The organism is Zobellia uliginosa (assembly GCF_900156625.1).
Classification (GTDB): domain Bacteria; phylum Bacteroidota; class Bacteroidia; order Flavobacteriales; family Flavobacteriaceae; genus Zobellia; species Zobellia uliginosa.
The window spans coordinates 57,672-114,954 of sequence record NZ_FTOB01000002.1; the positions used below are offsets into that span (position 1 = coordinate 57,672).

General features: G+C 38.5%; 61 protein-coding genes and 2 pseudogenes (2 of these 63 only partly in view). 13 read left to right on the plus strand and 50 right to left on the minus strand.

Translation table 11 applies throughout. The features are described from left to right. The 9 genes from BW980_RS05015 to BW980_RS05055 form a co-directional block, all read right to left on the minus strand. A protein-coding gene (locus BW980_RS05015; protein ID WP_076453865.1) for a hypothetical protein crosses the window boundary here: on the minus strand, positions 1–19 show its 5' end (the start). It extends 560 nt beyond the left edge of the window; 19 of the gene's 579 nt are visible here — the first part of the coding sequence; the start codon lies at positions 17–19; the stop codon falls past the left edge of the window. 46 nt (positions 20–65) lie between these two features. After that, positions 66–683: a hypothetical protein gene (locus tag BW980_RS05020; RefSeq protein WP_076453866.1), complete on the minus strand. Its 618-nt coding sequence runs from the start codon at positions 681–683 to the stop codon at positions 66–68. A gap of 238 nt (positions 684–921) precedes the next feature. Next, a complete protein-coding gene (locus BW980_RS05025; RefSeq protein ID WP_076453867.1) occupies positions 922–1,752 on the minus strand; it encodes a DUF4304 domain-containing protein in 831 nt (276 codons plus the stop codon). Between the two features lie 491 nt (positions 1,753–2,243). Continuing rightward, positions 2,244–2,960 (minus strand): Cthe_2314 family HEPN domain-containing protein, encoded by a 717-nt coding sequence (locus BW980_RS05030; RefSeq protein ID WP_076453868.1) that lies wholly within the window; start codon positions 2,958–2,960, stop codon positions 2,244–2,246. Positions 2,961–3,004: 44 nt separating this feature from the next. Next, positions 3,005–3,550, minus strand: coding sequence for a hypothetical protein (locus tag BW980_RS05035; protein WP_076453869.1), 546 nt, complete (start codon positions 3,548–3,550; stop codon positions 3,005–3,007). A 1,177-nt stretch (positions 3,551–4,727) separates the two neighbouring features. Further along, positions 4,728–4,925, minus strand: coding sequence for a hypothetical protein (locus BW980_RS05040; RefSeq protein WP_076453870.1), 198 nt, complete (start codon positions 4,923–4,925; stop codon positions 4,728–4,730). A 450-nt stretch (positions 4,926–5,375) separates the two neighbouring features. Beyond that, a complete protein-coding gene (locus tag BW980_RS05045; RefSeq protein WP_076453871.1) occupies positions 5,376–6,413 on the minus strand; it encodes a reverse transcriptase family protein in 1,038 nt (345 codons plus the stop codon). Between the two features lie 187 nt (positions 6,414–6,600). Continuing rightward, a complete protein-coding gene (locus BW980_RS05050) occupies positions 6,601–6,915 on the minus strand; it encodes a hypothetical protein (RefSeq protein WP_076453872.1) in 315 nt (104 codons plus the stop codon). Between the two features lie 4 nt (positions 6,916–6,919). Further along, entirely contained in the window at positions 6,920–7,762 is an 843-nt protein-coding gene (locus tag BW980_RS05055) for a phosphoribosyltransferase-like protein (protein WP_076453873.1), read from the minus strand. Positions 7,763–7,883: 121 nt separating this feature from the next. Between BW980_RS05055 and xerA the strand changes: the two genes are divergently transcribed. Beyond that, the gene (gene xerA / locus BW980_RS05060) at positions 7,884–8,702 is read left to right on the plus strand and encodes a site-specific tyrosine recombinase/integron integrase (protein WP_076453874.1); all 819 of its coding nucleotides are present in this window, start codon (positions 7,884–7,886) and stop codon (positions 8,700–8,702) included. 119 nt (positions 8,703–8,821) lie between these two features. Here the strand turns inward: xerA and BW980_RS05065 are convergent, their stop codons facing one another. The 12 genes from BW980_RS05065 to BW980_RS05120 form a co-directional block, all read right to left on the minus strand. Further along, positions 8,822–10,237 carry an alkaline phosphatase gene (locus tag BW980_RS05065; protein ID WP_076453875.1) on the minus strand — a complete coding sequence of 472 codons (1,416 nt, stop codon included), beginning with the start codon at positions 10,235–10,237 and terminating at the stop codon, positions 8,822–8,824. A gap of 33 nt (positions 10,238–10,270) precedes the next feature. Further along, the gene (locus BW980_RS05070) at positions 10,271–10,708 is read right to left on the minus strand and encodes a hypothetical protein (protein WP_076453876.1); all 438 of its coding nucleotides are present in this window, start codon (positions 10,706–10,708) and stop codon (positions 10,271–10,273) included. Next, positions 10,698–11,984, minus strand: coding sequence for an ABC transporter permease (locus BW980_RS05075; protein ID WP_076453877.1), 1,287 nt, complete (start codon positions 11,982–11,984; stop codon positions 10,698–10,700). The genes BW980_RS05070 and BW980_RS05075 overlap by 11 nt, the downstream gene beginning before the upstream one ends. Next, positions 11,981–12,610 (minus strand): ATP-binding cassette domain-containing protein, encoded by a 630-nt coding sequence (locus tag BW980_RS05080; protein ID WP_076453878.1) that lies wholly within the window; start codon positions 12,608–12,610, stop codon positions 11,981–11,983. Before BW980_RS05080 ends, BW980_RS05075 begins: the two co-directional genes overlap by 4 nt. 25 nt (positions 12,611–12,635) lie before the next feature. Beyond that, on the minus strand, positions 12,636–13,832 hold the full coding sequence (locus tag BW980_RS05085) for a GTP-binding protein (protein WP_076453879.1): 1,197 nt from the start codon (positions 13,830–13,832) through the stop codon (positions 12,636–12,638). Between the two features lie 46 nt (positions 13,833–13,878). Next, complete coding sequence (locus tag BW980_RS05090) at positions 13,879–14,805, minus strand: GTP-binding protein (protein ID WP_076453880.1); 927 nt, start codon at positions 14,803–14,805, stop codon at positions 13,879–13,881. Positions 14,806–14,881: 76 nt separating this feature from the next. Continuing rightward, entirely contained in the window at positions 14,882–15,838 is a 957-nt protein-coding gene (locus BW980_RS05095; protein WP_076453881.1) for a DUF4625 domain-containing protein, read from the minus strand. 14 nt (positions 15,839–15,852) lie between these two features. Next, the gene (locus tag BW980_RS05100; RefSeq protein ID WP_076453882.1) at positions 15,853–16,332 is read right to left on the minus strand and encodes a DUF4625 domain-containing protein; all 480 of its coding nucleotides are present in this window, start codon (positions 16,330–16,332) and stop codon (positions 15,853–15,855) included. A gap of 57 nt (positions 16,333–16,389) precedes the next feature. Then, a complete protein-coding gene (locus tag BW980_RS05105) occupies positions 16,390–17,196 on the minus strand; it encodes a DUF4625 domain-containing protein (RefSeq protein ID WP_076453883.1) in 807 nt (268 codons plus the stop codon). Between the two features lie 26 nt (positions 17,197–17,222). Then, entirely contained in the window at positions 17,223–19,592 is a 2,370-nt protein-coding gene (locus tag BW980_RS05110; protein WP_076453884.1) for a TonB-dependent receptor, read from the minus strand. 467 nt (positions 19,593–20,059) lie between these two features. Then, on the minus strand, positions 20,060–20,713 hold the full coding sequence (gene folE / locus BW980_RS05115) for a GTP cyclohydrolase I FolE (RefSeq protein WP_076453885.1): 654 nt from the start codon (positions 20,711–20,713) through the stop codon (positions 20,060–20,062). Further along, complete coding sequence (locus tag BW980_RS05120; RefSeq protein ID WP_076453886.1) at positions 20,706–21,110, minus strand: MerC domain-containing protein; 405 nt, start codon at positions 21,108–21,110, stop codon at positions 20,706–20,708. The genes folE and BW980_RS05120 overlap by 8 nt, the downstream gene beginning before the upstream one ends. A gap of 84 nt (positions 21,111–21,194) precedes the next feature. On the opposite strand from BW980_RS05120, the gene BW980_RS05125 reads away from it, so the two are divergent. Together BW980_RS05125 and BW980_RS22270 are read left to right on the plus strand one after the other, a co-directional pair. Beyond that, the gene (locus BW980_RS05125; RefSeq protein WP_076453887.1) at positions 21,195–21,572 is read left to right on the plus strand and encodes a Fur family transcriptional regulator; all 378 of its coding nucleotides are present in this window, start codon (positions 21,195–21,197) and stop codon (positions 21,570–21,572) included. A 39-nt stretch (positions 21,573–21,611) separates the two neighbouring features. Next, positions 21,612–21,809 (plus strand): transposase, encoded by a 198-nt coding sequence (locus BW980_RS22270; RefSeq protein ID WP_175609854.1) that lies wholly within the window; start codon positions 21,612–21,614, stop codon positions 21,807–21,809. 36 nt (positions 21,810–21,845) lie between these two features. Here the strand turns inward: BW980_RS22270 and BW980_RS23060 are convergent, their stop codons facing one another. Continuing rightward, entirely contained in the window at positions 21,846–22,055 is a 210-nt protein-coding gene (locus BW980_RS23060; protein WP_449489378.1) for a hypothetical protein, read from the minus strand. A 327-nt stretch (positions 22,056–22,382) separates the two neighbouring features. Next, positions 22,383–23,384, minus strand: coding sequence for an NAD(P)/FAD-dependent oxidoreductase (locus tag BW980_RS05130; RefSeq protein ID WP_083690364.1), 1,002 nt, complete (start codon positions 23,382–23,384; stop codon positions 22,383–22,385). A gap of 261 nt (positions 23,385–23,645) precedes the next feature. On the opposite strand from BW980_RS05130, the gene BW980_RS22275 reads away from it, so the two are divergent. After that, positions 23,646–23,789, plus strand: a complete 144-nt coding sequence (locus BW980_RS22275) for a hypothetical protein (RefSeq protein WP_245799956.1) — start codon at positions 23,646–23,648, stop codon at positions 23,787–23,789. Positions 23,790–23,955: 166 nt separating this feature from the next. Here BW980_RS22275 and BW980_RS05140 read toward each other — a convergent pair whose 3' ends face one another. The 10 genes from BW980_RS05140 to BW980_RS05180 form a co-directional block, all read right to left on the minus strand. Continuing rightward, positions 23,956–24,936: a hypothetical protein gene (locus tag BW980_RS05140; RefSeq protein ID WP_076453889.1), complete on the minus strand. Its 981-nt coding sequence runs from the start codon at positions 24,934–24,936 to the stop codon at positions 23,956–23,958. Positions 24,937–25,239: 303 nt separating this feature from the next. Further along, positions 25,240–25,764: a hypothetical protein gene (locus tag BW980_RS05145; RefSeq protein WP_076453890.1), complete on the minus strand. Its 525-nt coding sequence runs from the start codon at positions 25,762–25,764 to the stop codon at positions 25,240–25,242. Positions 25,765–26,191: 427 nt separating this feature from the next. Further along, positions 26,192–26,854: a DUF2625 domain-containing protein gene (locus BW980_RS05150; RefSeq protein ID WP_076453891.1), complete on the minus strand. Its 663-nt coding sequence runs from the start codon at positions 26,852–26,854 to the stop codon at positions 26,192–26,194. Positions 26,855–27,145: 291 nt separating this feature from the next. Beyond that, positions 27,146–27,706, minus strand: a complete 561-nt coding sequence (locus BW980_RS05155; protein ID WP_076453892.1) for a hypothetical protein — start codon at positions 27,704–27,706, stop codon at positions 27,146–27,148. Between the two features lie 834 nt (positions 27,707–28,540). Next, on the minus strand, positions 28,541–29,005 hold the full coding sequence (locus tag BW980_RS05160; RefSeq protein ID WP_076454670.1) for a PepSY-like domain-containing protein: 465 nt from the start codon (positions 29,003–29,005) through the stop codon (positions 28,541–28,543). Between the two features lie 221 nt (positions 29,006–29,226). Then, positions 29,227–29,358, minus strand: coding sequence for a hypothetical protein (locus tag BW980_RS22905; RefSeq protein ID WP_262508138.1), 132 nt, complete (start codon positions 29,356–29,358; stop codon positions 29,227–29,229). A 53-nt stretch (positions 29,359–29,411) separates the two neighbouring features. After that, entirely contained in the window at positions 29,412–29,948 is a 537-nt protein-coding gene (locus BW980_RS05165; RefSeq protein ID WP_076453893.1) for a hypothetical protein, read from the minus strand. Then, on the minus strand, positions 29,949–31,352 hold the full coding sequence (locus BW980_RS05170) for a pyridoxal phosphate-dependent decarboxylase family protein (protein WP_076453894.1): 1,404 nt from the start codon (positions 31,350–31,352) through the stop codon (positions 29,949–29,951). It lies immediately after the preceding gene. Between the two features lie 138 nt (positions 31,353–31,490). After that, positions 31,491–32,315 carry a hypothetical protein gene (locus tag BW980_RS05175; RefSeq protein ID WP_076453895.1) on the minus strand — a complete coding sequence of 275 codons (825 nt, stop codon included), beginning with the start codon at positions 32,313–32,315 and terminating at the stop codon, positions 31,491–31,493. 354 nt (positions 32,316–32,669) lie between these two features. Next, positions 32,670–35,096, minus strand: coding sequence for a TonB-dependent receptor (locus BW980_RS05180; protein ID WP_076453896.1), 2,427 nt, complete (start codon positions 35,094–35,096; stop codon positions 32,670–32,672). A gap of 20 nt (positions 35,097–35,116) precedes the next feature. Between BW980_RS05180 and BW980_RS22910 the strand changes: the two genes are divergently transcribed. From BW980_RS22910 to BW980_RS05190, 3 genes are read left to right on the plus strand one after another with little or no spacing between them, the layout of a single operon-like run. Then, positions 35,117–35,239 (plus strand): hypothetical protein, encoded by a 123-nt coding sequence (locus BW980_RS22910; RefSeq protein ID WP_262508139.1) that lies wholly within the window; start codon positions 35,117–35,119, stop codon positions 35,237–35,239. Positions 35,240–35,292: 53 nt separating this feature from the next. Continuing rightward, complete coding sequence (locus BW980_RS05185; RefSeq protein WP_076453897.1) at positions 35,293–36,456, plus strand: sensor histidine kinase; 1,164 nt, start codon at positions 35,293–35,295, stop codon at positions 36,454–36,456. Next, positions 36,437–37,207 (plus strand): LytR/AlgR family response regulator transcription factor, encoded by a 771-nt coding sequence (locus BW980_RS05190; protein WP_076453898.1) that lies wholly within the window; start codon positions 36,437–36,439, stop codon positions 37,205–37,207. Before BW980_RS05185 ends, BW980_RS05190 begins: the two co-directional genes overlap by 20 nt. Positions 37,208–37,239: 32 nt before the next feature. Here the strand turns inward: BW980_RS05190 and BW980_RS05195 are convergent, their stop codons facing one another. The 12 genes from BW980_RS05195 to BW980_RS05255 form a co-directional block, all read right to left on the minus strand. Next, positions 37,240–38,103 carry a GNAT family N-acetyltransferase gene (locus BW980_RS05195; RefSeq protein ID WP_076453899.1) on the minus strand — a complete coding sequence of 288 codons (864 nt, stop codon included), beginning with the start codon at positions 38,101–38,103 and terminating at the stop codon, positions 37,240–37,242. 36 nt (positions 38,104–38,139) lie between these two features. Further along, positions 38,140–39,135, minus strand: a complete 996-nt coding sequence (locus BW980_RS05200) for an AAA family ATPase (protein WP_076453900.1) — start codon at positions 39,133–39,135, stop codon at positions 38,140–38,142. Next, positions 39,128–39,757, minus strand: coding sequence for a nicotinamide riboside transporter PnuC (pnuC, locus tag BW980_RS05205; protein WP_076453901.1), 630 nt, complete (start codon positions 39,755–39,757; stop codon positions 39,128–39,130). The genes BW980_RS05200 and pnuC overlap by 8 nt, the downstream gene beginning before the upstream one ends. After that, complete coding sequence (locus tag BW980_RS05210) at positions 39,757–41,754, minus strand: TonB-dependent receptor (protein WP_076453902.1); 1,998 nt, start codon at positions 41,752–41,754, stop codon at positions 39,757–39,759. Before BW980_RS05210 ends, pnuC begins: the two co-directional genes overlap by 1 nt. Positions 41,755–41,857: 103 nt before the next feature. After that, positions 41,858–42,337, minus strand: coding sequence for a hypothetical protein (locus BW980_RS05215; protein ID WP_076453903.1), 480 nt, complete (start codon positions 42,335–42,337; stop codon positions 41,858–41,860). Between the two features lie 346 nt (positions 42,338–42,683). Beyond that, positions 42,684–43,142, minus strand: a complete 459-nt coding sequence (locus BW980_RS05220; RefSeq protein ID WP_076453904.1) for a hypothetical protein — start codon at positions 43,140–43,142, stop codon at positions 42,684–42,686. Further along, positions 43,123–43,515: a hypothetical protein gene (locus BW980_RS05225; protein WP_139327610.1), complete on the minus strand. Its 393-nt coding sequence runs from the start codon at positions 43,513–43,515 to the stop codon at positions 43,123–43,125. Before BW980_RS05225 ends, BW980_RS05220 begins: the two co-directional genes overlap by 20 nt. A gap of 93 nt (positions 43,516–43,608) precedes the next feature. Continuing rightward, positions 43,609–44,076, minus strand: a complete 468-nt coding sequence (locus tag BW980_RS05230) for a DinB family protein (RefSeq protein WP_076453906.1) — start codon at positions 44,074–44,076, stop codon at positions 43,609–43,611. A gap of 393 nt (positions 44,077–44,469) precedes the next feature. After that, positions 44,470–45,138 carry a DUF4272 domain-containing protein gene (locus BW980_RS05235; RefSeq protein ID WP_076453907.1) on the minus strand — a complete coding sequence of 223 codons (669 nt, stop codon included), beginning with the start codon at positions 45,136–45,138 and terminating at the stop codon, positions 44,470–44,472. A gap of 172 nt (positions 45,139–45,310) precedes the next feature. After that, a complete protein-coding gene (locus BW980_RS05245) occupies positions 45,311–46,141 on the minus strand; it encodes an alpha/beta hydrolase (protein ID WP_076453909.1) in 831 nt (276 codons plus the stop codon). Positions 46,142–46,440: 299 nt separating this feature from the next. After that, positions 46,441–47,217, minus strand: a complete 777-nt coding sequence (locus BW980_RS05250) for a DUF695 domain-containing protein (RefSeq protein WP_076453910.1) — start codon at positions 47,215–47,217, stop codon at positions 46,441–46,443. A 377-nt stretch (positions 47,218–47,594) separates the two neighbouring features. After that, a complete protein-coding gene (locus BW980_RS05255) occupies positions 47,595–48,320 on the minus strand; it encodes an SDR family oxidoreductase (RefSeq protein ID WP_076453911.1) in 726 nt (241 codons plus the stop codon). A gap of 161 nt (positions 48,321–48,481) precedes the next feature. Here BW980_RS05255 and BW980_RS05260 point away from each other — a divergent pair, with 161 nt between their 5' ends. The 4 genes from BW980_RS05260 to BW980_RS05275 all read left to right on the plus strand — a co-directional run bounded on the left by BW980_RS05260 (position 48,482) and on the right by BW980_RS05275 (position 51,229). Further along, entirely contained in the window at positions 48,482–49,366 is an 885-nt protein-coding gene (locus BW980_RS05260) for a LysR family transcriptional regulator (RefSeq protein WP_076453912.1), read from the plus strand. A gap of 149 nt (positions 49,367–49,515) precedes the next feature. Further along, entirely contained in the window at positions 49,516–49,770 is a 255-nt protein-coding gene (locus BW980_RS05265) for an autorepressor SdpR family transcription factor (RefSeq protein WP_076453913.1), read from the plus strand. A 2-nt stretch (positions 49,771–49,772) separates the two neighbouring features. Then, positions 49,773–50,426, plus strand: a complete 654-nt coding sequence (locus tag BW980_RS05270) for an SdpI family protein (RefSeq protein ID WP_076453914.1) — start codon at positions 49,773–49,775, stop codon at positions 50,424–50,426. A gap of 56 nt (positions 50,427–50,482) precedes the next feature. Next, positions 50,483–51,229: a CPBP family intramembrane glutamic endopeptidase gene (locus BW980_RS05275; RefSeq protein WP_076453915.1), complete on the plus strand. Its 747-nt coding sequence runs from the start codon at positions 50,483–50,485 to the stop codon at positions 51,227–51,229. Positions 51,230–51,629: 400 nt separating this feature from the next. Here the strand turns inward: BW980_RS05275 and BW980_RS05280 are convergent, their stop codons facing one another. The 3 genes from BW980_RS05280 to BW980_RS05290 all read right to left on the minus strand — a co-directional run bounded on the left by BW980_RS05280 (position 51,630) and on the right by BW980_RS05290 (position 54,755). Further along, the gene (locus tag BW980_RS05280) at positions 51,630–52,178 is read right to left on the minus strand and encodes a cupin domain-containing protein (RefSeq protein ID WP_076453916.1); all 549 of its coding nucleotides are present in this window, start codon (positions 52,176–52,178) and stop codon (positions 51,630–51,632) included. Between the two features lie 92 nt (positions 52,179–52,270). Then, positions 52,271–53,080, minus strand: coding sequence for a helix-turn-helix domain-containing protein (locus BW980_RS05285; RefSeq protein WP_076453917.1), 810 nt, complete (start codon positions 53,078–53,080; stop codon positions 52,271–52,273). 1,015 nt (positions 53,081–54,095) lie between these two features. Further along, the gene (locus tag BW980_RS05290) at positions 54,096–54,755 is read right to left on the minus strand and encodes a hypothetical protein (RefSeq protein WP_076453918.1); all 660 of its coding nucleotides are present in this window, start codon (positions 54,753–54,755) and stop codon (positions 54,096–54,098) included. A gap of 316 nt (positions 54,756–55,071) precedes the next feature. Between BW980_RS05290 and BW980_RS05295 the strand changes: the two are divergent. Then, positions 55,072–55,305: pseudogene (locus tag BW980_RS05295) on the plus strand (transposase); the annotation flags it as partial. Between the two features lie 272 nt (positions 55,306–55,577). On the opposite strand, the gene BW980_RS22515 reads toward BW980_RS05295, so the two are convergent. Further along, the gene (locus tag BW980_RS22515; protein ID WP_076453921.1) at positions 55,578–56,138 is read right to left on the minus strand and encodes a hypothetical protein; all 561 of its coding nucleotides are present in this window, start codon (positions 56,136–56,138) and stop codon (positions 55,578–55,580) included. 242 nt (positions 56,139–56,380) lie between these two features. Here BW980_RS22515 and BW980_RS05310 point away from each other — a divergent pair. Beyond that, a pseudogene (locus BW980_RS05310) lies at positions 56,381–56,614 on the plus strand (transposase); the annotation flags it as partial. Between the two features lie 231 nt (positions 56,615–56,845). Here the strand turns inward: BW980_RS05310 and BW980_RS05315 are convergent. Further along, on the minus strand, positions 56,846–57,283 hold the 3' portion of the coding sequence (locus BW980_RS05315; protein WP_076453923.1) for a hypothetical protein. Its footprint extends 1,242 nt past the window's final position; 438 of the gene's 1,680 nt are visible here — the last part of the coding sequence; the start codon falls outside the window, past its right edge; the stop codon is at positions 56,846–56,848.

Genomic DNA, 57,283 nt, shown 5'->3' on the forward strand with positions numbered 1-57,283 from the left:
TGATGTCCTTAAATTTCATGTTTGAGAAATGTGTTACAACGGCTCGCATAAGAGTAGTGGCGGTTTTAAGACCACAATCTTTTCGGCCAAGACTTACGTTTATTAATAGTATCAACTTTTGTTTTAGCACTTTCTCCGCCATTACTTTTATGCATTGTTGTGCCACGTTTTTTTATTTCTCTTTCGTCCAAGTCCACGTAGTAATCTTGGTTTTTGATTAAGTCTGCACCAATTTCTTCAATTTCTAAATTCAGTTCTCGACCGTCCTTTTCTTTAAAGAAAATCCCGTCACAATCGATAGGGACTTGAATGTCAATCTCATTAAATTCTTTGTCAACCAATTTTAAGTCCCACCAACGCGAAATGTAAAACGAACTTGTTTCTTGGTCAGCAGTTAGGTCAAGGATAGTGTCGGTTTCAAGGTCTTTAATTTTCTCTTTTTGGTTAATGTCAATTATGTAACCGTGTCCACCCGAAACAACACACGCAACTCCTTTACTATTTAATTCTGCAACTAAGAAATTGTGGTTGTCCTTTTCTCTGAAACCACCAACCCATCCAAGTCCGTCTCTTGTTGTAAACTTCACGTAATGCCAAACTTGTTCTCGCCAAGGTCCTGGCAAGTCAAACAGGATTTCTTCATACTCTCCTGAAATTGGTGCTCCGTTTAGTTTCTCTGTCATTTTTTTAATGTGGCACAACGTTGTTGTATAAGAATAGTTGCGGGTTTGTATGCGAGGAATTTCCGAAGGAAATTCAGACGTTACAAACACGCAACGACCTTTGATTAAGCACTAAACCGTAATTATTTTTATACGGTGTGCCTGTTGCACAAGCATGAATTCCATCAACATCTACTTGTTAGGTTATTTTGTGAAATATAACTAACTGATATATTGGGTTTTCATTATTTCTGATAATTCAAAAACTATCAATTTGTTCCTGATGACGGCTTGTGCAACGGTTACCGGTGTTGGCAACTGGCTTTATTTTCAGTTTGTTTAATTCTCTCTGTTCGTTTTCGGCTAAAATTTTGTCAATTTCAGTCCATTCTTTTCTTTCAATTAATTCTTTCAGTTCTTTCCATTTATTTACTATTTCTACATTTTCTAATCGTTCGTGAAGCTCTATCTCGTTTTCCAAAATCTCGATGGCTTTATTCACTTTATGCTGTTTGAGTTCCGAGAATAAAATTAAAAATTGAGATTTGTAAATGTCATTTCCTCCACACTTGGAATAAAATGGAAAAATATTTGGTTTGCTCGTTATCTTTTTGGTCGAATTGTATTTGTCAAAAAATGGCAACGCATTTACAATTAATTTCTCTGATAAATAATCTGCTAGTATTAGATACTCTTTTGATATTCGGAAATGTTTTCTGATTGTTTTGTCTATTTCTTCTATTTTTTTCGAGCCAATTAAATAGTATTCGTTCGTAAGACCTTCCCAACAATAAGGAACTAATCCAATTCGAATTTCTATATCGTCTTTCGCTCCAGACCAACTTCCACGATTGTCAATATCAATAACTTCAAGTAAGTCATTTGTCAGTCGATAATGTTTTCTGCCTTTCTTTTTAAATCCGTATTCCTTGAGGTTTATACCAATTATTTTATTCAGCTCGTTGTAAGCTGGTTTCCATTTCTCTTTTGGTAAACTCTTAAAAACTTTGTTTTTTTCAAATTCCGATATTTCAGATTCAGAATTTGAGCTCTGTCCTTTGGGTTTTCCGAAAAGATTGAAGTACTTCATTGTCGTTTTTTCAGCTTGTTGCCAACGGCCCGGGACTAGGCCCTGCGGATGCGCAGCATACGCGTTAAGGGTCTGGGCTGGGCATCCGTGGGGCTTATCCCTTGTTGTGTTTCGTTTTGCTTCGGGAGGTCTCTACGGTTCTCTGAGGTCGCTCCCTATATTTTTGCGCCGCCCTTCCCGGGCCGTTGTGGCGTATTGAGCGCACCGGGAATCGAAAAAAGGTATGGGTACGGAGTGTTGCCCGTCTTGCTTTTTTCGATGTAGGGACGCGGCCGAAGGCAATTCGCCACAACGGTTTAGCTATGAACAGTACGGGAGCAAACTAGCGTTTGCTTTCCGCCACGCACATAGCAAAATCTTTTTGTTTTGTTTTTTTCTTTTCCTTGTTTAAAGCAAAATCCCAAAGATTTTGCGGACTTCATAAAAATACACAAACCCTGCGACTAAGCCCGAAGCCCGTATTGTTTATAGGTTTTGTTGTAGCACGTTTTTTACGTTCTGCTTTTTACAAAGTCATAAGTTTGCTTAATACCTTCGTTAGTCAATTTAATGTGTTTTTGAAAAAACTCAGGTAATCCAGACTTTTCTAAGAATATTTCTTTAATCTTAGTCATATCACCAGTATTACTTAAAATTAATTCTTTGTATTTCGTTTCTATATGTTCGTAATGAACAACAACTTTTCTTTTTTCATTGAAGTCTTTAAATTCTCCGTCTTTGAAATCAATTAGCCATTTTATATTGTGATTTGTTTGATATTCAGTTTTTAAGTTCTCAATAACGTTTGCAAACATAATTGCCCTCGGATTTGGAAACTTATCTGGAAATTCATTCGCGATTTTATCTCCAATTCTGTCCCAAAAGTTATAAAGCTTTTCAAAACATATACTTGCATACATTCCATAAAGGGAATCATACATATTCTGTCTGTAGGTACTAAATTCTTTGCCTTTTAAGATTGCTGTTTCATTTATTGGATTATTAATGTAAGGTCTAAGAGCGAATAAAATTCCAGTTACATAAACTAAGTCTGCGTGTATGTATCTGATATCTTGAGTTATGTTATAATCTAGTCTTGAATCAACTGCTTTTTGACCAATAAAGAAGGAATCCAGTTTAATCTTATCTGCCTCAGTATTTAATCCATTCTCTTTTACCTTTCTCGTAATAAGTGTGTAAAAGTCATTTATAATTTCCTTGTCGGTCATTGCGGATTTATTGCTTAAAAAGAGGTTTTGTTGTAGCACGTTTTTTAACTGATTGGATAATTTTTCATTCCAATAAAAAATCCATTCATCATTTTATTTATAAATCCGTCATATTCGTTAAAAACTCTTTTAAATGTATTAAAATCGTCTATTGTTGTTACTTTAAAATCATTTGGACTTTTCGGATGTGTGATTCTATCTCTTTCGGTTTTTATTGTTTTTAATCGTTCTAAATCTGAATCAAAATATTCTTTTTGAATATCAGTTTTTTCCCAAGTCTTAGCTATTTGCTTGAATGTTTTTTTGAATTTTACCATAAACTTATCTCTATCTGAATAATTTTGATAGCTATCAAGTCTGTTTAAATTAAATAAATCGGATTCAATCAAAGAAAATAACTCTCTTAAACAAGCTCTGTATAATGTATTAAATGCTTTTTGGTCATTCTTTGATTCAAAAGTCAACTCAATAAGATTCAAATAATCATTACGTATTATGTTATGAGTCTTCTGATAATTATGAAAAATCAGTTCAGCTTCTTGAAACTCTTTTAAACTACTATAATATTTTGTAGGGTGTTCTGCTTCCATTTTTTAAATGTGCTACAACGGCCCGGGACTAGGCCCTGCGGATGCGCAGCATACGCGTTAAGGGTCTGGGCTGCGCATCCGTGGGGCTTATCCCTTGTTGTGTTTCGTTTTCCTTCGGGAGGTCTCTACGGTTCTCTGAGGTCGCTCCCTATATTTTTGCGCCGCCCTTCCCGGGCCGTTGTGGCGTATTGAGCGCACCGGGAATCGAAAAAAGGTATGGGTACGGAGTGTTGCCCGTCTTGCTTTTTTCGATGTAGGGACGCGGCCGAAGGCAATTCGCCACAACGGTTACGTATAAGAATAGTGCGTTATTTTGAGCTCGAGGATTTTCCGCAGGAAAATCAGAGTTAGTAAACAGACACTGCCTTATAAATTTTGTACTAAAATACGCATTATTTTTATACAATGTGCCTGTTGCACAAGCATGAATTCCATCAACACCTACTTGTTAGGTTATTTTGTAAAATATAACTAACTGATATTTTGTCTTTTAATTATTTCTTATAATTCAAAAACTATCAATTTATTCCGGATGACGGGTTGTGCAACGGTTACCAATGTTATGTAGCGGTTTTGATTTTTTGATAAAGATTGGCTTGACCTTTTTCGGAGTTTGAGTGAGTTCAGTTTTATTCTTATTCCGCAAAGTATTTGAATTCCGATTGATTTTATAGAGTTCAGAAATTTAAGATATTCCGCAGCTTTTTCTAATTCCGCAAACAAGCTTTTTTTCTTTTTTATAGTTCAGAAGAGGGGAAATGTTCCGCCTAATTTCCGCAATGGTTGCGTTATACATTTCTCTTTGCTCACTGCTACATAACGTCTCGGCTATGCGTAGTGCGGGATTTGAAAAGCGGAGTTTTCAAATTTGCACGTAGCCAAGAGTTTATATTTTGTTTTTAATTTATTCAGCTTAAACACCAAATTAAAGTATTGGCGGACTTTATTAAATGCTCTGACCTTTCGTTTAGTAGAAAACCCGCATTACGTATAGCCCTTGTGCCTGTTGCACAACCATGAATTCCATCAATACCTACTTGTTAGGGTATTTTTTGCAAAATACAATTAACTGATATTCTGCGTTTTAGTTATTTTTGTAACTTAAAAACTATCAATTTGTTCCCGATGACGGCTTGTGCAACGATTACCCTTGTTGGCAACTGGCTTTTGTTTTCTTTCATTTCAATTTTTTATTCTTTTCTTTTTTTATTAAAGACAATGCAATTTTTAACGCTTCTATTCTATTCACAAGAAGGCTTTTTTGAGAAGACCTGTCTCTATCTATTAGTTTTTCTAAAGATTTTTCACATTTATGAATTAAAGATGTAATTCTAATAGCTGCTTGGTCTAAATCTTCTTCAGAATAATTTTCCATTTTTTAAAGTTATTTACTTAAAGTTCAGAGTTGTTTAGCTTGATGCCAACGGCCCGGGACTAGGCCCTGCGGATGCGCAGCATACGCGTTAAGGGTCTGGGCTGCGCATCCGTGGGGCTTATCCCTTGTTGTGTTTCGTTTTCCTTCGGGAGGTCTCTACGGTTCTCTGAGGTCGCTCCCTATATTTTTGCGCCGCCCTTCCCGGGCCGTTGTGGCGTATTGAGCGCACCGGGAATCGAAAAAAGGTATGGGTACGGAGTGTTGCCCGTCTTGCTTTTTTCGATGTAGGGACGCGGCCGAAGGCAATTCGCCACAACGGTCTCGGCTATGAGTAGTTGCGTGGTTTAGCACTTAACTTTGCAAGTACAAACCAAACTGAAAATCCGAGAGGATTTTCAGATGTAGGCGAGAACAAGCAGTTACTTATAGCCATTGTTGGTGGCTGGGCTTCTACGTCTGACCGCTAATCTCACTTTTTAACTTAATCAAATACTCTTTATATTCTATAAACTCTGTATCGGTCGGGTTGATTTGAATAATGAAATTCACCTTACCTAATAGATGTTCTAAATAGTTTCTTTTTTTTATTCCTTTTCGCTCCATATGATTTGCCAACCCAAACTTCTTAATGTAGTAAAGTTCCTGTCTTACTTTGTTACGTTTATGAAAAACAACTTGTGGTTTTTGATTAACTACAATTCCTGTAACCGACTGTCTTTGATTAGGTGTCATTAGTTTTATCTTATCTGGATGAATTACCAATTCTAATTTTACTATCTGTTCAGACACAAAATTTAAAACTGCGTTTTCATCGAAGTTACCTGAGAAAGTTAGATCGTCAGCATACCTTGTATATCTAATGGAATGTTGTTTACAGAATTCAGAAATATGATTGTCAGCTGGCAGAAAGTATAAGTTTGAGATGTAAGGACTTGTTGGTGCACCTTGTGGTAAACAATTTTCCTTTGTGCAAAGCTTAGCAAGTAGATTAGAAATTAAGTCCGAATAGCCAAGAGATTTAAAAATTTGCTCTACTGAGTGTATTTTTATAGAAGGAAAGAAATCTTTTAAATCCAAGGTAAAAACCTTAGGTTGGTTATAATGAAATTTCAGATTTTCAACTATACTTACCTTTCTTTTATATGCCTTGGCATATGGGCTTACTTTAAGCTGTTGAAAGATATTTTGTAAAATCCAAGTTTGAATTTCTTTCAGACTAGGTAATGGTTCAGAAATAGTTCTGGTCTTTCCATTTTTCTTCTTAATCGCATAATCTGTATAAAACGATTTGGTGTAATATACAGCTTTTTTGATATAGGCTTTTTTGTAGCCAACAAGCGAAGAAAAATGTGATGTATTGTAAATTATTGGAACATTGTTTTCAATCAACGGCTTTGCGTAATCCAAACAACGTTTAATGTTCAGTTCTGAATATCCTGAATTTGAGGCTGCCTTTTCAAAGGCTATTTTATATTGTTCAAATGTCATTTTCTCAAAATCGTTAATTGAGTGGGGGGCAATGCCCCCACACTCAAATTAGTGAATACGGGCTTAAAAGGGGTGCAGCTCTGCGGAACCCCTTTTAAGCCCGAGAGCTTGAAAGCCCATTCAATTACAGAGCAGTGACTCACGGCTCCGGTATCAGCCGAAACTGATACAATATTTTGAGAAAGAACTAAAATGTCAACTCGTTTTGACGTGGAACAAAAATAGTGTTTTTATCAATACGTGGTATCTGACTTTTAATATCTTTCTCTATCCATTCATCCTTGTTTGTTCTTTTGTAGTTATCTTTTATTTGTTCATACAGTTCAATTCCATTGTTAGATAATTGAATTTTTTCATCTTGATAATCAACAAGTCCGTTTGTTATAGCTTCTTTGGTTAATCGCGCTATATCTGAATAGGATAATCCTTCTCTGACAAGTCGCTTAATGTCTGTGTTTTTCTTAATTGCATTTAAAAGCAAAAAAATCTCTTTCTCTTTCATTGTGTTAATACCTTTGAAATGGTGCTTCTATTTCTTCACCCTTTGATATAATGCCTTTCCAAAAAACTGGAAAAGTATTATTGGGTGTTCTCATTAATGTAATTAACGCTTCGGATTTTTCATATCCCATTCTATATTTAGATACCTTGGGGATTTTATTCTCAATCCTTTTCATTATTTCAATCTTGGTTTCTAAATCAGGCGTAACATAATTGTCGCTTATACCTTTTTTTAAAATCAAAGAATTATAATTTATAATTCCTTGTTCATCCAATTCAACTTTTGCTTGTTCTTGAATTGCCATTGTCAAAATCCCAAAATTTTGATGTGTAATACTTTCATTATGTGCAACCGCAGATAGTGCTTTATTCAAAGTTTTTCCACTTCCAATATAATCATCAACTAAGATTAGAAAATCATTATCAGTCATAGTCAATTTTTCAGATTTTAAGTCTCTAAATTCTTTCAATAAATTGACTGACAAGTTTTTAAATCCATTAATTGAAGGTTTTATTCCTTCAAGCATTTTCATTACAACGTGTCCACTCTTTACTTCTCCTTCGTCTGTAGGTTTAATTATCGGGAAGAATATTAGTTGATTTTTATCTTTGAATTGCTCTTCTAATGCTGTTTTCAAGAGTCTTCGCAGATTATTGTGATAGTCATTATATGACATCCACTCATACATATGGGTCAGTTCGAGCAGTAAGTTTATTTCATCTTGTTTCAAGTTATCTATTAGGTCACCAAAACGATTTAATTTGTCGTCACAGCCGTCCATTAAAGTCCAACTTTTTAGTTCAAATATTTCTTGAAACTTTAATAAGGTTGTTAATTTATCTATCATATTCGATGTCGTCTTTTAGCCTTGCCACCAACTAGTGGATATACGGCATTTGCCGCATAACATGCTTATTTTAGGATAAATCTAATACTTTTTACTTAAAATCTATATATTCGCTATAAGTATGTCCGTTCGTGATTTTGTGAAAATATTGGAGGTTAAACGGTATAGTAAAAATACAATAGACAGTTATTCGTCTATTGTAAAGTTGGCCGTGCTTTATTTTAAAAAACCTTTAAATCGAGTGGACGAAACGGAGCTGCACAAGTATTTTTACCATATGGTGCACACCAAAAAAGTTTCTTACTCCTATCAGAAACAGATTGCGATGGCGCTGAAACTCTACTACAAGGAAATGTTCAGGCAAAATATTAACCTAGAATTTTTATTTCCGAGTAGAAAGCCAGACAAACTTCCTGTGGTGATTGCAAAAAAAGATGTGCTAAAAATCATAGAAAGCGCCAATAATATTAAACATAAAAGCATGATTGCCCTTGCCTATAGTGCGGGTTTAAGGGTTGGCGAATTAATAGACCTGAAAATCATGGACATTGACTCATCTCGGATGGTCATACATGTAAAATCGGCAAAAGGTAATAAAGACCGTATACTTCCCTTATCCGAAAAAATTCTCGACATGCTTCGTAAGTATTATAAAGAATTTTCACCAAAGCTCTTTTTGTTCGAGGGGCAAAAAGGAGGGAAGTACTCCAGTTCAAGTTTTAACAAACTTCTTAAGGCAGCGGCCAAAAGAGCCCAAATCAACAAAGAGATTACCGCACATACTTTGAGGCACAGTTATGCGACGCATCTTTTGGAAAGGGGAACCGATATTAGGGTAATACAAAAGTTGCTGGGTCATAGCTCTATTAAGACCACCATGGTATACACCCGAGTTGCGGAACCTGCTTTGTTACATGTGGTCAGCCCTTTTGATGATTAGGGCAATCGCAAAATTCGACCGGTTTATAGAATAGCCCTTGCTTATTCTTGAGACCCCACTACCAAATGACCTTGATTTGGTTTTTTTAAGAATTCCCTTCTGTATGACACATCGGTTTTTTAAAATGCATTTTCTACTTCCGCCGCTTCGAGCATAAAGTAGTGCAGGTCCGTGTTCTTTATAAAAGGTTTTAAAAGGTGGCTTCCCGGTCCGTACACGGCCAGTTCAACATAATCGGCAGAATGCTGCATACTGATCCAACCTACGGAATTATACTGTTTTTGAATTTCTGCCAAAACTTTAAAAGGCAGGTGCTTTGGATTATAAAGGCCATCTTCAACATGTAGTTGTGAATAATAGCTTAATAAGAGTTTGGCCTCATCGTCGGTAAGGACAATGTTATTGGCGTAATTCACTCTTTCTTTTAACTGTGATATAGATGTTTCCCTGCCAATACCGTTTAAAATCCAATCATTGGTATGTTTGTATTGCTGAATAGAATCAAAATTGTCGTTTGCCTCTTTGCCGTATATGGCTCCTGGGTTGGCATTTCCATGATCTGTGGTAATAATTACTAAAGTCTCTCCGTCTTGCTCGGCAAAATCCATGGCTACTTGTATTGCTTCGTCATGGGCTACTTGATCATAAATAAGTCCGGCAATATCGTTACCATGTGCGGCCCAGTCTACTTTTCCTGCCTCTACCTGCAATACAAAACCTTTGGGGTGGCCTTTCATGGCCTCTATGGCTTTTTGTGTCATTTCGGCAAGTGTGGGTACTTTTTGTTGTAGCTCCTTGCTATTTTCTCGGTCTATGGAATACGGAAGTCCGTTATCGTGAAAAACGCCTAAAATGGGTTGGTCGATAGATGCGGAAAGCATCTCGCTTCTTGTTTTGACGACCTTATAACCGTTCGAAGCAAAATCTTGGTACATGTTTTTTTTATCCTTTCTCTTTTCGGGAGAAAAGTAAGTATCGCCGCCCCCCATCATTACATCAAATTTATGCTGTAAATACTTCTCGGCAATTTGTTCTTGGGCGTTTCTAGATTTAGAATTGACACAAAAGCCGGCAGGGGTAGCATGGGTAATGGGTACGGTAGTAACACAACCCGCTTTTTTGCCCACTTGTTTAAATTTCTGCCAAATAGGAAGGTGTTCTTCTCCATTTCTGCTCACGTTTAATGCGCCGTTATCAATGCGGACACCGCCTCCCCAAGAGGAACTTGCGGCAGCAGAATCCGTTACAATAGAACTGGCCGAAGCCATATCCATTAAGGATCGGGTTACCTTGTTGTCTTTATAGAGTTGCAACCAATTTGTACCTGTACCCGTTTTTCTGGAAAGATAGAGGTCGGCCATGTTCAACGTGCCAATACTCATACCATCACTAACGATTACAATGATGTTCTTGGCCTTTTTGTTTTTATTGATCCTACCCTGTTGAACGGTATTGGCGGCGCTACCGAAAGGATGAAGTAAGGTCGTTCCCAGAGTGAGCAGTGATCCGTTTCTGAAAAATTTTCTTCTGTTCATTTTTTAGATTTTTTAGTACATGAAATGGGTCTCTTATTTCAAAAGAAAACCAGAACAATCCGTAAGGATATAATTAAAGTGCTCTACATCATCCTTATTGAGTTTTAATGTACCGGTAATAAGGACTACATCATCTGTTTTAAAGTCGGGTTTGGTTTTAAACTGGAGTTCTACTGCCGTTTCCGGTCCCCCATTACCACAAAAGAAACAAGATGCCAGTGGGTTTTTGGATAAAATAAAGAGGTCACCATTGGGGGCTACGTCTAAATAATATCCCGATAGGCTTACCTGCTTGCCCTGAAGGTTGATTATTTCTTGACTAAACTCCGGGTATAGAAAGTTCGATTCATAGGCCGGGAAATATTTCTCGGTGTAATCTATTTTGGCCAAATCATCCCATGTGAGGTCTGTCTGACTTGCGGCCGTCATTGAAACAAAAAGGAATAGGGCATATAAAAGCTTATTTTTCATCACTTAAAATTTTTGAGATATTCATTTTTAACAAGGGAAGAATGGCCAAAACAATGGAAACTACGGATATGACGACTACTATGAGCAGGGTCTGTAGCATTTGGTCAGCAGAAAATGTTAGTATGATATCTTGTTGAAACTGAGACTTAAATAGGTCGACCATAAAATGTAATCCGATTAGGGAAAACAAAAAGCCGAAAAACAAGGATGCCAGTACCATTAAAATCCCCTCAAAACCTATAATACGGAACAATTGAAAGTTACTGGCGCCGTAGGTACGCATTAAGGCAAGGTCGAACGCACGTTCTCTTACCATTTTATATAGGCCGATAAAGATGGTAATACAGGATATGAGTAGAATGATATAAGCGATCCAAGAAATTGCTTTAACCCCAACGCCCGTAAAACGGAAGAGTCTTTCCAATTCGTATTTGGGCAAGGCGGCTTGCATGTCGGTATTTGTATTAATAGTTCTTGGCATGGTCATGAGTCCCATGGGATTTCTAAAGGAGACCAATATAGAGGTTATTTCTTTGTCGTCTTTATCATGCAAATCGTGTTCGCTATGATTGTCATGTTCTTTGTGTTCTCCCTCTTCTTGGTGTTCCTCGTCCGCATCATGTTCACCGTGTTCGTCATGGGCTTCTTCATCATGATCGCCATGATCGTGAACATCCCAAATACTGGCTAGTTCGGTTATGATGAGCCTATCAATTACTTTGTACGCAGGCTTGTAAATGCCGACGACGGTAAAGGCTTCGCTATGTTCTTCTATTGAATTCTCCGTTAGACCATGGGAACTTAAAAATGTATCTCCCAACTTTAGGCCTAATTGTTGGGCAACATCGTTCCCTATAGCGGCTTCCATAGAATTTTCTACCGCTCTTCCCTCCAAAAGTTCGGCTCCGTACATTTTTGCAAAACCCTGGGTAGAACCTACTATGCGATAGCCTTTATAGTTATCGCCGTAGGATATAGGTACAGCTTCCTTTATTAGAGGATTCTTTTTTATTTTTGCCACTTCGCTATACGCAATGTTTCCCGTTGGCTTATCGATGTGTAAAACGGATGAAAGGACCAATTGTAATGGACTTCCCTTGGCGCCTACCACCATTTCTATAGAACCCAAAGCATTTTCAAACTGGTTTTGTATAGACGTGTCCAATTGTTGTATGCCCAGTAATAAACCGATGCTTATGGAAAGGGAAAAGACACTTAAAAACGCATAGAGCGGCTTATGGAGGAGGTTCTTAAGACTTATTTTCCAATTGTTCATAAGGTAATGATGTTTTTGAACCCAGACTTCATACGGATGTCATGGGTAATGACCACTAAATTCGCTTGGTTTTTCTCGGCCTGCTGTTGTAGCAATTGCATTACGGCACTGCAATTTTCATCATCGAGGCTAGAGGTAGGTTCGTCGGCTAGAATGACTTGTGGGTTGTGTATAACGGCCATAGCAATACCTAACCGTTGTAGTTGACCTTCACTCAGTTCGTTTACCTTCTTTTTTTGGGTTTCTTTTAAATCCAGTTGCTCCAATAAAGAAGCAATTGCGGCCAGGTCAATGGGTTTTTTACTGAAAAAAAGACGGGCTTTTAAATTGTCTAGAACGGTCAAGGACCTTACGGCATGGTTTTTTTGAAATACAAGCCCCATGTTTTGCCCCCTGAATGTGTCGAGTTGCGAATGCGATAGTCTGTTGATCTGTACATCATCGATCATAACCGATCCACTAACAGGCTTTAACAGGCCGGCTAGAAGATGTAAGAGGGTTGTTTTCCCTATTCCCGACTTTCCTAGAATAAGAAGGTTTTCCTGCTCTTCGAGGGTAATGTTAGGAAAGTGGAACAAAGGTTCCGCTTTTTTATACTGGAATTTAAGATTGTCTGTTTGAACCATTTTGAATAGTATCTATTTTCTGGTATTACTCTATAGGCCACTGGTCTTGCTGGGGGAATAATTGATTTTTCCATAGGTCGATTTCCGGATCCGTGAGAACACAGTCTTCCAATTCGGAAATCATTTTTTCTTTGTTTATATGCTGTCCAATAAAAACCAGTTCTGTTTTTCTATCACCGAAAAGAACATCCCAATCCGCTTCAATTTGTTCCTGATTTTCGGTAAACGAAGCATAGTTTATCCGCTCGGAAAAAGGCATGGACGTCCACCACACACCGGCAGAATCTGCTTTGCAAGAACCTCCTGCGGAGCTCCATAACAATGCTTGGTCCGATCTTGAAGCTAACCAGAACAAGCCTTTGCTTCTAATGATATTCTGAGGGAAACTTTGGTTCAGGTAGGTTAAAAAACGTTCGGGATGAAATGGTTTTTTACTTCTGAAAACAAAGGAACCAATTCCGTATTCTTCGGTTTCAGGTACGTGTTCATTTTCCAGTTCCTGAATCCATCCTGCCGAGGCCTCCGCTTTTTCATAATCGAACATACCTGTATTGATTACATTCGTTAGTTCAACATTAGATTCGGTTGCCGTAATAATACGCGCTTCAGGGTTCAATTTATGAATAATGGCCTTAAGTTCTTCTAGTTGATCCGCAGTAATTAAATCAATTTTATTGATGATAATAACATTGGCAAATTCAATCTGATCGGTAAGTAAATTAACAATGGTTCTATGGTCTCCCTCAATATCCGTTAAAGACCGGGTAGCTAGATAATCGGGACTGGAGAAGTCTTTTAAAAAGTTGAATCCGTCAACTACGGTAACCATTGTATCGACATAACTAAAACGACTTAAATCTATAGTGCCGTCTTCGCTTTCGAACGTAAAGGTCTGCGCGACGGGAATGGGTTCGCTAATGCCCGTACTTTCAATAAGAAGGTAATCGAACTTGTTTTGGGCAGCTAGTTTTTCCACCTCTATCATAAGGTCTTCCCTTAGCGTACAACAAATGCACCCATTAGACATTTCTACCAATTTTTCCTCGGTTCTAGATAGTGTATTTTCGTTTTCAATGAATTGGGCATCTATATTTACTTCGCTCATATCATTTACAATAACAGCTACTTTTAAACCTTGTTTGTTATGTAAAATGTGATTGAGTAAGGTGGTTTTTCCAGCACCTAGAAAGCCACTTAATACGGTTACGGGCAATTTTTTCATTTCTGTACGATTTAAAATTTAATTGACGCTTGCTATGGGTTCTGTCTCAAGGTTTTTGCTTCTTTTCAGAAATTGATGCGTTTAGGCTTTGACGTATTGTTTTTTCTAAGGTTTCGGGACTGCTGCCGGGTCCTATGGTCAAAAGTTTGGTGCCTGTTATGGGAACACCGTTAAAGGGTCTGATATGGATCTCGCCATCTGGGTTACGTTCAAAGTAAGTATAAGCACTTTCCCCATTAATTTGGGCACAACCTTTTACCCTGAGTATATTTTTGGGGAGTGTCCTGCAAATGGCGTGAATACATTCTAGATGAGGTAGCATGGGTAAATCCGCAGAGCAGGAAGACCAGTGTGCTTTTTGATGCTCCATTTTTTGAACCGTACCGGCAGTCGGTAACAGTTCGGGAAGAAGCAAAATATTTAAATCTTCCATAGTGCTAATTTGTGCCAATGGGTTGAGCGCTTTTATTTCCTTTACGACTGTATCCTGCCTGCTTTTTGTTGTATTCCCTAGATGGGTTAAGACAAGAAGTGAGGAAACCTGAATCTGATTGGCTTCCAATTCGTTATAGTCTCCCCGTTTTTGCCAGTTTTTGACGTCCACCACCGATATTTGAATAGGGGGTAAGAACCTGTCATTTAAGCCTACACCTAAGAACTCCATTAGAGCGCAAGCATCAGAAGTACCATTGGCTTCAATTAACGTAATACCCTTTTCTCTTTTGGGAATTCTATTGACTATGTTTCTGAGCTCTACAATACCACTACAACAAATACAACTGCCTGTTAAGGCTTTTATACTATTGGTTTGCATTTGCCCTACAAACTGTTGGGCATCCATATGGGCATTCTCATAATCGTTAAGGACAAGAAAAGGGTCGTATCCTTTTTTTGAAAAACTATCAATTAAAAATTTTAACAGGGTAGTTTTTCCTGCGCCCAAAAAACCAACAATCGTAATAATAGTTTCCATATGGTAAGAGGTGTATTTAAGCTTCTGTACAGCTTTTTATTTTAGACTGGTTTCTTAATACGGGTTATACGGATGCCTATTCCATTGAGATATCGAGTTCAAAGTAATGGTAAACGCTAATGTCATAGGTGGTGTTGGTATATACTACACCGAAATAATATTCAGTTGTTTGCCAAGATTTTTCTTCATTTATAGGGTTTGGCCCTGGTTTGTTATTATCAACCGATGCCCCTATTGTAAGTTCAGGGGAAACACGCTCCTCTTCTGCCTCCCAAGCAAAGATCCTATTGCTGAACGAACCTACATCTTCCCAGTTTTTATGTTCAAAAACGTCATACACTATCACCTTTGAAAAATCAATATCATCTACAATCTTAGGAAGATGATTTGCTGACTTCTTAATGAAAATAAGGTACATTTTTCCATCGCCTTTCACATCTTTAATGGTGGCGGAAGATTGGAATACATCACCACTGGAATAGGCTACACCTTCGGGGTTTTCCAGTGTTTCATTAATTGACATATAAGATGCTCCGCCATTCGTATAAAAGTCCCATAAATATATATAGGGGTCAACAGGAAGGTTTGCCGGGTCAATAAGACTTACATCATAAACTTCTACCAATGATGTCCCGTTTTCATCGGTAACAGTAATTGCCAACTCGAATTTTCCCTCAGGGGCATCTTCAGGAATGTCAAAATGTTCGTGTACCGTACTGTTTTTAAGACCTTTAAATTTGTCCCAAAATATCTCAAAAGACCAGTCGTGCGTATACATTTCGTTTTCAATTGGCTTAATATTTATTTTCACCATTTCAATGGTACTTCCCGCAACGACTTCGGCATTAAAGTGAAAGTCCCTACCAATGACGCCTTGGTTAGAAGCCCCTATTTCTACTTCACTTATTGTAGGTGTCGGCAGCTGTGATAAGTTATCTTCATCGTCATGGCTACAAGATGTTAGTAGAATTCCTGAAAACACAATTGCCAAAGTGGTTCGTAAAATGTTTGTGTAAGATTTGTTTATTTTCATTTGTGTTGTTCTTATTATTCCACAATTTTTATGTCTATAGAGGTTCTGCTTTGCCAACCGGTCTTATCCGTTACGGAATATGAACAGTGATAATCGCCCGCGTCTATATCATCTGGAATGGTTACCGGAATGTTGAACTCATAACTGGTCAACCCTTCGTCAACCGTATAATTTTCTATGAAAATCAAGGGGTTTACAGGTGATTTTATGGCCCCTAAATCGCATTCGGCAACTTGGTCGTCATGGGTGTGATGGTCAAAATTGTGGTGGATATCTATACTGTAGGCGGCCAATGCTTGATTATCAGTGACCATAGCCCTGAAATTATAAGTTTCCCCTTTCGTTAACATCGCACAACCTTGGGGGAAACCTGCAGTATAATTAACGCTAATGGTAGGTTTTTCTTGATCTTTATCAATACTATCATCACTGGAGCATGCCGCAGTTAGAAGTATTAGTGATAAAAAATAAAAGTGTTTTAGTGTAAACTTCATTTTTTAAGATTTAAAACCGCATAGCACGCTTCGATGCTATGCGGCAGTATTGTTTAATTATGCGGTAACATCAATATGGGTTTCATATTCGGTAGTGTTCCCATCTTCATCTTCAACAGTGAAAATAATATGGTATTCTCCGGCCGGGGCAGTAGCGGGTACATCAATGTGCTCGTGAAACTCCGCTTCGGTCAACTCATGGAATTTTTCGGAAAAATCACCTTCGTAATCCCACTCAGCTTCACCTTCACCAAGTTCTAGGTCATGGGCATGGATATCAACCAAGACTTCATGAATTCCGTTTGGTGCATCGATCATAAACTCAATGTGGAAATCATTTCCTTTGGCAACGGTTTCATCCATTTCAAAACCGCTAATGCTAACGGGATCCATTATTTGAAGATGACCTTCTACTTCTGTGCTGTTCCCGGCTTCATCGGTGACCAAAAGCTCTATATGGTACTCCCCGGAAGGAATATCAGAAGGCACATCTACATGTTCATGAAACTCAGGATTAAGTACTAAGTATTTAGCATCGGTATATACTTTTTCAAATTCCCAATCTACTTCACCTTCTCCGGCAGTTACCTCATCTGAATGAATGGAAAGCGTGATGCTGCTTACGGTAGCTGCTGCGCTGATTTCTGCGGCTAAATGAATGTCAGAACCTTTAAAGGCATATGCTTCTTCTGTTTCATCATCATGATCGTGATCTTCAGCGTCGTCATGATGACCTTCGCCAAATTCAAATTCGGAAATGACAGGAGCGTTCAATTCAACATCTCCATCATCATCACTACTACAGGATTGTAAAAAGAGTCCGACAAATGCGACGATTGCTAAAAATTTAAAACTTGTTTTCATAGGGTTTAATTTTAATTAACGATTATTTAAAAAGGTACTGTTATTGATAATGAGATATTTCTGCCAGCTTCTGGTACGTCTATAAGTCTGTAAAAACTGGTATGGTTAAAATATTTTGTGTCGAATACGTTGTTGAGTTTTACACGCATTTCTAGGGGTAAATTATTTTTGAACACATCTATTTCCGATAAAAAAGACATGTTCAAAACTTGATAGCCATCGGTCTTTTCTTCGGGAGGAACAATTTCTTCTTGAGCTGCGGTAATTCTAAAATCGGCGATCAATTGAGGTTTCTCGAAAAACAAAAGCTTGTTAAATTGATAGTTAGCGGATAATAGTCCGGATAAAGGCGGAGAAAAAGGAAGTGTAAAATCTTTTTTAGGACCACTGGTCTGTCTGGCATACACGTATTCTGCAGAGGCATCCAACCGTAAATTATGGAACAACTTTGTACTTGCCCTTAGTTCGCCCCCGAACCTAAAGACTTTGGCTTGTGTATATTCATAAACCTGTTGTGTCTCGTTGTATTCCGAAGTTGGATTTAAATAGATATAGTTCTGGAAAAAATTAACGAAAGGACTGACACCAAGGCTAAACGATTTGGTAGTATGGTCAATATCAACATCCAATTGATACGATTCTTCGGGGTCCAAATCCAAATTCCCTCTTTCATAACGGTACATGCTATAAAAAACACCGTCAGAAGCCAGCTCATTAGCTAGGGGCATTCTAAAACTCTTGCCCACATTTACTTTGTACGTGGTGTTATTATTTATATAACTAAGCCCAGCAGATGCACTGATATTACCAAAATCCAAGGTTTTATCTTGGGCCCTTTGTAAATACACATACGAAGTGGAACCATCGGCATTATCAATGGTAGACGGAAACCAATCGAAATAGGATTTACTCCGTATTCGCCCAAAATCATAACGAATACCTGCTAAAAGATGAAAATTAGAATGAATTTCATATTGATCATAAGCAAATGCCCCGATAGTAAAACGATTGTACTCCGGAATTAAAAATCCCCATCCACCTATTTTATTGTCCTGATATTCTGCATTTATTCCTGTAACAATATCATGCTTGTCATTTGGTTTAAAGGAGTCTTTGACATTCAATGAAAATGTGTTTTTATGGAACACGCGCTCTTTGCTATTTGACGGCGTTGGCATATAACCATGAGGTGATGGTTCCGTATGTTCTTCTCTATAATTGGTTTGAAAACCCAAATCGAACAGAAATGTATGTTCTCCTAATGCTAAAGTGCTGCTATTTATTACTTTAAAATGATTAACGGTTTGATAGGGAAGGTCGATATCCCTGTTGGAGCTATCAAAATCAATACTAGAGGCTCTGGCTTCCAGACCATGGGCATTGGCAAAATAGCCGTTTTTGGAATTTACATTACTAAAGAAAGTTTCTGACTTTATCTTATCAGAAACATAGCCAACACTAAAGCTTGCATTAGCTTCCCTTCCTGCCGTGTTTCTTAAATGATTTTCATGTAATTCAAAAATGTAATTTTCATAATTGATTTGATCTGTTGGCACTTTATAATCTCCGTAATCCCTATAGGTTAGGCGTGCACGATAAAACCATTTTTCCTTTCTTCCTTGCACGCCCGCTGAAACCCCCAACAAATCATTGTTGCTTTCCCCCAAAACGTTAACCGCGCCACTAAAGGAATTTGGATATGGAATGGCATTAGGTTGAATGTCTACCACGCCCGCAATAGCATCGGAACCGTATAATAAGGAAGCGGGACCTTTTATAATCTGAATGTTTTCAATGCCGTGCTGATCTATTTCCAGTCCGTGGTCATTTCCCCATTGTTGAGCTTCGTGCTTAATGCCGTTTTGCACCACGGCAACCCGGTTAAAACCTAAGCCCCGAATCACCGGTTTTGATTGGCCGGAGCCAATATTGATAGTGCTCACTCCGGGTATTTTGCTCAAGGTTTGCATTAATGTATTTTCTCTATTCTGGTTCAGAAACTCTTCGGAAACCGTATGGGAAACTATAGGAACTTCCATGATTGCCCTTTTTTTGGTTTTACCGCTCACTTTTACTTCGTCAAGAACAGTGGCCATTGCATGTAAGAAAACCTTGACTTCTCCTAAATTAGAGTCTACGTCAACACTAATGGTCTTAGGTTCGCAACCAATATGGGATATGGTAAAAGAGTACGTGCCTTCAGCCACATTGTTAATGGTAAAAGCACCGGTTTCCGATGTAACGGCAAAATGATCTTTCCCGACGATAGTTGCGCCTTGCGCCGGAGTTAAGTCCTTTACGTGCAACACAACCCCTTTTATTTGAAAAGAACCTTGTGCTGAGGCTGTTGGGCATAGACTAAAGAATAGCCCTATACTCAGTATTTTGTAAAACATAATAGTGTACTATAAGAATTGAATAGATGTGCTTTAAAAGCAAGCAAGATGATCGTGATATATAGTCCGCTTGTATTGATGAAGACCTAAGGAGCCTCATGTGGTGAAGCGCCTGGTAGTTCAAGTTTTCGGACTTAAAAATGTATAGAAGACTTATAGTAATATGGGGGGAGGTCTAGAAAATAGAGCCGTGGTAATGATAGTGCCGGTAACCGTGTACCGATAGTTGTTAACAATCTCAAGGGGTATATAAAATGCAAAATTCTCTATTTCAAAATCACTGGGCTTAGGAGCAAGAGTTGGAATTAAATTATTTGTAAATGCGTAGTCACAAACAATACAAGTATCGTGCTCTTTATCATCATTTGAATGAGATAAAACATGCAGCCCGGCCACTTTCGTTAGGAGAAATAAAGCTAGGAGAAGAAATGATATTTTATTTTTTGTATGTGTTGTAGCCAATGGTCTTATGAGCCTATTAATTTCAAGAAGTCACTTTTGATTCGTTCGTTCTCAAAACGGCCTCCGTACTCAATGGTCGTGGTGAAACTATTGGAGTCTTTAATTCCCCTAGAGGAAACACATAAATGTTCGGCTGAAATCACCACGATGACATCGTCCGTTTCCAAGGTATTTTGTAAATCTCGTAAGATTTGCAGGGAAAGTCTTTCTTGGACTTGAGGGCGATGTGCGTAGTAATCGACTAACCTGTTTATTTTTGATAGTCCAACGACTTTATTTTTGGGGATATACCCGATATGGGCTTTTCCCGTAATCGGTAAAAAATGATGTTCACAGGAAGAGTTGATAGTAATATTTTGTTCTACCAACATTTTGTCGTATCCATATTTATTGTCAAAAACTGAGATTTTTGGTTTGTTCTTGGGGTCTAAACCGTAAAAAAGTTCTTCTACGTACATTTTGGCGAATCTATATGGGGTGCCAGATAGGCTGTCATCGGTTAAGTCTAACCCCAATTCTTCCATTATTTTAGAAAAATAACTTTGAATGTTTTTAATTTTTTCTTTATCGGATTTCTCAAATGCATCCGGACGCAATGGTGTTTGAACGCTTGTGGAAATATGATTATCGCCTAATGTTTCTATTTTGTATTTATCCATTTTGAGTACAACATTTATTGTTTTTGCATTGACAATATTTCAAATTATAAATATGAAGTGAAGCTAGGGAAAATGCAGTAATATAGGTTACGGTTTCGGGCAATGAAAGCAATTGATACTTTTCATTTAGGATTAAAAAAAGTAAAGCACTCCAATTAATCCATAATAAGGGTTTCATGTAGCTTTTACCGGTGTTTTTAGTGGAGCGACTTACCGCAAAGAATGAAATAGTTAAGAAAACATAGTCTAAATAGCTCCACCAAATCGGTGTCGATATATGTTCGTTTAAAGAGGAGGTATGAGCCACAAAAATGAAAGGGGTGGCTACACAGTGAATTACACACAAATTGCTTACGATAGCTCCATAAATATCGGGTTTTCTTAAGATTAATTTCATAGTTATCTACAATGTTAATGCAACTTGGTTGCAAAAGTAATCATATAATTTGTTATTACAACTAAGTTGTAATAAATTTGTTACATGGGAATAATTAGAAAAACACAATCTGTAGAATTCTTATTGGCAGAGTTTCAAAGTACAGAAGCATTGTCGGCTATTGAGTTAATTGGGCGCCTTGATTCAAAACTTAATAAGACTACGGTTTATCGTGTGTTGGATAAACTTGAAGATGATGGTGTCTTACATTCTTTTCTTGACAATAGTGGAATTCGATGGTATGCAAAATGTAAGTCTTGCACCAAATCGAAACACTTTGACGGGCATCCACATTTCCAGTGCTTAAGTTGTGGTAAAGTCGATTGTTTGAATATTAATGTTTATTTACCCGAAATTCCAAATAGGCAAGTAACCGTCTCTCAAATATTGATACAGGGGAATTGTGAATTTTGTGCGAATTGATTTATGGAATGAAGTCGGTGTTATATTTCAAAGGGCGTATTGACGCAAACTTTTGGAATAAGTGTGTGGGCGGACTTGAAGAGCGATTCGGGACTAGGAGGCAAAGCAACACTGTTCTTGATCGTGGTTGCCGACGGTTTCAACAAGTTCGATACTGCGGGCCAGCCTTGTAGCTATGTGGGCACAACCCTAGTCATGCATATGTCGGGCAGTAGTGCCAGGGGCAGGCTAGAATAGGTAAAATGGGCGACCGCAAGCTCCGCAACCTACTTTTTATATGTGCTTGTTCGGCCATTTAACCTTAATTCCCATAGTGTTGAGCCCATCATAGTCTATCTTCTTATTTGAAATAAAAATTTCTCCATCGAACAATTTATTTGGGGGGGCGAAGTGGTGATGTTTTGATATAATAAAGCTAAACCCTAAAATGTTATTGGAAGCTGCATAATTACAGTAAAGCCCATATTTATCCCAACGGTTGATTTCGTCCCACTCGTCTTAGAGGGGGGGGGCAAAAATTGCTGCCAAGTTTCAGAACACTTGATTTGAAGGTTTTGGGTTTGGTCTTTCTAAATAAATTCAGCATACCAAATTGTTCATTGGAATGGGCTACAACCGCAGTTTGTCTCAAAACCTCCTTCGATTTTGAATAAGTTCAGACAATTGGTGATATAAGGGTGTAGCCTTATCCAAGAATGATGGCTTCCCTATTTTTTCCGATGGAATAAAGGTCGATTATTTTTGAAAATTTGTAAATTCTTTTTTGAATGGCCTTCCGATTTTACGGGGTTTAAACATACTGCCACCCAATTAAAAACCCTCTTGTGTAAGTTCATTATTAATAATGGCTCCTGAAATATTTCCACTAGAAACTGCTATTGCAACAGAACGCATTAATGAACTATTGTCGCCACAAGCAAAAATTCCTTCCTCTGTAGTTTTTTGCATAGGATTGACTTCAATATGTCCGTGTTCATTAAATTTACAACCTAATATTTCAGGTATTCTAGAGTTTTGTTCAAACGGAACAGAAGCATATGCACATTCGTAATTTTCCTTACTCCCGTCTTTGAATACTACATTTTCTAATTGCCCATTCTTATGTTCGATGGTTGCAATTTCCTTTTCTACAATTTTAATATGGTTCCGCCTTAACTTTTCGAGTTGCTTTTCATCGAAATTTTTTATTCCCGAAGTGATGATTGTTATGTCTTTTGTTAAATTGTTCACTAGAGAGGCAAGGTGAAATGCTCTTTCTCCATTAGCGATTATAGCGGTTTTTTTATTTCGTATTTCGTAACCGTGACAATAAGGACAGTGTACCACTGAAATTCCCCAGCATTCGGAAAAGCCATTTATATTTGGCATTATGTCTTTAATCCCTGTAGCAAAAACCAATTTCTTGGCACTAAATTTATCTCCCTTTGAGGTTGTGATTTCAAAACCTTTTTTAATTCTCTTACCACTTACGGCAAGTCCCTTATAAAATTTGACACGGTCATATTTAGATAGTTGACTTTTGGCAATTTTAGATATTTCTTCAGGCGTGCTTCCGTCTTGGGTCAGAAAATTATGGGAATGTGGTGTTTGGCGGTTACAGGGTTTTCCCGCATCTATGATCAATGTATCTCTTAAGGAACGTCCTAAACTCATAGCTGTAGAAATACCGGCGTAGCTCCCGCCGATAATGATTACTTCAAATTCTTTTTTATCCATTTTGTTATTGTATTGAGCGAAGAGTGACCAAGGTCTCGGCATTGCAAATGCCAAACCTGACACTCCAAATATTTCTATGATTTCTCTTCGAGTCATTAGATGATATTAATGCGATGTTATCGCAATTGTTTTTGGCGAATATACAATCTTTTTTATTATTGCAACTAATTTGCAATAGTAAATAAATAAAGACACTCTAAGCCTTCTTTAATATCTAAACGAAAACCAATTTTCGGTCACCTATTATCGGGCCGAGTACGAGCGGAACATCGAAGGGGTGAACAGCCAACAGGGCAGATATATGAAAGACAAACGGGAAGGTGCGCTGGAAGCCGTATTCGGAACACTGACGCTTTCATGATACTCAGGAAGATAAACTCCATAGGGTTGGCACAGGCCAACAAGGTGATGCACCGCTCGACGATCGCCTTCAACCTGAAAAAGTACTTGAAATTCACGGAAAAACGTGTCAAAAGTAGGGTAGGGCACTTGGTCTTTTGAAAATAGCCGAAAAGGTCTAGCGCCAAATGTTCTTCGCCCTTTTGGGTCGCTCAAAAATCAAGGAGCAAAGACCGGCCTGAAAACCAAAAGTCCTTGAAAAGGCTCAAAAATGTTCTTTTTTTCGCTGTTCAGCGACGGGTACTACCCTTACCATTGTTGCGTGTAGTTATTTTTCCGTTTGTTTTTGAACCCAATCCATAAGTTCATCTTTATTTAGCGCATCCCAAGTTGATTGAGTATTCTTTTTTGATGAAGTATTATCTTCAGGCTGTAAAACAATCAATTCATTATTCTTATTTCCTACGAGTTGCAACTCAGCTAAAAAGCCAACTATATCCGTAGAATTATTCTCATATAGGGTTCTTAGTTGCTTATTTAGTTTATATTTTATTGCAGGTTCTATATATGCTCTAACAGCGTAGTCTTTGTAAATTTTAACATTTTCATTTTTTTCATCGAAGTAGCTATATGATGAGAAGTTGTGATAGTTTTCGGGATTGGTTTTAGGTGTTCCTCCCAAGTTCGTTTCCAATAGATAGTTTATAAATTTTGGTTCCCAAAGGTCAATGCGGTTAATTCTTATATCACGTTTATGTTGATACCATTTTCTTGTAAAATCCATCGTGAAATTGCAAACGATAATACCTTTAATTTTAAGTTGAAATTTGGAGTCACTCTCTTTCATGAATTTGATATAACGCATCGCTCTATGACCGACTAAACTTGCTCCTAAAAAGAAAATGTTGTTATTCGGTAAGTTATATTTATCAAACACTTCTCGAATCAGCTTATGCGTAGAAGCCATAGATGATTTAGAAAAGTAAAAGTCTAGAGGGATTTCGGTTGAAACGGACAATACCGCAAAGTCCTTTTCCGATGCTTGAGTATACATCTGCTTTGAACTCCTGTTCTTTTTATCATATTTTGAATCTTCGAGGAAAATGAGCACCCCTTTTATTTCCTTATTTTCAGGAAGCATTAGCGTATAACCTTTTTGAACAAATGAAAAAAAGTCATTTTCTCCCATTCCAACTCTTAGGCTATCATTTTTTACTGGCTCGTAATATTCAACGATTTTCTGAGAGAAAGACTTTATACTGAAAAGAATAAAAAAGAGGAATAAAAATAGCTTAAAAAGTACTTTCATTTTCGTTTGTTTTAATTACGTACAAGGGTTTGTGAATGAAGCTATGGGCATTTCATTTTCAGTTTACCGCTAATTTTATTCGTTGCCCTAAATTTCATTTTTACCACTTATTGCCCTATTTGCTATAGGTATTGTGCCTGTTGCGCAACCATGAATTCCATCAATACCTACTTGTTAGGTTATTTTTTATAAAATATAACTAAATGGTAAATTGGTTTTTGATCATTTCTGATAATTCAAAAACTATCAATGTATTTCTGATGACGGGTTGCGCAACGGTTCCTATTGTTGTGCTTATGCTGATTAAAAGCAAGGTGTTGAAGAGAAATTATCAGCAGTGTGATCAATCGTAAAGTTGAATTCTTTATCGTCTTTTTCTCTTTTATAAGTGACATAGTACCAATTTCCTGATTTTGTCAATTTATAAACGCCATTTATTTTTCCGTTATAAATTTCATCGTAATAATCAATTATTGTAGGGCTTGTACCTCCTTCTATATATTCATTTCTGACAAACTTCATGGGTATTGATTCTGATTGCCCCTTGTATCTAATCTCTGTTGCTCTGTTTGAATCGTTAAACCCAATCCAAATCTTTTTGGAATTATTGGTATCGCTAGTGTAACAAACGTAATTTTTAATAGTTGAGTTTTCTTTTTTTACTTCGTCAATCTCTTCTATATCAATTTCACTTTTTTTATTCAATGATTCACGATTCTGTTCTATTTTGTCTGAATGTATATCATTTTGTTTTTTACTTGATTTTTGTCCGCAAGAGATACAGATGAATAGTAAAATAAAATATTTTAGTATTGAAATTCTTTTCATATCGTTTTTAAATAAAGCATAAGGTTTTAGCTAAGCGTAGTGCGGAGGTACGACATCTGCGACAACAGTGGGCGAGTTGATCCGGCTGAAACGTTTCCGTCTGGTCTACTGGCCAGAGCTTTTTGTTTTGTAATTGTTTTTTCTTTTTTAATTGCCGATTTTGAATATTTCGCTGGCGCGTAATTTTCAATTTAGCTACATTGTAAATATACACAGACCTTTCGGTTTTGCCCTAAAGTCTGCATTACGTTTAGGTTATGTGCCTGTTGCACAAGCATGAATTTCATCAATACGTACTTGGTAGGGTATTTTTTAAATATAACTAACTGATATATTGTGTTTTAGTTGTTTTTTTGTAATTCAAAAACCATCAATTTATTGCTGATGACGAGTTGTGCAACCGTTACCAATGTTGTATGCTGGCTTTTTATAGCTGTTTTTTGAAATCAAGTTGAAGATTCCAAATCTCTTCAATCGGAATTGGTTTTCTACTCAAATCATTTATATTACCATATTCCGTCCATAAAAAAGGATAGAATCCGATTCCTTCATTACCGTCCAAGTTTTTAATTTCCTCTACCCAATTATTCCATTTTAAGCCTTCATAAAATTGTTCTAAATCTCCAGTAAGTGTCCACCAGATAAAGTCAGAATATCCCATATCCATAGATTCCCATTCAAGACAATCAGGAGCGAAATAATATATTTGTCCTAAATCTTCCCCAAATTCCCCTCCATTAATCGCGAAAAACCCTCCGATAACATCATCAGCTATGAGAAAATATGGAGCTTGTTGTCCAAATTCAGTTATTGATTTGTTTTTATTCCAATCAGGTAAACTCCGATTTATTTTTTCATTGCCAGAACCTAAAATTCGAATCCATCCGTTATCAATTAAAATTCCGCCTGTTTCATAAATAATTGCACCCATTGGAGAACGTGTGGTAACTTGACTGTTATATAAAGCTAATTCGGCATTTTTTTCATTTTTCAATAATACTTGGACCTTATTTGTAGCATCTTTAATCCATTCAGAAACTAATTCCCAACCTGGTTCGTCTTTATTTATTAATTCAGATAATGGTTTCATTTAGATGATTTTTTCGCCTGTTCGTTAATATACATTATTTACAAAAGTTATAGCTTAGGGTTTACACTAAGTTAGTTTCCAACCTTACTGATTGTTCTTTCTTTCTAAACAGATGTTCATCAAAGTATTCTAAAAATATGTTTCTATAAAACACCCTCCAAATACCATTGCTCCGATATGTTTACCTTGTAGCGAAGCGGAAAGGTAAACCCAATTATAGGCTTTCCATCTTATGGCTCCATTTTTGGTAACTTTTAAGACTTTCATTTTGGAATCGTAATCAAGTAAATTCTAATTAGTTAAAAAATATTGAACGTTTATAAGTTCTATATCATTGATTATACCCAAATCTAGGGAGCTTTCTTGGTCATAAAATAGTGTACAACTGGATTTAGCCCCAAGTTGGAAGCAAGGCAAGGTTGTTTTATCTGAATAACTTTGACTGGACGTTTGCTCTCCTATCTTTACGGTCAATATAGGCAACCCTGTAACTTCGTAATCATTTGGGTTGTTTAATTGAATTTCAAATCGCCAACGCGAAGTATTATTTCCAGTATCGGGTGTAAATTCATAAAATAAGACATCGTAAGTAAAGCCATCTAACTCAGGTGGGTCAATTTGAGTTAATGGTTCTGGATCAGGAAAACTACAGGGTAGTTCAATAGTTTTATCAATGAAGTATTGTTGGTTATTCAAGAAGTAAGTATCGCTAACAACTGCGGTTTTTGTGCAATCTTCTTCTTCTTCTTCTTCTTTAGAATCACAGCTAATGTTAAGAATAAAGCTGTAAAAGGAGAAAAAAAGTAATAGAGTAGAAAATGTGCGTGGTGAACGCTTTATGCTATTTTTCATTAATGAATATATTATAATTTAGGATTCTTGTTTTTGATTTTAAAAAGGTCAAACCTCACCCAGGGCGAGAATTCGAATATCGTTTAAGGAAGAAAAATCTTAATTACGTATATTTTGTTTTAGCGAAGTCAAATGTATACAAAATAATAAAACGGAAACTTCTTTTATACCTGTAATTAAAGGCCTTTTTTTTGATTTATTGGGCTATTGATTACAACAATAGGATATGATCATTAATGCTATCCTACATATAAGAACTAAGATAAGAAAACCCTAACTCACAGGTGACGGGTTTGCCTTAAGGAAGCGGTTTCGAGGGCTTAAAAGAAAGATGCTATCTCTTGATATGATTTACTTTCGTTTGTGCACGAAGCTAAATGCGAAATATTTGTTATCGGTTTTTATCCATATCGCTGTAAACAAGGACTGTTTTCAATATGTAATGCATTTCGATAGATATTGACAACCCATTTGGCATGTTTTTTATGGGCTATTTCAATTTCATCCCCAATTTCCATTTTGTTGAAAATATGATTCTTGAGGTCGCAATACTTTGCATTTTCAAATACGAAACTGTATTAGGTTTCGGAAGCTTCGCTTTTATTTATAATACTAGATTGCACCAAATAAATTAAGGAATCACAATCGAAAGGAAACCCGATAAACTTTATCGGTCCGGTCTTGTTAGGGCACCTTGGTCATGGGGAACAGCTTACAGGGACAAGGAAGCCGGTTTCTAAATGTTTGCAAACAAAAAATAGCTAGGTTAGGGCCTAGCTATTTTTATTGTGGGTAGGTTTCTTTGGTTGTACCTACTACTGGGGGAAGCGATTATCAGTCGTTGTCGATCCTGATAAAATCTCCGTTCATTTCAAATTCGAGTTCAACATTGTTGTCCAATTCTACTTGTTGGTGGTCGAGTTCCAATTCCCAATCCGTAATAAAATTATCTGGATAGTTGGTGGCGGTATAGTCGCGTATAGCTTCCGGTATTACCGAATCGGGAAGTTTTGATGTACCGTCGATATCAACAATATCCATCTCGCTATTAAACTCTAGACTGGTGTTATCGCTTAATTGGACTTCATAGCTTACGATGTCGTTTTCAGTTTCTTTTTCCGCTTGAAATACCGAATTATCGCCAAAATGTGTGGTGATGTAGTTTTGGATCGCTTCGGGAATCTCATCCTCACTTAAAAAGATATCATTGGAGTTACTGTCGTCATCGTCGCTACAAGAGGTAAAAAGGGTTAAAAACGATGCCATTGCGATTACGGGCATTTTTACTGTGTTTTTCATAGAGGGGAATTCAATTAATTTTTTCGTTTTCATTGTAATTTTTTTAAGCTGTTCAATACTATGGATCCCATTGATCCTGTCTACATATTTATAGGGTTTTAAATAATTATGGGGCAAACCTAGGGGCGAAATCTGGAAAGACTTGGGAAAAAATGGAAGTTGTTGTGAAGATTTTAAAAGGACGGGACTTTTTGTTTTCTAAGGTATCGGGAATGATACTTCTAACTCCCTGTCATGAAACCAAAAAGGTGCTGTAAGGGCAGGGCAGATAGGAAGCATCCGTTTTTAATGCGGCTCACCCGTATGCCGATAGCGGTCTTTGCGGCCAGGGTCTTGTTATCTAAAAACAGCAAATTTGAAGGTGGTTTCGAAGTCGTGCAGCCCTTATTTCAATTATGTTCAAGGGTTAATATAGGATCAGGGCATAGATCCATATCGCGAGGAGGAAAAGGTTTGAAAAAAGTAAATTTAGTCTCGCATTTTCGGTGATATGTTTCGTTAAAAGGGTGTACAGAATCGAAATAATTATACTTCCGTTACATAGGATCAATAACACTTGGTTTAAGCCGCTAAAGCCCGATGCGATATCTATTTTCTTTTTAGGGGTACTAACTGTTTTTACGGTCTTAAAGATAGGGCTTACCGTTAATTGAATTTCTGGTGATTTTATTCTTGTTTTCGATGTGGCAAATTTGAGGTTTGTTTTGGTAGTATACCTATAACCCGAAGGTCTGCTAGACCTAACCGATGTGCCTCCGGTACTTTGGGGAAGTGTTACGATGCTTATAGACGATATGGAATCGGTGGTACTGCTTTCGGGCAACAGAAAAAAGTCCACTAAAAATACGGCACTTGCCAGTAGGGGAATGCTAACGAAAATCAGAAACTTTTTTTTAAAATCTTTTTTGAAGAACAAGCTAAATCTATCTACTGCTTCATTCATTTAAATTGTATTTATGATTCGCTGCATTTCTTTACATACCAAGTCAACATCCTTTTCGGTCGTCCTCCAATTCACAAACGACGCCCTGATCGCTTTTTCGTCATGGTAAAATGTCGGGGTCATAAACACTTTGCCGGAACCGTTTAATCGGCTTAAAAAAGCATCCAATACATCTTGGTCGGGTTTGCCCTTTAGATTAAAGACGATATTGTTCAATCGAACCGGGGCCAATAATTTAAAATCGTGGCTTTCCTCTATTTTATTCCCAAAATATTGAGCCAAAGCAATACTGTTTTCTACAATGGAGGCATAGCCTTCCTTTCCATATGCCCTTAAGGAAAACCAAGCCGGCAAGGCCTTAAGGCGTCTTGAGTTTTCGGGAAGAAAATTAAGGTAATTGAAATTCTCCAATGGGTCGCCGAGATAGGGGGCATTGGAATTTTGAAAAGATTCTGTTTGTAATAGGCGATGTTCTTCCTTTACGAGAAAAACGGCACTTTCATAGGGCACGTTTAGCCATTTATGACAGTCAAGGGTTATGCTATCGGAACAATCCCAATCTTCGAGAAAGTGTTTATGGGTATTGGAGCAAGCGGCGAAACCTCCAAAGGCGGCATCGGTGTGCCACCAAAAATTATACGTTTCCTTTAATTTCTTAATAGCCTTAAAATCGTCAAAGTCCACTGTATTTACGGTTCCTGCACTTGAGATAAGGATAAAGGGGCGACCGTTTAATTTTTTGATTTGGGCTTCTAGATCGTCGATTGAAATAGCTTCCCTATGGCCATCTATGGTTTTTACTTTAACAATGGTATTGCTGCCCATACCTAAAAGGGCCAGTGATTTAATGGCGGAAGAGTGGGGTGTGGCGGTCAGGACAGGTATTTTTTCCGTAATACCTTCCTTTGCAAAATCCTTGCCCGCGGTTTTTCCGATCCATTGCCTGGCGACCGCTAAACAAGTGAAGTTCGACATCGTAGCCCCGGTGACAAATCCCCCGACATAGGATTTAGGCAGGTCAAAAAGGTCTAAAATCAATTGGATGGTCTCCAATTCTATATTGGCGGAGATATCTCCAGTTCCCTTTATGGCTTGTGGATTTTGGTCATAGACGCTTGCCAACCAATCTCCCATAATGGAAGCAGGGGTTGAGCCACCAATGACATAGCCCCAAAATCTTGGTCCGGAAGAAGACACTATTAGGGGTTCGAACCTTTCGTTGAATAATTGCAAGGTTTCTCGCCCTCCAAGCCCTTGGTTATTTAGCCCGAGTGTTTCAGGGATCTTTTGATGGGAAGAAGTAGGCCTGTCGTTTATTGTATTGATATAATCAAGGCCTTGTGATTTTACTTTTTCGAGAAGGGATTCGAGTTCTGATAAGTCGCTTTGTAATAATTTATTCATTTTTTGGGGCTTGTTGCCAACAATATTCTATTGTTATCGATGCTATCTCACATACAACATCTAAGTTACGAAAACCTTGACACCCAAGTTCGGTCAGTTTCCTGGAGCCATGAAATATTGGGCAATTTTTTAATGGATTTAATGTGTCCCTTTTTTTAGCTCGACCACTCTTTTTCTGTTGTTGATCAGACTTTTAATTTTTGAATAAACCAAGAGATAGAGGGTAGCGGTCCCGAAAGAAACAAGGGTGCCTAGGTATATCCCGAACAAGGGGTAAACGATAGATACCGTTAGAGAGTAAATTATCAATGAAAACATCCCTATGGGAACATTTTTAATTACGGTATGTACGTGTTCCTTTGAGTAGGTATAGTGGATGATCAGCATTAAGGGGAATAGGGTCGTGGGGAAGGCAGAGAAAAGTCCCGCCCAGTTGGGACCCACGAATTTGGGGACGCTGGTGATCAGCAAAATGATCAAAGCGGCAAAAAAGGCCCGCACAAAAAGAATCTTAAAATTGAGTTTGGCCTTGGTCTCAATGGTAATGTTCTTGATTTCCCTGAACAGGTAGATGTACAGTAATGCAAAAGCAATGGGTATTGCTATGGCTAGAAATATATTGATTTCAATAAGGTGCAATAGCCAAACTATCACAAAATAACCGAGTATGGCCGATAAGGAGGAAAGGAGGATGTTGAGCTTGACAAAGTACTTTGATGCGATGTAGTAAATATAGACAAATGATAGGGCAGCGGTAAGTCCGATCATATTGTAAACGGCACTTTTCGCGGCGTAATCGGGACTTACTTCCAGTCCGAAAAAGAATAAGGTTATAGCGGAACCGGTGGGGTATCCCGATAAAATTCCGGCGACTTTCGGACTCACATTTTCCGCAAGAAGGGATAGGCCGATAACAAACACAATGGCAACGGCCAATTTAATTAGGAATAGTAGTTCGGTCATTTTTCTCGATATAAATAGATGCTACCCTACGAACCTTACAATTGAACATATGGGCGGTAGGTCTTTCTAGGGAAAAACCCTTTTTAGGACGGTGCAAAATTCATGAAATTATCATTAATGTTCGTGTTTCTGGGGAGAATTCTTTTATAAAAAAACGAGGTTTATTTCCCCGTGGTACCCTAGCGAGGATCGATAAAGGGGATATAATTTGCCTATGGGTCTTTCTATCCTTCCCTTGGGGTATTGACCATAAAAGGCGCATCCCATAGTTTGTGGTGATGCGCCTTGGGCAGGCCTATTCCATATACTTAAAATAAGCCTCGAACGGTGTTGGCAATTATAAAATGAGCAAAATTAGTTGCCGCCCACCCGGTTTATTTCCTCCAAGCTGTTTTTTCGAATTTCCCGTTCGGCTTTATTGCCTTTGTCAAAGCTATAGCGCAGGTTAAGGCTTACGGCCTGTTGCCAGAAATATTGTTTCAGGTTAAAGTAGTTTCCGCCGTAAGTGGCATCGACCTTCATGTCCATGCTCCTAAAAATGTCGGAGGCCCTTAGGGAAACGTTCAGTTTATTGTCCATAAAAGAGCGTTTAATACCTGCATCTATCCACCATTGGCCGTCAATATTGTAAATTCCGTTAATCGTTGGTCCGTTGACCGTAGCACTCACCTCCAGTTTAAAATCGGCTGGAAGGTTGACCTGGTGGTTGGTTTGGGCCATAAAATGGAGGTTGTTGTTATTGATTATTTCGTGGTCCATTTCCATTTTAAAGTCTTGATAGGTTAGGCTCAGGTTATTATTGGTTTGCCAGAAAGAAGCCAATTGGACGGGTCCAATTACCGTAGCGTTGTAACCTTTGTAATAATCCAGGTTATTGGTGGTGTATGTTGATTTACCGGTTATGGGATCGGTAGTTGGTTCTTCGGCCATATAATTTTTAGTATAATCGTAGCTCAGTATAAGGTTGTACTTTCTAAAAAAGGTCTGTCCCAATTTAATGACGTTGGATATTTGAGGCTGTAAATCGGGGTTGCCTACGATAGACGTATTGGGATCCAAGTAAAACAGAAATGGATTCAGTAACTGGTAATTCGGACGGGTAATTCGTCTGCCAAAGGAATAATTCAGTTTATAATTATCGTTTACTTGCTGTTCAACCGAAACATTGGGGAACAGATTTAGGTAATCGTTAGTATGGGTTTGATCGAGGATAAAGGATTGCCCCTGGCCATTGGTTTTTTCTACGCGCAATCCTCCTTGAATGTTCCAGGTATCGTTAATGCGGTTGCTATAGTTTACATATCCGGCAAAGATTTCTTCTTCATATCGGAAGTCATTGCTTCCGTCTGGATCTAAGGTACTGCCTTCCCCTATGCCGAAATAGGCCTGCAGCTCACTGTTTGAAATCACCTTACTGGCCTTTACACCGGTTTCAAGTGTTGAGGTAGGAGACAAGGGTAGGCTGAAGTCGATTCTTGCGGCATAGATATCGTAGTCTGAGTTGCTTTTGTTGGATAAGGCTTCAAAGGGGGCTGAACCATCTTCTGAATACAAATATTGATTCCTGAATTTTGATTCGCTTTCCTTTTGCAACCTAACGTAATCGACATCCGCAGATATACGGGTTCCCAGCGTATCGAGTTTTCCGGTATAATGAAGGTTGATCCGTGCATTTCCAAAACTTTCGTCCATATGGTTTTTGGCATCGATATCGACGGAGGTATCGTTGTTCATAATTCCAAGGCTTATAAGGTTCCAGTCTTGCTTGCGATCCTGGTACATAAAATTCCCCATTATCCCCAAGCTGTGCTTTTCGTTGAGGTCGTAGTCGGTTCCGAGCTTGAGCGATGGAACAAAACGTTTGCTGGTCTGTCTCCCATCCTGACTATAATAGCTATAGGTACTCACCTCCGGAAAGGTGCGGTAAGAGAAGGCATCCCTTACCAAGCCACGTTGTGAGGCGTCTATGTTTAAAAAGGAGTTCCATTTTCCCTTTTTGTAATTGATGTTGGCACCGCTGTTGAAGAGGGTTTGTCGCCCCACTTTTATTCCGCTATAAACACTTCCGTTTATACCGCTAAGGGTGTTCTTTTTAAGGGTGATATTGAGTATCCCGGCACTTCCCTCGGCGTCGTATTTGGCCGAGGGGTTGGTAATAACCTCAATGTTTTCGATATTTTCTGCAGGCATGTTTTCAAGTAGGGTTTTAAGCTCTTCGGAAGAAAAATAAGTAAGCCGGTCATCTATCATTACGGCGACCCCATCTTTACCGTTGATCTGAAAATCGCCATTTTGGGAGACAGATACCCCGGGTGCCTTGGCCAGCATCTGGTAAGCGGTGTTTCCTGCGGCAAGGGAGCTTCCTGCGACCCGCATTACCACTTTTCCGTTTTCGGCACGCACCTGGGGCCTCCAGGTCTTTACGACTACTTCATCGAGCATGGTGGTTTCTTCGTTCAGGGTGATGCGCCCAAAATCCTTGTTGAATTCAGGACCGGTAATCTCAAATTCCGGGGTGAGGGTATTGGAGTATCCTATGGCGCTCAACCGTAGGTAGTACTTCCCAGTAAGGTTGGGTTTTAGGCTAAACTGTCCGTCTATATCGCTCATTGTTCCGGTAACCATGGTCGAGTCGGGCAGTTTCATTAAGGCGACCGTGGCAAAGGAAACGGGTTCCTCGTTTTGGTCGTACAACGTTCCGTTGAGGTTGGGGCCTTGGGCCAACAAAAACTGGCTTACAAATAAGGCCATTAATACGAAAATTAGCTGAAAAAGTTTCATAACGGCAAAATTTTAAGTTGTTGTGTTTTATCGTTTTCAATGGCAAATATGCCGTGATCGAAGGGCCTGTAGAAGTGGTTTCCGATGAATCGGGATATGGGATAAATGAATCGGGATATGAAGGGAATGAAACGGAAGGATAGGTAAGCGAATTTTAGGAAATTGGCGGTAGTATAAGCATTGAAACCAAAGAAGTATGCGATCGGGAAAGAACGGAAATATTTTATACTTTTATCTTAAACACAACTTGTCTTTTATTAAACCAAAGGAAGAAAATAATAGCCTTGCCCCAGAAAAATCGTCGCGTTCGCGTTTTTCAATGGTCCTTGAAAAAATCGGAATAGCGGCCCTCACCACGCTTGTCGTTTTTGAAGCGGTAGTCTATATGAACGTGGGAAAGGTGAAGTTCTTTTTCTCCATATATGAGTTGCAAGAGCTTTTTTTCGCATTTGTCTTTCTGCTCTCATTGTTCGGGGCCCACAGTTTGATCTCGGTATGGATGAAGCATCGGTTTTTCAAGGAAATCAACCCTTTTCTGAAGCTCTTTATTGAAATGCTGATCGTAATTTCCTCCACCTTGGTCATTTATATGGTAACCAATTACCTTCCCTTGGTCCTAATTTTTGGAGAGGAAGGGCTTTTGCCGGTACGTGTGAGAACGGCATTTATATCGGGCACCTTTATCTCCCTTTTTTTCTATTATTTTGTGGAGCGCGAGCGGCATAAAAACCAATTGCGGGCCGAAATGCTACGCTCGGCAAGGCTACAGAAGGAAAACTACCAAGCGCAGTTAGAGGGACTCAAAAACCAAGTGCAGCCCCATTTTTTGTTTAACAGTCTAAACGTTCTGAGGTCGTTGATCCACAAAGACCAAGAAAAGGCGACCGAGTTTACCCAAAGGCTGTCGGATCTATACCGTTCTTTTCTTACCTATGGCGATGAGCCCTTGATTCCCTTGGAAAAGGAACTGGAAGTAAGCAAAGCCTATATTTTTCTACTAGAAACCCGTTTTGGAAAGGCATTGCAAATAAGCTTGGACATAGCCGAGGATAGCTTATCCTACTTTTTGCCTCCCGGGGCCTTGCAGACACTTATCGAAAACGTCATAAAGCACAACGGGTCCACGTCTAAAAAACCGTTACGGGTACGTATCCACACCGAGGAAGGAAAGTTGGTGGTACGCAACAGGCTTAGCCCTAGGTTCGAAGAGACCACTTCGACAAAAACAGGGCTGAAAAACCTAAGAACGCGTTACAGCTTCCTTTCGCAAGAAGAAGTGGAATGGGTAAGGACGGAGGAGGAATTTATAGTCAGGCTTCCGTTGTTAAAAGTCGAGAATTATGAAAATAGTAATAGTTGAAGATGAGCCCTTGGCGGGAGATGCCCTCGAAGAACTCGTTCTAAAGCTTCGGCCCGATTATGAGGTGTTGACCCGAATCGAGTCGGTCGAGGAAGGCATAGAATGGTTTGATACCCATGATGCGCCGAACTTGATCTTTTGCGACATCCATCTTTCCGATGGCCGGAGCTTTGAGATGTGGCGGGAGGTAAAAATCGACTGCCCTGTTATATTTACGACGGCCTATAACCAATACGCCATAGAGGCCTTTAAGGTCAATAGTGTCGATTATTTGTTAAAGCCCATCAAGGAGGAGGAGCTTCAAAAAGCCATTGAAAAGTATGAAAGCCTGCATAAGGAAGCGCTTTCCTCCGAAATGAAAAACTTGCGGAATTTGATTGAAAACTCCGTGTTGGAACGGGGGTATCGCGAAGTCAAGACCAGGTTTATGGTAAAAACCGGGCAGGTGATAAAAAGCATTTCCACGAACGAGGTGGCCTACTTTATTGCGGAAGAAGGCGTGGTGCTGTTGGTCAATTTTAAGGGAAACCGCTTTGTAGTCAACTATACCCTAGACCAGTTGGAAGCGCAATTGGACCCCCAGATGTTTTTTCGGGCCAACCGTCAATTGGTGGTAAACATCGAGGCCGTAAAAGAGGTAACGCCCTATTTTAAAGGTCGCCTGTATTTGCTTTTGGAACCGGCCCCGGACGGAGACCAGGTAATCAGTAGCGGAAAGGCGAACGCTTTTAAGGAATGGTTGGATATGTAAGGGTTTGGCGCACTTACGGGCTTGTGCCGTGCTTACCCTTGATCGCTATGGTTTTTGTTCAATTCCAGTTCCATTTCTACTTGTTCAAGATGGTTTTCAAGTCCGATTTGATTAAAAAAAGTGTTTATGGCCTTTGACCCTTTATCTACATTGATTACTGAGAGTGTATTTCCGTACTTTTGGTTTAGTCTTAAAATTAAGGTGGAAGCTATTCCCTTTTTTCTGTGATCCTTGTTTACGGCAATTTGATGTATCCGTTGGCTAACTGGGTTAAAAATAAGATATCCGACGAACTGATTTTCTATAAAAGCACCTAAAGAAATGTTGGTATCTTTTAGGGCGGTGAGAACGTTCTTTGAGTTTTGCCAAGTAGGGGAAACCTCCCAAAAGGATTCCATCAGCGGCCAGTTATAGTGCTGTAATGGCTTGATTTCGATATGCTCGGTCATTTTTGAAATTTCAACCCATCCCTTGTAGCAAGATAGTTCTCTTTTAATTTTAAATCCGGATTTTTTATAGGAGGCGATTGCCGGAATATTCTTGGTAATCACTTCAAGTAGAAGAGTGTCTATTCCTTTTTCATCAAGAACGGGAAGAATGAAGCGATACATCTGCTTTGTTAGTCCCGATCCTCTTTTTTCCGGAATAACCCCGGTCCCTCCGTTGTACACTATTTTTTTGTGGTCAATGCTGTCGTATCCGTGTAAAATCAAGGCTATCAGTTTTCCATTGTCAAAGACCCCGACCGATAGGTCAAGGTCAATTTTATCCGCAAGCATTTTAGCGCTTAGTTGTTCTTCGGTTAGTTTAAAAGAAATGAAATAGTCGGAAAAAGCATGGTTAAAAGCTTGCAAAATGCTTTTTTTATCTACGCCTTCTAAAGTTTTTATTTCCATTTTAGGGGTTCCTAATTGCAGTCTACTTATACCGTATTATGCCCATTGTTCGTTTTTCTTTATAACCAGGTCAATTTCCATCAAGGCGCTTTTAAACCGTTGTTTCCACCCACCCTTTATTTCAACAAAATCGATTCTCTTTTCTTTTAATATTTTTCTATTTGACAAGTCCAATAAATTCCTGTTCAATTCGCTCAAACGAGTTCCATCTTGTTGAAATTTTACGTCATTATTAAGGTAGAGATACAGGTCGGCTTTGTTTGAGTTATAAATTTGATTATCTACTTTCAGATCTTTGTTGAAAATGAAGTTTGCGTATGACATTGTTGTGTGGATATCGGTGTCAATTATAATCAGGGGACTTTCACCACATTTTTGTTGGTTGATTCGCTTTGCGTGTTCCGATGCCACTAGATGTAAGTCTTTAAATTCAAATGAATTGGAATTAGGAATAAGGTCTCTACCGGCTTCTTTTACCAGGCTGCACTTGTAATGCTTCGCAAGTTTTTCGGCGAGTGTGGTTTTTCCGGTGCTTTCAGTTCCAAGTATAACCACCTTAATGGCAAAGTAAGGTTTTACACTTGGGGGTAAAAATTTCCAGTTTGAAAATAGATCATTCCGAACAGCAGTAGCGGAAACAGGATAGCGTTGTTTGGGAATGTCAAAAGGAATATGCTTGATTTTCATAAATGAAGCAACATAGTCGCCATATTCTTCCGATGTAATTACCAAATCATGGTCAGGGTATAGTTTCTTGAATATTTCTGACCATAAACTTGAAACTTCTCGGGAGGATTCCGATGTATTGGGTAAATCGGCTTCACTATAACTGAAGGTGTTGACTTCAATGTTTTGTGTTGATTTAAAGGTCTCTTCAATCCAATTTTTTCTTGTTTCGGAAGGGATTTTTTCTCTGTCGCTGCAACAAACTAAAACGGATAGATGGTCGCACTTCGTCAAAGCAAAATTTATCATTGCTTCATGTCCTTTGTGAAAAGGCATAAACTTCCCGAAAATAAATGCTTTAACCATTACTTAATTGTCTTTTCCAATTAAACAATCCGAACGTTGCAAGGCACAAGAAAACAAAGTATTCCAAGCTTAAAAAGACAATTCCTTTTTTGAAAAATAGGAATACACAAACCAAATCGACAACAATCCATAAATACCAAGTCTCTATTTTCTTTTTGGCCAGCAAAACGGTAGCAATAATACTTAACACCATTACAAAGGAATCGGCAAACGGATAAGAGGCTTCGAATATGAAATAGAGCGGTAAATACAAATGAATTTTACTAAACAAGTAGCCTGCGATAAGAGTTGAAAGAACAATAATGAGAGATAACCACAATTTTGATTTTGGGTCAATTGAGGTAATGCTATTTTCTTCGGATTTATTTTTCCAATTGTACCAACCATACAAGGTGACTGCGAAAAAATACACTTGTAAAAACATATCGGCATACAGCTGTACTTGAAAGAACAAAATGAACAAAAACAGTTCGTTTACAATTCCAGTGCTCCAAGTAAGAATGTTGGCTCTTGTGGCCAAGTAGACGGAAATCAAACCAAATAGCGTGGCTATCAACTCAACATAGCTTATTGGGTAGTTCAATACCTCAAAAGCAATGTTTTCAATGTCGAATAAATTCATTAGAAATTGTATTGAATTGAAGTATAAAAATTGATCGGGGCCTGCACAAAATATTTTTTGCTTCCATCAAAATCAACATAACCTTGGTTGAAATATTTTGTATCGGTAATGTTGTTTAGAAATATGGCGAATTGAAATTTATCGATATCATAGCTCGCCCTGCTATTCATAAGAAAGTAGCCGTCTACCATTTCTTCATTGGCAAAATCAATAAATGAACTATGCTGATATTTTGCGGATAAGGCTAAGGTGAGATTGTTTTTATTAAACACGACTTCTTGATTAACGATCAGTGGTGGTGTTAGTATTGGGTTGAATTTTTCCGACTGTTCCTTTATCCGACTATAATTGAAGGAAGAATTATTTCTTAACGAAAAATAGTGATTTACTTTATAGAAAAGGGCCAGTTCCAATCCTGTTCGTACACTTTGCTCAACATTACTGGTCAAGGATAATCCGTTAGGTCCAAATTTGCCGTCTAAGACAATTTCATTTTCGAAATCCATATGGTAAAAATTGAAGTCCAGATTTAGTCTCTTTTTTTGATACCTAAAGCCCAATTCGTGATTTACCACATATTCTGGTTTAGTGTTGGATAAAACGGGATTACCTGAATTATCGGCCAATAGATCATCGTTACCACCGAACATATCGTTTCTTGTAGGCTCTCTTCCTGTTCTTCCAATGCTGTAATATAGGCTTGAATGTGGATTTAACGAAGTACTGAACCCTGCTTTTGGGTTGATAAAATCCCAATCCAATTTCTGGAAAGCAACGGAACCTTTGTAATCAAAATTGACATAGCGATATTGGATGTCGGCAAAAAATGTTAGCCATTTGTAGCCGTAATTTGCTTTTGTAAAAGCGCTTACTTCATTTTTTAAACCTTTATTTTGATAGAGTTGGCCTAATTCTTTCTCGCTTCCGGTGTGTTTTCTATTGTATAGGTTTCCGTGAAAGCCGGTAGTCCAACTAAAATTATTTTTTGAATAACTGTAATTGCTAAAAAGACCGATAAGGTTTGATTGAAAAGCGTAATTGTACAATTCTTCGGTAGGCGGAAAGCCTAAAAAATTATTCAGGTCAAAATCGTAGTTTCCTTTTAAAAAAGTATGGTATATACTTGATTGTAGAAAAGAAGAAGGGCTGATCTGCCAAGAGTTTTGAATTTGGGCAAGACTTTGAAAGAACCTATCTTTTTCTTGACTTGAATTGGCATTTGTTCTTCTGTCAATATGGATCAAGGAATCCGATACGCCAAGCCAAGCCATTTCATTCTTTTGTTGCCCCGCCAGTAAGTTTATTTTCCAGGTTGATTTATCAAAGAACAAGCCGCTACTTACAAAAACCGATTGGGAGTTGTTGGCTGAATGGTACTTGTAACCATCGGAATAAACTTGTGACGCCCTAAGGTATATTGCTTTTCTGTTTTTAATTCCGCTGTTGTACTCTCCAAACGCCCTGAGGCTATTAAACGAACCATAACCCAGGCCAAAAGTTGTTCGTGTTGAATCCCTAAGGTTTGGTGAAAAGAGTTGAATGCTTCCTCCGTAACTGGCCACACCGTTTTTTGTCAATCCAAGTCCCCTTTGGATTTGAATTTTGCTTACTGAATTTAGTAGATCGGGAAAATTTGAAAAATATCCCCCTTGGTCTTCGGGTTCATTAAGAGGTACACCATCAAGTGTCATATTTATTCTGGTTTGGTCAATACCCCTAAGTCGGAAATAGGAATAACCTTGCGAATTTCCTGCATCGGAATAGTTGGTGATAGAAGGCGTTTCAGAAAGTAAAAATGAAGGCTCTTGGCCCACTGATTTTGACTTTATTTCTTTTGAATGGATATTTTGAAAAGTAATTGGCGTCAACTTGTCGGCTTGGTAAGTTATAATTACTTCTTTAAGTTGTCTGATGGTATCGAGCTGTGTAGCCTCTTGTGCTATAAGTCGATTGCCGATTAGTACCGTTAGGAGAACTAGGGTAAAATGTTTGTTCATATATTAAATTAACCTCCTTTAGATGTTAGGGATAGTTTTTATTTCAAGAAGCGATTCTTGTTCAGCATTGAACATAAGGGGGCCATATAAGCCTCAGTTGCGTTTATACATGGGGGGTGACAGTATTTTTAAATTCAGTCTGTTTACTATTAATTCGTTTGATCATATATGAAATTAAAAGTCCGATTGAAAATGTTGTGAGAACTGTGCAAGCAACAAAAGCTATAATTGGAGGAATCATCATTAGAATTTTTTCTTCTGCAACAGTCAGTCCGATAATCAGGCAAAAAGTTATCCAGATCATTAAATTCACAATAGTAGAGTATTTAAAGGACGCCAGAAGTAATGATTTTCCGTTTTTAATATTTTTATAGGCTACTTTTCCACCAATCCAAAGAGCGATCAAAAACGCAACTACAAGTCCGATCGTTGAAATTCCGTATGTTCCAAGAATAGCAATTGTCATTAGTCCTTCCCCAAATAAAAAACTTGGAACAAAAATCGTAGCGAAAACGACAAAAAATCCGATAGGTGCTCCAATCAGATAAGAAGTCAGAACGCTTTGTTTTAATTTATTTTTCATTCGTTTTGTGTTCGGTTGGGATATTATGGCCAAAAAGTAGGATAGCATCACTAAGGCTATCGTATTTATAAGAGCTAAGATAATGAATCTCTATTGTTCAAGGAGGATGGCTTAGCTCTTAGAGAGGGGGCGTGGAGGTTCGGTCAGGTCAATAAAAGGTTTTTTTTACCTCGGCTATTTGTCTAAAAACTCGCCGTCAATACGATAACATAGGATCAGTGTTTTTATAGTGCGGTTACGTGCTATATTTCGAGATTGTCACGCTATTTTGGTTTGATACACATGAGCATATGTATGGGAAGTGATGGGCCAGGGGAAGCAAAACCGTTGCTGGGCGCCATTGGCATTACCATTTCCACCAAGGTTTTTTTTGGGGTGGTTCAGGGGTAATACGGGTTTTTAAAAATTCTAGGTATTTCGGGGCGTCTTCAGAGAAAATTTCCTCTCCTTCAAGGGCATAGGCACGGGTCAACTCATCGGCCGCACGCTCTAGGTTTCCGGTTTCAAATTGACATTGACCGAGTCGCATATGAATAAATGCATTGCCGATCGCTCCGGGACAATGCATGGCATAGGTAAGATTGTCTACACCTGCCTTAAAATCATTTCCGAGAAAATTGGCATCGCCGATGGCCGTTAAAATCCATGTTGCGCTATCCCAATCGGTTTTTGGTTCGGGAACTAAATCAAAGGCATTCCAATAATTCTCTAGGGCCGCGGCAAAATTGCCTTCTTCGGCCAAATGATCCCCCTTGGCGCACAGGTCCTCGATTTGCGTGTGAATTTTATCGTCTAATTCTGCCATTTGATATGCTTTGGTTAAAGTTAAATATCTGTTTTTTGCCACTTTCAACTATATAGGGTCGGGTCTCACCATTGTTTATGCTTGCGACTTTTTCCCTGTTAATATAAACTCCAATTGTAGGTACTCTATTGTTCCGTTCCGATCTTAAAGTCCAAACATGGGTGATAGGAAAAATAGGTACGTACATAAAATGAAAATACTCAATACGCTCTTCTACTTGAAGAACTTTTGTTTCCGACCCTTTACTGTTCCATAAATCAAGACCGTCATAAGGCGTGTTGAATTGATCTGTATTCTCCATTAAAAAGTCAAACAGTTCAATTTCGTATTTTTTATTAAAAATACTTCTATACCCGATTCTTAGTCTAGTCACTATTCTATGTGTTTGTCTATAGTGGCCTACCCGTAGTTAGGAGGGAATAGGTTTGTTTTTTAGCTCGGTTTTTTTGCTGGCTGTAGTGTTTTATCAATCCCATATCTCTGGTCTATCAATATGCATTGCCCTTAAATACGACAGGAATTGTCCTGCGTGAACAGATTCGTGATATGCAATCCGTAACAAATATTTGGCAAGGATTTTCTTGTCCCCATTTCCAGGGTGAACGATTTCCGTTTCGTTTAATTCCCTATCCGAAAATTGGCGAATGCTTTTTAAAAAGGTATTTCTATAGGGTTCGGCAAATTCAAGTTCGTCGGTAACACTAGTAAATGGTCGGTTGATCCAAGGGGTTTTATAATTTGTCATATCGCCTTGGTTGATAATAATATTCCAGCCATAATCGGCTTCCAAAACGTGTCTTATCATTTCTGACGCACTCATGGCTTTTCCGTCAGGTTTCCAATGGTAATATTTCTCAGGTAGTCCATTCCAAAGTTTTATACTTCTTCTCCTGATCTCCGTAAAGTTTAAAAGTATGAGTTCAGATTGAGTCATTCTATTTGTTTTCGAGAATGTTGTTTTACATTACGTATAGCCCATATACCTGTAGCACAAGTTATAAAAAAAAGAGCTTTTTGGGATCCTTGCCAATCGGGCGATGGATCCTAACTTGTTGGTGTGCCGTGTAACTTGGCTCCCTAAAAAGGGCTTAAAAACGATGTTTTTTTCGCTGTTCAAGGACTCGGGTAAGGGTTACCCATATTGGTATTGGTTGTTTAGTGTGTTCAATTTCAATCATTTATTCATTTGCCATAAGCATTTTGGCCTCAATCTCTTCTTGAAATATAAATACTAATTTTCTTCTCTTCTCCTTTTCAAATATAAGAGTCTATTTTTCCACATATTTATTGGTCCAGTCACCATTGACCATTCCGCTATGTTTCGTTTTTAAGTGTCGCAAGAAATGTCGTCCCATTCTTGGTCCATATAGTTGACCAACCAGTTCAAGGCATAATGTCTTTCGTACACCACACCGGGATTCAGCCCGTTTAATTCGTATCCGTTTAACCTCGCATCAACACAGGTCCAATCCATTCTGTAATATAAATCGTTGGCATCCAAAATCTCGGTTTTTGTCCTTGATTTTGAAAAACTATTGATAAATGTATTCGGGTCTTTGCCTTCTCCAATAGGGTATTTTTCGAATGGGATCTGATTTAAATCGCACATTTTGTCCGGATACCCTATATCCTCTATAACGCCCAGGGCCCACATTAAGACCCAAATCCCTTCGCATTTCCAGGTTTCTTGGGTTTTCTTATCGTCGGTGGGGCTTTCTAAGAAGCTTTTTTCTTTAGGGGTAAGCAGCTCCCAAAGATGGTATGTCTTTAAATACTCGATCGCATCTTCCGCCTCTATAACATTGAATGCCACCATATTGGTGGTTGCTAGAACAGAAACCCTTTGGGCTATTTCCTTGGGGGTTCGCAATGTGGTGTCTTCTTCAGCTTCTATGTGGGGGAGGTGTTCATTTATTTTGACGCCTTTACTTTTTAGGAACTTCTCTGTTCTTTCCTTTCGATTGAGTTGTTTAGGGGACTTAAATCGTTTAAACATGTCTTGATCTTAATGGGTTTCAGTTTTTGTCCGATAAATTCCAGAAGGAAATCCAGACCGGGCAAGGCTGCCTTTTGTATTTATGTACATAACAACGGAATGGTAGCGGATTTTATTTTTTTCGGACGGGGAGATATTTGTTTTCGCTCCCGCTACTTTGTGGGACGGTTTTTTATTCTTTTGGGGATTTAAATATGGTTTCAAAAGCACGGTATACCGCCATATGCAATGCGTCTCCGTGAGTTTTGTCCTCTAAAAAATCGTAAAATAACACAGTGTTGTCCTTTTTGTTCGCACTCAATTTATCAAATAGTTCTTTCGCGGTCCGTTCCATGATTTCGCCCTCTTTTCCCCCGGCAATATAAATCGATTTAGGGGTGTCATAGGCGGTAGGTATTTCCTCTAGCAGCTTTTCGTCGTTCCACCATAAACTGGGACTCACAATAATATAGTTGTCAAATAGATGGGGTTTTTTAAATAGAATTTCTGTAGCCAGTAGACCGCCGAGCGATTGTCCGATTATCGTTTTCGTTTTTGTGGTTCTATAGTTTGATGTTATAAAGGGTTGGAGTTCTTTTTCTATAAATGCGATGAAGTTTTTTGATTTTCCGGAAGTAGGAAACTCTTTTTGATCTTGCTTGTTTTGGGAAGGAAATGTAAAATCTTTCTTTCTATCCTTATTTCCGATGCCAACCACAATGGATTCCGGAAGCATCCGAATCCAAGAAAAAGAAGCAAATTGAACGATTCCGGAAATATGTATAAAATCTTCATCCTTAGAACCATCAAGCAAATAAATGACGGGATAGGTCTTTAAACTATCGGAAGCGTAGTTTAGGGGCAGGTAAATGTTCAGGTCCCTTGTTTCCTCCAATACGGTCGATTCGATTTGGATCGACTTGCCCATTGAAAAGTCGCTTTCACTGATTTTTTCGGGCAAGGCTTGTCCACGGGATAAAGTCGTGATCAGTAAAAGGGAGAAACCTAGTAGCGTCTGTTTCATATTTTGGGTCGAATTGGTGGCAAGAATAGTCTATAGCCATCGCAGCATCTACTTGCAAGTACTAAGATAGAAAATCGCATATATCCGTAGCCGATAAATTTCGGTTTTAAAAAGGAGGAGGGCAAAATTTGAACCTATCAGCAGGACCTAGGCCGTTCTAGTGGTTTCCGAACATATGAAGGTCTATTTTCAGTTTGAGGTTTTTATGATATTGGGCAGATCCATCATTTATGGAAGTGAGCCTACCTACAAATAGCCCCGGGTTGGGGCTTTTGATGGGGTGTGTTGGGGTTTCGGTTTTATTCTAGCCTGTTCATGAGTTCCGAGTAAATCTTCCACTCTGGGTCTTCAATGATGCTGAACTCGAAATCCCTTTGGTTGCCATGTTCTTTTAGAAAGTCCATTAACCCCGTGGCGCCTTCCTTTTCGTTGGTTACCAGGTAGACCGTTCTTTCCGAATTATAGGTGGTCCGCCCAACATAGTAATTGGGAATTTTATTTTGGGTCAAATTATTTTCAACGAATATCTCAAAGTCGTTGAGGTCTTGCAGTTCTTCTTCGGTCGGTAATTGTGAGGCGCTACCCACCCTGTATTTCGATTTGATCTCGATGAAGTACTGAAACTCATTTTTGTGGGGAAATGGTTCAAAAGCCTTATTGGCAGAAAGCAAACAGGGAAGGTCATCTATGATAAAGTCCTTCGATGCGAACTGTTCGGGTACCGCATAGGTGTCTCTTTCTATGGGAAGGTTTTTATCGGGGTTTCCGATGTCGAATCCATCGTACGAGCTTAAGTTGAATTTGTCAGCGACCGCATATAATGTTTTGTTCAGCTCAAAGAGGGAAGTGGCATTATGGCTTTCTATCCGTTCTAAGTGCAACCAGTATTCGCCCGTGTCATCGGGGTAGATGTCTACGTGTTCGAAGCCTTCACTTTTCAGGAGTTCCGATACCTTTTCCAAGGTTTGGGGTTCTGAGTTGGTGAAGAAATAACCGTATAGCATGTCAGCGTCGGTATTGACCCCGCTGCTATGCATATGGTCATAGATTTCTTGAATTTTTTCGAGTGCGATCATAGTGGGATTTTGTTGGTTATTCGATTTTTTCTTACAAGAAAAATATGCCTTACATAGCGGTATTCGATTGCGCTTCATTTATCTCTTGAAGCTTTTTCTTGAATTATTTACAACGGTTTTGTGTATGGCGCATTGTGTGCGGTAGCCCATAATTTTAAAAAAGGCAGGAAGCAAGGGGAGTGTTGAAGTAGGGGAGGGCAGGGCAATGAAATACAGGGCTTAAAGGTTTTCTTCGATTATACGCAAGGGTAAGTGTAAGATTTCTAGGGAAGTAGGTTTACATTTTTATCGTAAATGTTAGGCGGACCTTATAAATTAGAAAAGGCGTTTGAATTAACTCCAAACGCCTTAGGTTTTATATCATGAGCAACGAGACCTTATGGTTGTTGTTTCGTTGCTGCTATTACAATTTCCCTAACATTTACACCTTGGGGTTGATTGTAGGCATACCACATGGCATTCGCAATATCAACAGGATTTAAAATTTTACCCATCTCTTTTTTCCAATTTTCATACCCTTCTTTGATTTCTTCCGATGTTGTGTGTGAAAGCAATTCTGTTTCTACTGCCCCAGGAGCGATGGTAACCATTCTAACATTGGACAAAGCAGCTTCTTCACGTGCATTTTCTGTTATGGCGTGAACACCGAACTTTGTTCCGCAGTAGGCCGCGTGGTTGGCAAAGGTTTTACGGCCAGCGATTGAACTTGTGTTTATAATTGTTCCTGACTGTCGTGTTTTCATTTGTGGCAAGACGGCTTGCATACCGTTGAGTAGCCCTAAAACGTTAACGTCGAACATCTTTTTCCATTCTAAGGGGTCTTGGTTCGCAATATCGCCTAAAAGCATCATGCCTGCGTTGTTGATCATGCAATCTACGGGTCCGAATTTTTCTTCGGCGGCTGCAATGGCATTTTTTAAGGCATCAATATCGGTAACATCTACTTTTTTACATAAGGTATTGGGTAGGTTAAACCCTTCTATGAGTTCAATTCTTCTGGCTATTAAAAGCAATGGATGTCCGTTTTTCGAGAATAATTCTGCCGTTGCTTTTCCTATTCCGGAACTCGCCCCTGTAATGACTACTAATTTTTTACTTGACATTTTTTTGAGTTTTTAATTCTGTGTTTTATTATAATTATTGTAAATGATAACTTTGTGAAAATATTTTAAAACACCTGATTGTTCTTTTAGTAGCACAAATGTATAGGGGGCTTTATGATATTCAAAATACTATTTATATATGTCGATCATAAGTTTAAATTATGGATATAAGGTTGTTGAAATTCTTTATCGCGGTTTATGAACAGAAAAATTTAACACGTGCCGCCGAGCAGTGTTTTGTGTCTCAGCCCAATATTTCCAATGGCATAAAGCAGCTTGAGGAAGAAGTAGGGAAAACACTTTTTGAACGTCATAAAAAGGGCGTGGAACTAAAAACGGAGGCACATTATCTATACCCGATCGCGAAACGTTTGGTAGGGGAACTCAAGGGCTTAAATGGATTTTTTAATGAACGAGAGTTTAAAAATAAAATTCAGATCGGCGTTGCCGATAGCTTGCCACAAGAGCATAAACAGCAATTTTTTAGAACGGCCTCTAAATTATGTGAATCTGTAGAATGGAATACCAAAGAAATTGGAAGGGAGAATGAAATTAATCTGTTGGTAAGGGAATGGAAAAACGAAGAAGATTTGTTCTTACCCCTCTGGAAGGAGGACTATGTTTTATGTATTCCCAATGGTCATCATTTATTAAATAAAGAGGTGATTGATTTAAAGGATTTAGAAAGGGAAACATTTATCCATTGTCCTTCTTGTGAAGCACATATACAATGTTTGTCGATCTTGAACAATGAAACGAATAAGATGACGACCGTTGCGAACTGTTCGTCAAAAACAGAGACCTTGACTATGCTTATGGCAGGTTTAGGGGTTACTTTTTTGCCTGAAGCCTTTATTGATGGTTGGTATGGATTTAAAGTAAAACAATTTGACGGACCAAGATATTTTAGGGAAGTTGGCTTGGCGTATCCTCGTAAAAGCCTAAGAAACCCGGCAATTGCAAAAATTATTGAATATTTTTCAAAGAACGGGTTGAAAGTGAACAAGTTTGACGATTTTGCTTACTCTCTAAAAACGACTTCTTAGATTTAGGGTATTTCAAAATTAAGGGGCGATCACGATACTTCTGGCGAGAAAAGAAGTCTATCTAAAAGTTTTGATTATTCAAAAAAATATTTGGAAGAAAGTATGTATCTAAACAATTATTTAGATTTTTGTCTAAATAACTAAACGAAATGAATTATTTGTTCAAAGCGCTTAATGATGAAACAAGAAGACGGATTATAGAACTATTGAAGGATAAGGATATGAATGCAGGGGAAATTGCGGATGAATTTAACATTTCGAAGCCCAGTATTTCGCATCATCTTGATATTCTCAAAAGGGCAGATTTAATAATAAGCGAAAAGAAAGGGCAATTTGTCGAGTACTCATTAAACACAAGCATATTAGAGGATTTAATGGCTTGGATACTAACCTTAAAAAAATAAACATGAAATTCTCAATACAGAAAGAACTTCCTTTGATAAGTGTGGTTTTATTGCCTTTTATATACCTGAAATATGTATGGAACGACCTACCGCAAAAAGTTCCCGTACACTGGAATTTACAGGGGGAAATTGATAGATATGGCAGCAAGATGGAATTATGGCTAATTCCAATTCTTTTACCCCTTTTAAGCTATATCATCTTTCTTATTGTACCCCATATCGACCCAAAGGGAAAGATTAAAAATATGGGGGCCAAATATGGTCATCTCAAAATGTGGGTTACCTTACTTATGTCCGTAATATCCATTTTTATTCTCTATACTATAAAAAACCAGCCCGGCTCGAGTCCGGATTATATCATTCCCTTACTTGGTGTTTTACTACTAATTTTTGGCAATTATTTCCAAACACTAAAGGCCAATTACTTTATCGGTATCCGAACGCCTTGGACCCTAGAAAACGAAATGGTATGGAAAAGAACACATAGAATCGCAGGGAAACTATGGTTTGTAGGTGGATTGGTGATTCTGCTCGGCAGTTCTATTTTAGACGGTCAAATTAGCATAAAGTTCGCCTTGGGCATAATAAGCTTGATAGGCCTTTTTCCAATTTTATATTCGTACTTGTTATTTAGGAAACTAAAAAATCCTGCCTAGCATACGATAACCGAATCAAGCTTCATGTTTACGACTAATTTTTGAAAACCTTAGATATGCACAACAAGCTAAAATTGGGTCTGACCCTATTTGGCCTCGGAATTCTCGGCATACTATCCATGCTCACAATTACTTTTCCAGGGGATATGATACCCAAGGAACTGGTTGAGGCCCTATCGCCAGAAACCCTCAAGTATTTATCGTTGATACAACCATCAGTTTTGCTGTTGATTGCTGTCGTTATCGGAACGATGCTCTATGATAAGGTCAATTTACAGGTACCCTCTATTTCCGATATATTGAAAATTGAAAGTCCTAAAATATCGTTCAAGGAACAAATTAAATTCGGGGTCTTATTTGGGATCATCGCTGGTATATTGACAACCTTGGTTACATTCGTTTTTAAAACATCGATTCCTCAAGAGTTTGTCGAAATGCAGGGGAAAGTCCAATTTACCCCTATTGCCAGATTTCTGTACGGCGGGATTACCGAAGAAATTTTAATGCGTTTTGGCTTTATGACATTGCTAGTTTGGTCAGCATTTAAAATCACCAAGAATTTAAATGATCTGACGTATTGGATCGGAATTGTTTTGGCAAGTCTTTTATTCGCAATAGGACATTTTCCAATGGTGTTTAGCGTAGTAGAAAATCCATCCGCTTTATTTCTGACATTTGTTATGCTTGGCAATTCCATAGCAGGGTTATTCTTTGGTTGGCTTTATTGGAGGAAGGGACTGGAGGCGGCAATGGTCGCTCATATCATGACCCATGTAATACTAATGACCGGGGAAATCATGTAGGTTTCCCTTCACAAGAATTATCCGGTTTTCAAGAACTTCATTAAAGTTTACATCCGTATGGGTGGGAACTCCTGCGTGGCAGTTTTTTAATTCCTGCAGGGTAAAAAGTACGGCCGGTTTGACCATCTATATAGTAATGGCAATTCCGTTCCCCTCCTTAGGGATTATTCGCTCCAATTTAAGTGCTATTCTCGACTACAAACCCCATTTTTGGGATTATAAAGTTGGTAGAATGATTTTTACTACTGTTTAGGCTATTATTTTTATACTTTGTGCTCGTTGCGCGACTATGAATAATATCAATACGCACTTGTTAGGTTATTGGCAAAGAATAATTATGTTTTAAAATTAACCGAGAAAACAGTTGTTTTTTAACTCAGTTCTTTGTTGGCAGTAGTATTTATTTGACGAATGTGACTCCGTGATTGCTGCAAATGTCTGCTACCTTTTCAAAATCAGGCGGTCCGGAAGGCAAGTCAGCCAGTTCTTGAAACATTTTTTCAATTCCCGCAGGAATAGCACTTGTAATCATTTTAGCTTTTTCTGAACCTACGACTTTCCAAGCGTGTGGTAAGTTCTTTGGTGCAAATGCTGTGTCGCCTGCCTTTAATACAGTAGTTGTTCCATCAACCATTATTTCGACCTGTCCTTTGACGACCCTAAAAATCTCGTCTTCTTTGGTATGTATGTGTGGCGGTATACCAACACCAGGTTCTACATTGTCAACCCACTCCACAATTTGGTTGTCGGTTTCACTTCCGATTAATTTATGGGTCTGTATATCGCCAATTACGTCTAAAACTTCACCCTCATTGTCCTTTATGATTTTGGGATTGAGATTAGAAAAAAGGACTGTATTTTTAAATTGCTGCTTGCTGCTTGCTATTCTAGGTATCAACACAATTCCGAGCCCCAAGCCCGTAGTTTGAATAAATTTTTTTCTGTTCATAACCAATTGTTCTTTAGTTATGATAAAGGTAAAGCGAGAAGTTGCTTTAAAAGTTGTGATAAAATCGGTATAACATTAGAATTTCGGAAAATTTAGCTCTTTCTAATTTGAGAAGGCGGCAAGTTGGTGTGCTTCTTTAGGAAATAGCTGAAATAATCAGGTGAGGAAAAGCCCAATTGATAGGCTATTTCTTTGATGGGCTTATCGGTGAATTTCAATTCGTGGCGGGCGGTCATCACAAGTTTTTCGGCAATAAGGCTTTTGGCATTTGTTCCTAAAACCTCTTTCACGCACTCGTTCAGGTATTTGTCCGAAACGTGTAATAGTTGTGCATAGGCCGAAACTTCGTGTTTTTTCGAAAATTGTGTGTCAATCTTTTTCTTGAATTTATAGACCAAGGCAGCTTTTTGGTTATTGTCCGAAATAAACGTTTTTATATTGCATTTCCCGTCACAATACACAAAAAAGGTATTCAGAAGTGACAATATAGCCTGCTCTTTATTCGGAAGATTAGTGCTGATGAGTTCATCGAGCATTTCAAGAATAGATTTTACACGTTTTTCGATACCTGGGGAAAGGTTTATTTTCGGAATCTCATCAGTCGATTTGAAAAAACGCACTTGGGTAATATGCAGGTTTTTAAAAATAGGGTTGTCCATCAGGGTTCTGGGGATTAATAGCACGTATCCCGATGATGAATCAGTATCAGTTTTATAAAGTTTCCAATCAAAGTCAGGGGTAAGGAAAAAAACCGAATTGGATATGTTTTTATATTTTGTTTGGTTTATTTCGATATGGTCAACGCCGTTTTGCAACCAGCACAACGTATAACAATCTTCTTCATTTCGCCTTGAAGTTACCTTGTTCAGTATGGGTGATATTTTTATTGTTTGTGTTCGCATTCTTATATTACTGCCAACGGCCCGGGACTAGGCCCTGCGGATGCGCAGCATACGCGTTAAGGGTCTGGGCTGGGCATCCGTGGGGCTTATCCCTTGTTGTGTTTCGTTTTCCTTCGGGAGGTCTCTACGGTTTTCTGAGGTCGCTCCCTATATTTTTGCGCCGCCCTTCCCGGGCCGTTGTGGCGTATTGAGCGCACCGGGAATCGAAAAAAGGTATGGGTACGGAGCGTTGCCCGTCTTGCTTTTTTCGATGTAGGGACGCGGCCGAAGGCAATTCGCCACAACGAGGTTGTGTATGGTTAGTTGCTTTGCGACTAAAGATAGCAAAAGGGGACGAATCTGAGGGAAATTCGGAGAATTTTCAGATTAGAGATTATCAAACTCTGGCAATTAATTATACACGGTGTGTGCCCAGTATGGGCATCCTTTACGCTACAGAAATGTAGTTGATTAATCTAGAGGGGGCAAGTCCCTTATGGGCAGGGGTAACGCCTTGAACCATTAGTAAGTCGCAAGGGTGGTAACTGCGAAGTTACATCTGAAGAAAGCGCGACTACAAAACTCGGTACCGACGAACAGGAACCGTATACGGAGGCATATTCATCCGGGCAAGCAAGCACATCATTGTAACGCCCCAAGAGAACCAAAAGGATGATTATGTAGATACGGCGGTTATCGAGCGAAAGAAGATGTTCTTACCTGGGGAGATCTCTATAACCACGAGTTGGTATAGTAGAGAAGTCAGCAGAGGTCATAGTACTTACGGGCAACGAGCTAGGGCAATACCCTAGAGGTCTCACAAGTAAGGAAGGACCGAACGTAATTCTCTTCAAAATTCGCATAGGAGCACGTGTTGTAGCCTATGTCTAAATTAGAAGATAGTGCCAAGGGTGGAAAGAGCCTTGGTTTGATGATTTACGAACCGCCTGTTACGAGACCCGTATGGCAGGTGGTGTGAGAGGCGCAGTCCGTTCCTAACTAGGGGCGGACCCGTCTACTCGATTGTGGTGCGTTTTTATTCCGTCAACTTCATTTCCTCCATTTTTTCCGGTTCTTTAGGAGGCGGTGGTGGTTCAAAATAGGGTGTATAATCTGTGAGCCATATCCTTATGTCTGAATTTAGAAAGTTCCGTTCGTAAGCTCTACTTAATTCTAAAAAAATTGGTTGGAGCTTATTTAAGCCATCATTTGAGACAGAAATCGAAAGAATATGTTTGGCAGGACTTTCACTCCAATTTTCGTCTTTTCCATTATTGGATATATCTTTTTCCAAAACTGATCCTAATTTGGAAAGTTCAAACTTTTTGCAGATCCATGGATTAGTGAATCTTTTCTCAATACTATCATCATGCACGATCAGTACATTTTTCTGTTTGATAAGGATATCACCTATTTTGTCCCAACAAGGCGTTGATACTTTGTGGATATATGTAGTATCATTGACCCTCATTATGACAACTGGGACGCTATCATTGCAAACTATCTCGTCAACATGTTTTAAAAGATTACGATAATCGTCGAATTCAGAAAATTCTAAAGCAACCATATTATCTTCAATATTAGACACAACATTTTCTGTCAAATCAATGTTTTTATCCTGTTGCCTTTCGTTTTTGCAGCCAGAAACGACAATAAGCAATATGGTGATTAAGCATTTATTCAATAGTCTTTCCATATTTTGACTCGATAGCTCAAGAAATTAATAGAGTTTCTTTATGTAGGGAATGCACCACAACGCTAAATATATGGCAAGTTGGGCGGAAAACAAGTAATTATTTTTGGTTTAGCCACAAGCCAAATCTTTTGTATTTTGTTTTAATTTTTCTCTTTTAATACCAAATCAAAATATTTGGCGACTTTGCAAATAGACAACAACCTTTCGATTAAACACTAATCGCCAATTTGCTATATATAGTGTGCCTGTTGCACAAGTTAACGAAAAAACCACATAGGATCAAGGCGATCTTAACGTTGCGTTGTTAATTTTAGGTATGCAGGGAAAAAAGGATTACCAAGAAAAACGGTTCGCCCATTTCCAGTTGAGCGAGCGAATCCCCGAGAACAATTTCTACAGGCGGTTAAAGGAGGTTTTGGAACTCCGGTTCTTTTACGGCCTTACCGAAGGCTACTACGGGAACAGCGGCCAAAAGAGCATAGACCCGGTGGTCTTCTTCAAGCTCTGCCTTGTGGGCTACCTGGAGAACATCATCAGCGACCGCAAGCTTACAAGGTGATGCACCTCTCGGCCATAGCCTATAATCTTAAAAAGTACCTGAAATTCACGGAAAAACGTGCCAAAAGCGGGGCGGGACGGCTTGATTTGGCAGTCTTGGCAAAAAGTGCGCTTCAATACTTGTTTGGGACTTGCATAAAACATCGAAATTTGGTGCCTCGATTCTGGCCCGACATAAAAAGAGCCCCGTAAAGAGGCTTATATGAATCCGTTTTTTTGCTTTTCAATGGCTTGTGCAACGATTACTTGTGTTAGCATTAGTTTTTATTCGGGCAATTTATCATATATCGTAATGTCTACAGGAATTTTTATTTTTTTATTTACTTTTCCAGGCATTTCAAAGTCAATTAAAATATGTCCTTTAAGTTTTTCATATTCTTTGTCAAGTTTTATTTTAATCCCTAAGTTTTGACATAAAACATTATCATAATCCCATAAAGAGTATTCCTGTAAATTAACAGCTATTTCATTATCTACTATTTGGAGTTTCTCATTTTTCTCATTTATCAATTCGTAATCTTTAAAGGTACATGTAGTAAAATCCCAAATATCATCGTCTTTGTTGATTATAGTTCCATTGTTTTCATTAAACTCTTCCAGTTTCGTTTTGGATATAGGATATCTAGTATAAAGATGTACTAAACTTGTTGGTTGCTTTTTCCTTTCAGTAAAGGCTCCAATAGAAATTGTTGCTTTTGCTCCAATTTCGTCTAAAAACTGTTCACTCTCGTTTTTAGAATATTTGTAATCGGATTTATCTTGACTATTACAACTGGTCAGAAATACAGTTAGTGTTATGAAAAAAAGTTTTCTAAAATATTTCATTCTGGAATTTTAGTTTAAATTAATGCTAACGGTTTGTATAAGATTAGTTGCGTCGTTTAAGCAACTAATTTAGCAAATACAAACCGAACCTGCCAGCCGGCAGGCTGGTAGAAAATCCGCAAGGATTTTCGTAAGTAGGCTAGAACTAGCAATAAATTATATACGGTGTGCCTGTTGCACAAGTTAACGAAAAAACCACATAGGATCAAGGCGATCTTAACGTTGCGTTGTTAATTTTAGGTATGCAGGGAAAAAAGGATTACCAAGAAAAACGGTTCGCCCATTTCCAATTGGGCGAGCGAATCCCCGAGAACAATTTCTACAGGCGGTTAAAGGAGGTTTTGGAACTCCGGTTCCTTTATGGCCTTAGCGAAGGCTATTACGGGAACAGCGGCCAAAAGAGCATAGACCCGGTGGTCTTCTTCAAGCTCTGTCTTGTGGGCTATCTGGAGAACATCGTCAGCGACCGCAAGCTTACAAGGTGATGCACCTCTCGGCGATTGCCTATAACCTGAAGAAGTGCCTGAAATTCACGGAAAAACGTGTCAAAAGCGGGGCGGGACGGCTTGATTTGGCAGTCTTGGTAAAAAGTGCGCTTCAATACTTGTTCGGGACTTGCATAAAACATCTAAATTTGGTGCCTCGATTCTGCCCCGACATAAAAAAAGCCCCGTAAAGAGGCTTATATGAATCCGTTTTTTTGCTTTTCAATGGCTTGTGCAAGGATTACTAGTGTTACCTGCTGGCTTTTCGGCTTCTAAATCCCAGTATAATTGCACGTAATTATTGACGGCAATTAGTCTTAAAGTAAATTCGCCCATTATCCATCTTCTTCCATGCCACTTTCCATCATCGAATTCGCTCATTTTAAAAGGTCCATCGTCATTTATATCAGGTCCGAAAGCTCCTAATAAGCGGTTTACTAATTCTCTTATTTCTTTATCTATTATAAACCAATTAGTAGGCTTGTCCTGACTTAAAAAAACAGACCATTCTTCATTCTCGTCGAAAGGATGGAAAGTAACTAATTTATTGAAAAAGCCAAACAAGAAATAAGGAAAGTAAAATGTTCTGTATTTTCCTGAATCAATTTCGGATTCATAAAAATCATTGGATTCCAAACGGTTTTGAAAAATGTTTAAATC

What these genes read in the sequence shown, in the direction of transcription:
- BW980_RS05020 (WP_076453866.1), bottom strand. Translation starts at nt 683, where the DNA reads ATGACAGAGAAACTAAACGGAGCACCAATTTCAGGAGAGTATGAAGAA.
- BW980_RS05025 (WP_076453867.1), bottom strand. Translation starts at nt 1,752, where the DNA reads ATGAAGTACTTCAATCTTTTCGGAAAACCCAAAGGACAGAGCTCAAAT.
- BW980_RS05030 (WP_076453868.1), bottom strand. Translation starts at nt 2,960, where the DNA reads ATGACCGACAAGGAAATTATAAATGACTTTTACACACTTATTACGAGA.
- BW980_RS05035 (WP_076453869.1), bottom strand. Translation starts at nt 3,550, where the DNA reads ATGGAAGCAGAACACCCTACAAAATATTATAGTAGTTTAAAAGAGTTT.
- BW980_RS05040 (WP_076453870.1), bottom strand. Translation starts at nt 4,925, where the DNA reads ATGGAAAATTATTCTGAAGAAGATTTAGACCAAGCAGCTATTAGAATT.
- BW980_RS05045 (WP_076453871.1), bottom strand. Translation starts at nt 6,413, where the DNA reads ATGACATTTGAACAATATAAAATAGCCTTTGAAAAGGCAGCCTCAAAT.
- BW980_RS05050 (WP_076453872.1), bottom strand. Translation starts at nt 6,915, where the DNA reads ATGAAAGAGAAAGAGATTTTTTTGCTTTTAAATGCAATTAAGAAAAAC.
- BW980_RS05055 (WP_076453873.1), bottom strand. Translation starts at nt 7,762, where the DNA reads ATGATAGATAAATTAACAACCTTATTAAAGTTTCAAGAAATATTTGAA.
- xerA (WP_076453874.1), top strand. Translation starts at nt 7,884, where the DNA reads ATGTCCGTTCGTGATTTTGTGAAAATATTGGAGGTTAAACGGTATAGT.
- BW980_RS05065 (WP_076453875.1), bottom strand. Translation starts at nt 10,237, where the DNA reads ATGAACAGAAGAAAATTTTTCAGAAACGGATCACTGCTCACTCTGGGA.
- BW980_RS05070 (WP_076453876.1), bottom strand. Translation starts at nt 10,708, where the DNA reads ATGAAAAATAAGCTTTTATATGCCCTATTCCTTTTTGTTTCAATGACG.
- BW980_RS05075 (WP_076453877.1), bottom strand. Translation starts at nt 11,984, where the DNA reads ATGAACAATTGGAAAATAAGTCTTAAGAACCTCCTCCATAAGCCGCTC.
- BW980_RS05080 (WP_076453878.1), bottom strand. Translation starts at nt 12,610, where the DNA reads ATGGTTCAAACAGACAATCTTAAATTCCAGTATAAAAAAGCGGAACCT.
- BW980_RS05085 (WP_076453879.1), bottom strand. Translation starts at nt 13,832, where the DNA reads ATGAAAAAATTGCCCGTAACCGTATTAAGTGGCTTTCTAGGTGCTGGA.
- BW980_RS05090 (WP_076453880.1), bottom strand. Translation starts at nt 14,805, where the DNA reads ATGGAAACTATTATTACGATTGTTGGTTTTTTGGGCGCAGGAAAAACT.
- BW980_RS05095 (WP_076453881.1), bottom strand. Translation starts at nt 15,838, where the DNA reads ATGAAAATAAACAAATCTTACACAAACATTTTACGAACCACTTTGGCA.
- BW980_RS05100 (WP_076453882.1), bottom strand. Translation starts at nt 16,332, where the DNA reads ATGAAGTTTACACTAAAACACTTTTATTTTTTATCACTAATACTTCTA.
- BW980_RS05105 (WP_076453883.1), bottom strand. Translation starts at nt 17,196, where the DNA reads ATGAAAACAAGTTTTAAATTTTTAGCAATCGTCGCATTTGTCGGACTC.
- BW980_RS05110 (WP_076453884.1), bottom strand. Translation starts at nt 19,592, where the DNA reads ATGTTTTACAAAATACTGAGTATAGGGCTATTCTTTAGTCTATGCCCA.
- folE (WP_076453885.1), bottom strand. Translation starts at nt 20,713, where the DNA reads ATGGATAAATACAAAATAGAAACATTAGGCGATAATCATATTTCCACA.
- BW980_RS05120 (WP_076453886.1), bottom strand. Translation starts at nt 21,110, where the DNA reads ATGAAATTAATCTTAAGAAAACCCGATATTTATGGAGCTATCGTAAGC.
- BW980_RS05125 (WP_076453887.1), top strand. Translation starts at nt 21,195, where the DNA reads ATGGGAATAATTAGAAAAACACAATCTGTAGAATTCTTATTGGCAGAG.
- BW980_RS05130 (WP_083690364.1), bottom strand. Translation starts at nt 23,384, where the DNA reads ATGACTCGAAGAGAAATCATAGAAATATTTGGAGTGTCAGGTTTGGCA.
- BW980_RS22275 (WP_245799956.1), top strand. Translation starts at nt 23,646, where the DNA reads ATGATACTCAGGAAGATAAACTCCATAGGGTTGGCACAGGCCAACAAG.
- BW980_RS05140 (WP_076453889.1), bottom strand. Translation starts at nt 24,936, where the DNA reads ATGAAAGTACTTTTTAAGCTATTTTTATTCCTCTTTTTTATTCTTTTC.
- BW980_RS05145 (WP_076453890.1), bottom strand. Translation starts at nt 25,764, where the DNA reads ATGAAAAGAATTTCAATACTAAAATATTTTATTTTACTATTCATCTGT.
- BW980_RS05150 (WP_076453891.1), bottom strand. Translation starts at nt 26,854, where the DNA reads ATGAAACCATTATCTGAATTAATAAATAAAGACGAACCAGGTTGGGAA.
- BW980_RS05155 (WP_076453892.1), bottom strand. Translation starts at nt 27,706, where the DNA reads ATGAAAAATAGCATAAAGCGTTCACCACGCACATTTTCTACTCTATTA.
- BW980_RS05160 (WP_076454670.1), bottom strand. Translation starts at nt 29,005, where the DNA reads ATGAAAAACACAGTAAAAATGCCCGTAATCGCAATGGCATCGTTTTTA.
- BW980_RS05165 (WP_076453893.1), bottom strand. Translation starts at nt 29,948, where the DNA reads ATGAATGAAGCAGTAGATAGATTTAGCTTGTTCTTCAAAAAAGATTTT.
- BW980_RS05170 (WP_076453894.1), bottom strand. Translation starts at nt 31,352, where the DNA reads ATGAATAAATTATTACAAAGCGACTTATCAGAACTCGAATCCCTTCTC.
- BW980_RS05175 (WP_076453895.1), bottom strand. Translation starts at nt 32,315, where the DNA reads ATGACCGAACTACTATTCCTAATTAAATTGGCCGTTGCCATTGTGTTT.
- BW980_RS05180 (WP_076453896.1), bottom strand. Translation starts at nt 35,096, where the DNA reads ATGAAACTTTTTCAGCTAATTTTCGTATTAATGGCCTTATTTGTAAGC.
- BW980_RS05185 (WP_076453897.1), top strand. Translation starts at nt 35,293, where the DNA reads ATGCGATCGGGAAAGAACGGAAATATTTTATACTTTTATCTTAAACAC.
- BW980_RS05190 (WP_076453898.1), top strand. Translation starts at nt 36,437, where the DNA reads ATGAAAATAGTAATAGTTGAAGATGAGCCCTTGGCGGGAGATGCCCTC.
- BW980_RS05195 (WP_076453899.1), bottom strand. Translation starts at nt 38,103, where the DNA reads ATGGAAATAAAAACTTTAGAAGGCGTAGATAAAAAAAGCATTTTGCAA.
- BW980_RS05200 (WP_076453900.1), bottom strand. Translation starts at nt 39,135, where the DNA reads ATGGTTAAAGCATTTATTTTCGGGAAGTTTATGCCTTTTCACAAAGGA.
- pnuC (WP_076453901.1), bottom strand. Translation starts at nt 39,757, where the DNA reads ATGAATTTATTCGACATTGAAAACATTGCTTTTGAGGTATTGAACTAC.
- BW980_RS05210 (WP_076453902.1), bottom strand. Translation starts at nt 41,754, where the DNA reads ATGAACAAACATTTTACCCTAGTTCTCCTAACGGTACTAATCGGCAAT.
- BW980_RS05215 (WP_076453903.1), bottom strand. Translation starts at nt 42,337, where the DNA reads ATGAAAAATAAATTAAAACAAAGCGTTCTGACTTCTTATCTGATTGGA.
- BW980_RS05220 (WP_076453904.1), bottom strand. Translation starts at nt 43,142, where the DNA reads ATGGCAGAATTAGACGATAAAATTCACACGCAAATCGAGGACCTGTGC.
- BW980_RS05230 (WP_076453906.1), bottom strand. Translation starts at nt 44,076, where the DNA reads ATGACTCAATCTGAACTCATACTTTTAAACTTTACGGAGATCAGGAGA.
- BW980_RS05235 (WP_076453907.1), bottom strand. Translation starts at nt 45,138, where the DNA reads ATGTTTAAACGATTTAAGTCCCCTAAACAACTCAATCGAAAGGAAAGA.
- BW980_RS05245 (WP_076453909.1), bottom strand. Translation starts at nt 46,141, where the DNA reads ATGAAACAGACGCTACTAGGTTTCTCCCTTTTACTGATCACGACTTTA.
- BW980_RS05250 (WP_076453910.1), bottom strand. Translation starts at nt 47,217, where the DNA reads ATGATCGCACTCGAAAAAATTCAAGAAATCTATGACCATATGCATAGC.
- BW980_RS05255 (WP_076453911.1), bottom strand. Translation starts at nt 48,320, where the DNA reads ATGTCAAGTAAAAAATTAGTAGTCATTACAGGGGCGAGTTCCGGAATA.
- BW980_RS05260 (WP_076453912.1), top strand. Translation starts at nt 48,482, where the DNA reads ATGGATATAAGGTTGTTGAAATTCTTTATCGCGGTTTATGAACAGAAA.
- BW980_RS05265 (WP_076453913.1), top strand. Translation starts at nt 49,516, where the DNA reads ATGAATTATTTGTTCAAAGCGCTTAATGATGAAACAAGAAGACGGATT.
- BW980_RS05270 (WP_076453914.1), top strand. Translation starts at nt 49,773, where the DNA reads ATGAAATTCTCAATACAGAAAGAACTTCCTTTGATAAGTGTGGTTTTA.
- BW980_RS05275 (WP_076453915.1), top strand. Translation starts at nt 50,483, where the DNA reads ATGCACAACAAGCTAAAATTGGGTCTGACCCTATTTGGCCTCGGAATT.
- BW980_RS05280 (WP_076453916.1), bottom strand. Translation starts at nt 52,178, where the DNA reads ATGAACAGAAAAAAATTTATTCAAACTACGGGCTTGGGGCTCGGAATT.
- BW980_RS05285 (WP_076453917.1), bottom strand. Translation starts at nt 53,080, where the DNA reads ATGCGAACACAAACAATAAAAATATCACCCATACTGAACAAGGTAACT.
- BW980_RS05290 (WP_076453918.1), bottom strand. Translation starts at nt 54,755, where the DNA reads ATGGAAAGACTATTGAATAAATGCTTAATCACCATATTGCTTATTGTC.
- BW980_RS22515 (WP_076453921.1), bottom strand. Translation starts at nt 56,138, where the DNA reads ATGAAATATTTTAGAAAACTTTTTTTCATAACACTAACTGTATTTCTG.